This is a genomic window from Azospirillum sp. VT-I1 (genome assembly GCF_055698305.1).
In genome coordinates, this window is sequence record NZ_CP168807.1 from 113,409 (window position 1) to 171,079 (window position 57,671).

At 68.3% G+C, this 57,671-nt stretch carries 41 protein-coding genes (1 of these 41 only partly in view); 19 read left to right on the forward strand and 22 right to left on the reverse strand.

Translation table 11 applies throughout. From position 1 onward, the window contains the following. The 4 genes in view from AB8P05_RS31690 to AB8P05_RS31705 are tightly spaced (at most 6 nt apart) and all read right to left on the reverse strand, a layout consistent with a single transcriptional unit that may run on beyond the window. Nucleotides 1–501: the 5' portion of a tetratricopeptide repeat protein gene (locus AB8P05_RS31690; protein WP_472762189.1), read on the reverse strand. It extends 1,746 nt beyond the left edge of the window; the window shows 501 of its 2,247 coding nt (coding positions 1–501); its start codon is at nt 499–501; its stop codon lies off the left edge, out of view. Between the two features lie 6 nt (nt 502–507). After that, entirely contained in the window at nt 508–1,263 is a 756-nt protein-coding gene (locus AB8P05_RS31695) for a class I SAM-dependent methyltransferase (protein WP_472762190.1), read from the reverse strand. A gap of 5 nt (nt 1,264–1,268) precedes the next feature. Then, nucleotides 1,269–1,853, reverse strand: coding sequence for an adenylyl-sulfate kinase (locus AB8P05_RS31700; RefSeq protein WP_472762191.1), 585 nt, complete (start codon nt 1,851–1,853; stop codon nt 1,269–1,271). Continuing rightward, nucleotides 1,850–4,876, reverse strand: coding sequence for an O-linked N-acetylglucosamine transferase family protein (locus AB8P05_RS31705; protein WP_472762192.1), 3,027 nt, complete (start codon nt 4,874–4,876; stop codon nt 1,850–1,852). Before AB8P05_RS31705 ends, AB8P05_RS31700 begins: the two co-directional genes overlap by 4 nt. A gap of 242 nt (nt 4,877–5,118) precedes the next feature. Here AB8P05_RS31705 and AB8P05_RS31710 point away from each other — a divergent pair, with 242 nt between their 5' ends. From AB8P05_RS31710 to AB8P05_RS31750, 9 genes are all read left to right on the forward strand, one after another. Then, a complete protein-coding gene (locus tag AB8P05_RS31710; protein WP_472762193.1) occupies nt 5,119–6,132 on the forward strand; it encodes a GDP-mannose 4,6-dehydratase in 1,014 nt (337 codons plus the stop codon). Next, on the forward strand, nt 6,113–7,147 hold the full coding sequence (locus AB8P05_RS31715) for an NAD-dependent epimerase/dehydratase family protein (RefSeq protein WP_472762194.1): 1,035 nt from the start codon (nt 6,113–6,115) through the stop codon (nt 7,145–7,147). The genes AB8P05_RS31710 and AB8P05_RS31715 overlap by 20 nt, the downstream gene beginning before the upstream one ends. Continuing rightward, complete coding sequence (locus tag AB8P05_RS31720; RefSeq protein ID WP_472762195.1) at nt 7,144–7,899, forward strand: crotonobetainyl-CoA--carnitine CoA-transferase; 756 nt, start codon at nt 7,144–7,146, stop codon at nt 7,897–7,899. The genes AB8P05_RS31715 and AB8P05_RS31720 overlap by 4 nt, the downstream gene beginning before the upstream one ends. Nucleotides 7,900–7,945: 46 nt before the next feature. Then, a complete protein-coding gene (locus tag AB8P05_RS31725; protein ID WP_472762196.1) occupies nt 7,946–8,728 on the forward strand; it encodes a transketolase in 783 nt (260 codons plus the stop codon). After that, nucleotides 8,712–9,587, forward strand: a complete 876-nt coding sequence (locus AB8P05_RS31730; protein WP_472762197.1) for a transketolase family protein — start codon at nt 8,712–8,714, stop codon at nt 9,585–9,587. Before AB8P05_RS31725 ends, AB8P05_RS31730 begins: the two co-directional genes overlap by 17 nt. Before the next feature lie 29 nt (nt 9,588–9,616). Next, nucleotides 9,617–10,555 carry a methyltransferase domain-containing protein gene (locus AB8P05_RS31735; protein ID WP_472762198.1) on the forward strand — a complete coding sequence of 313 codons (939 nt, stop codon included), beginning with the start codon at nt 9,617–9,619 and terminating at the stop codon, nt 10,553–10,555. 44 nt (nt 10,556–10,599) lie between these two features. After that, the gene (locus AB8P05_RS31740) at nt 10,600–12,858 is read left to right on the forward strand and encodes a glycosyltransferase 61 family protein (RefSeq protein ID WP_472762199.1); all 2,259 of its coding nucleotides are present in this window, start codon (nt 10,600–10,602) and stop codon (nt 12,856–12,858) included. Nucleotides 12,859–12,921: 63 nt separating this feature from the next. Continuing rightward, the gene (locus AB8P05_RS31745) at nt 12,922–13,821 is read left to right on the forward strand and encodes an NAD-dependent epimerase/dehydratase family protein (RefSeq protein ID WP_472762275.1); all 900 of its coding nucleotides are present in this window, start codon (nt 12,922–12,924) and stop codon (nt 13,819–13,821) included. 136 nt (nt 13,822–13,957) lie between these two features. After that, nucleotides 13,958–14,920 carry an IS630 family transposase gene (locus AB8P05_RS31750; protein WP_472762200.1) on the forward strand — a complete coding sequence of 321 codons (963 nt, stop codon included), beginning with the start codon at nt 13,958–13,960 and terminating at the stop codon, nt 14,918–14,920. Nucleotides 14,921–14,990: 70 nt separating this feature from the next. On the opposite strand, the gene AB8P05_RS31755 is transcribed toward AB8P05_RS31750, so the two are convergent. Further along, on the reverse strand, nt 14,991–15,389 hold the full coding sequence (locus tag AB8P05_RS31755; RefSeq protein ID WP_472762201.1) for an NUDIX hydrolase: 399 nt from the start codon (nt 15,387–15,389) through the stop codon (nt 14,991–14,993). A 243-nt stretch (nt 15,390–15,632) separates the two neighbouring features. Here AB8P05_RS31755 and AB8P05_RS31760 point away from each other — a divergent pair, with 243 nt between their 5' ends. Genes AB8P05_RS31760 through AB8P05_RS31770 form a run of 3 tightly spaced genes read left to right on the forward strand, consistent with a single transcriptional unit; the run spans nt 15,633 to nt 18,601 of the window. After that, nucleotides 15,633–17,615: a B12-binding domain-containing radical SAM protein gene (locus tag AB8P05_RS31760; protein WP_472762202.1), complete on the forward strand. Its 1,983-nt coding sequence runs from the start codon at nt 15,633–15,635 to the stop codon at nt 17,613–17,615. An 18-nt stretch (nt 17,616–17,633) separates the two neighbouring features. Beyond that, on the forward strand, nt 17,634–17,945 hold the full coding sequence (locus tag AB8P05_RS31765) for an aldo/keto reductase (RefSeq protein WP_472762203.1): 312 nt from the start codon (nt 17,634–17,636) through the stop codon (nt 17,943–17,945). Between the two features lie 29 nt (nt 17,946–17,974). Further along, on the forward strand, nt 17,975–18,601 hold the full coding sequence (locus AB8P05_RS31770) for an aldo/keto reductase (RefSeq protein WP_472762276.1): 627 nt from the start codon (nt 17,975–17,977) through the stop codon (nt 18,599–18,601). Between the two features lie 97 nt (nt 18,602–18,698). On the opposite strand, the gene AB8P05_RS31775 is transcribed toward AB8P05_RS31770, so the two are convergent. The 9 genes from AB8P05_RS31775 to AB8P05_RS31815 form a co-directional block, all read right to left on the reverse strand. Next, nucleotides 18,699–19,256, reverse strand: a complete 558-nt coding sequence (locus tag AB8P05_RS31775) for a hypothetical protein (RefSeq protein WP_472762204.1) — start codon at nt 19,254–19,256, stop codon at nt 18,699–18,701. 2 nt (nt 19,257–19,258) lie between these two features. Further along, a complete protein-coding gene (locus AB8P05_RS31780; RefSeq protein WP_472762205.1) occupies nt 19,259–20,491 on the reverse strand; it encodes a hypothetical protein in 1,233 nt (410 codons plus the stop codon). Beyond that, entirely contained in the window at nt 20,407–21,099 is a 693-nt protein-coding gene (locus tag AB8P05_RS31785) for a hypothetical protein (protein WP_472762206.1), read from the reverse strand. Before AB8P05_RS31785 ends, AB8P05_RS31780 begins: the two co-directional genes overlap by 85 nt. Nucleotides 21,100–21,188: 89 nt before the next feature. Further along, entirely contained in the window at nt 21,189–21,680 is a 492-nt protein-coding gene (locus AB8P05_RS31790; RefSeq protein ID WP_472762207.1) for an RT0821/Lpp0805 family surface protein, read from the reverse strand. A gap of 164 nt (nt 21,681–21,844) precedes the next feature. Then, entirely contained in the window at nt 21,845–22,423 is a 579-nt protein-coding gene (locus AB8P05_RS31795) for a hypothetical protein (protein ID WP_472762208.1), read from the reverse strand. Continuing rightward, entirely contained in the window at nt 22,420–23,187 is a 768-nt protein-coding gene (locus AB8P05_RS31800) for a hypothetical protein (protein WP_472762209.1), read from the reverse strand. Before AB8P05_RS31800 ends, AB8P05_RS31795 begins: the two co-directional genes overlap by 4 nt. Nucleotides 23,188–23,254: 67 nt before the next feature. Beyond that, nucleotides 23,255–23,848 (reverse strand): 2OG-Fe(II) oxygenase, encoded by a 594-nt coding sequence (locus AB8P05_RS31805; protein ID WP_472762210.1) that lies wholly within the window; start codon nt 23,846–23,848, stop codon nt 23,255–23,257. Then, nucleotides 23,833–24,030, reverse strand: coding sequence for a hypothetical protein (locus AB8P05_RS31810; protein WP_472762211.1), 198 nt, complete (start codon nt 24,028–24,030; stop codon nt 23,833–23,835). Before AB8P05_RS31810 ends, AB8P05_RS31805 begins: the two co-directional genes overlap by 16 nt. A gap of 125 nt (nt 24,031–24,155) precedes the next feature. Then, entirely contained in the window at nt 24,156–24,908 is a 753-nt protein-coding gene (locus AB8P05_RS31815; protein WP_472762212.1) for a phage tail protein, read from the reverse strand. Nucleotides 24,909–25,123: 215 nt separating this feature from the next. Between AB8P05_RS31815 and AB8P05_RS31820 the strand changes: the two genes are divergently transcribed. The 5 genes from AB8P05_RS31820 to AB8P05_RS31840 all read left to right on the forward strand — a co-directional run bounded on the left by AB8P05_RS31820 (nt 25,124) and on the right by AB8P05_RS31840 (nt 44,563). Next, entirely contained in the window at nt 25,124–25,477 is a 354-nt protein-coding gene (locus tag AB8P05_RS31820) for a hypothetical protein (protein WP_472762213.1), read from the forward strand. 729 nt (nt 25,478–26,206) lie between these two features. Beyond that, complete coding sequence (locus AB8P05_RS31825; protein WP_472762214.1) at nt 26,207–40,114, forward strand: autotransporter-associated beta strand repeat-containing protein; 13,908 nt, start codon at nt 26,207–26,209, stop codon at nt 40,112–40,114. Then, the gene (locus AB8P05_RS31830; protein ID WP_472762215.1) at nt 40,111–42,258 is read left to right on the forward strand and encodes a TolC family protein; all 2,148 of its coding nucleotides are present in this window, start codon (nt 40,111–40,113) and stop codon (nt 42,256–42,258) included. Before AB8P05_RS31825 ends, AB8P05_RS31830 begins: the two co-directional genes overlap by 4 nt. Continuing rightward, the gene (locus tag AB8P05_RS31835) at nt 42,255–43,100 is read left to right on the forward strand and encodes an efflux RND transporter periplasmic adaptor subunit (protein WP_472762216.1); all 846 of its coding nucleotides are present in this window, start codon (nt 42,255–42,257) and stop codon (nt 43,098–43,100) included. Before AB8P05_RS31830 ends, AB8P05_RS31835 begins: the two co-directional genes overlap by 4 nt. Next, nucleotides 43,097–44,563 (forward strand): efflux RND transporter periplasmic adaptor subunit, encoded by a 1,467-nt coding sequence (locus AB8P05_RS31840; protein ID WP_472762217.1) that lies wholly within the window; start codon nt 43,097–43,099, stop codon nt 44,561–44,563. Before AB8P05_RS31835 ends, AB8P05_RS31840 begins: the two co-directional genes overlap by 4 nt. A gap of 37 nt (nt 44,564–44,600) precedes the next feature. Here the strand turns inward: AB8P05_RS31840 and AB8P05_RS31845 are convergent, their stop codons facing one another. Both AB8P05_RS31845 and AB8P05_RS31850 read right to left on the reverse strand, forming a co-directional pair. Next, the gene (locus AB8P05_RS31845) at nt 44,601–44,975 is read right to left on the reverse strand and encodes a type II toxin-antitoxin system PemK/MazF family toxin (RefSeq protein WP_472762218.1); all 375 of its coding nucleotides are present in this window, start codon (nt 44,973–44,975) and stop codon (nt 44,601–44,603) included. Next, a complete protein-coding gene (locus AB8P05_RS31850; protein WP_472762219.1) occupies nt 44,972–45,199 on the reverse strand; it encodes an antitoxin MazE family protein in 228 nt (75 codons plus the stop codon). The genes AB8P05_RS31845 and AB8P05_RS31850 overlap by 4 nt, the downstream gene beginning before the upstream one ends. Nucleotides 45,200–45,339: 140 nt before the next feature. On the opposite strand from AB8P05_RS31850, the gene AB8P05_RS31855 reads away from it, so the two are divergent. Beyond that, nucleotides 45,340–47,070: a site-2 protease family protein gene (locus tag AB8P05_RS31855; protein ID WP_472762220.1), complete on the forward strand. Its 1,731-nt coding sequence runs from the start codon at nt 45,340–45,342 to the stop codon at nt 47,068–47,070. After that, on the forward strand, nt 47,046–47,576 hold the full coding sequence (locus AB8P05_RS31860) for a hypothetical protein (protein ID WP_472762221.1): 531 nt from the start codon (nt 47,046–47,048) through the stop codon (nt 47,574–47,576). The genes AB8P05_RS31855 and AB8P05_RS31860 overlap by 25 nt, the downstream gene beginning before the upstream one ends. Nucleotides 47,577–47,598: 22 nt before the next feature. Here AB8P05_RS31860 and AB8P05_RS31865 read toward each other — a convergent pair whose 3' ends face one another. From AB8P05_RS31865 to AB8P05_RS31890, 6 genes are all read right to left on the reverse strand, one after another. Continuing rightward, entirely contained in the window at nt 47,599–49,740 is a 2,142-nt protein-coding gene (locus AB8P05_RS31865) for an Ig-like domain-containing protein (RefSeq protein ID WP_472762222.1), read from the reverse strand. Next, nucleotides 49,677–50,471 (reverse strand): M10 family metallopeptidase C-terminal domain-containing protein, encoded by a 795-nt coding sequence (locus AB8P05_RS31870; RefSeq protein ID WP_472762223.1) that lies wholly within the window; start codon nt 50,469–50,471, stop codon nt 49,677–49,679. The genes AB8P05_RS31865 and AB8P05_RS31870 overlap by 64 nt, the downstream gene beginning before the upstream one ends. A 388-nt stretch (nt 50,472–50,859) precedes the next feature. Next, nucleotides 50,860–51,525: a glycosyltransferase family 4 protein gene (locus tag AB8P05_RS31875; protein WP_472762224.1), complete on the reverse strand. Its 666-nt coding sequence runs from the start codon at nt 51,523–51,525 to the stop codon at nt 50,860–50,862. Beyond that, complete coding sequence (locus AB8P05_RS31880; protein WP_472762225.1) at nt 51,435–53,897, reverse strand: glycosyltransferase family protein; 2,463 nt, start codon at nt 53,895–53,897, stop codon at nt 51,435–51,437. The genes AB8P05_RS31875 and AB8P05_RS31880 overlap by 91 nt, the downstream gene beginning before the upstream one ends. Beyond that, nucleotides 53,894–55,495 (reverse strand): glycosyltransferase family protein, encoded by a 1,602-nt coding sequence (locus tag AB8P05_RS31885; protein WP_472762226.1) that lies wholly within the window; start codon nt 55,493–55,495, stop codon nt 53,894–53,896. Before AB8P05_RS31885 ends, AB8P05_RS31880 begins: the two co-directional genes overlap by 4 nt. Nucleotides 55,496–57,047: 1,552 nt before the next feature. Continuing rightward, entirely contained in the window at nt 57,048–57,602 is a 555-nt protein-coding gene (locus tag AB8P05_RS31890; RefSeq protein ID WP_455176262.1) for a hypothetical protein, read from the reverse strand. Between the last annotated feature and the right edge of the window lie 69 nt (nt 57,603–57,671).

The following is a 57,671-nucleotide window of genomic DNA, read 5'->3' on the forward strand; positions in this document are numbered from 1 at the left end:
AAGCTCTTCTCCGCGCCGGCTTTCCCCGAAATGACGGTGCAGGCGGGCGGCCAGCAGGCGGGGAATGGCCTGTCCGCCGGCCTTCTCCATCCAGTCGAGATGAAAGTCGCGCCATTCAGGAAGGCGGTCGGCCAGCAGAGCGACCCGGAACAGGGTCAGCCAGGAGTAGGAATGCGACGGATCGCGTTCGAGGATGCTCTCGAACGCGGCGATCGCATCGTCGAGACGGCCTTCCGCTTCGGCCAGCCGTGCCATCTGGGCCGGAGCCTCGAGATCGGAGGGATCGAGCACGCATGCACGCGCCAGGGAGCGGACCGCAGCACCATGATCATTCGAAGCCCGCAAGGCGGTCCCATGATGGCGATAGGGCTCGGCCAAACCCGGTCTATCGACGATGGCGCATCGAAGATGCCGGATCGCCTCGGGCAGTCGTCCCCCCGCCTGAAGCAGACGTCTGCCCTCAACCAGAAAATCCGGCTCCGCCCTCTGCACTTGATCCATGGCCGTTCACGCCGTCCGCAGGGGAGCGATCCAGATGCGGGTCGTATAGGGAACGTCGATCTCGGAAAGCCCCCTGTCGAGCAGCAGGGAGCCGATGGCGTCGACGACCGCCGCGTGCCGGTCGCCGGCCTGGCGGGCCAGTGTGGCATGCGATCTCCAGGCATCGATCCAGTCCTCCACGGTGACGCGGTGACGGACCGGCTCCTCGATCAGGGTGACGCCACCGAACAGCCCGCTCCGGTCGATCACGGCGGTCTGGTCTTCCCGCCTCACCCCATAATCGTAATTCGGGATGTGGCTGCGGATCAGCGCCTCGACCTCCGCCTGCAGCGGGTCGTCCAGGTCGCGATGGTTCCACATGCAGGCGAACCAGGCCCCGGCCTTGCCGATGCGGGCCGTCTCGTTCAAAGCCTTGGGCCGGTCGGTGACGTTGAAGGAGGAGCCGAAGGTGATCAGATCGAAGGCATGGTTGGGCCGCCCGGTCGCCTCGCCGACGCCTTCGTACCAGGACACGGCCGGAAAGCCGGTGGTCCGCTCCGCTCCCAATGCCCGCATGGCGTCGTTGGGTTCGACCGCATCGACGGTCAGCCCGCGCTCCAGCAGCGGGATGGTCAGATGTCCGACTCCGGCACCGATGTCGCACGCCATGGCTCCCGCCGTCACACCGGCAATCTCCAGCATCCGGTCGATGCCGCGCGGCGCGTAATCCGGACGGTTCAGATAAGGCCGGGCCAGGGAGGAATAGTTCCACTCAACTTTCATGTTGTTCATTCCGCTTTTGATTGTTCTGGGGTTTGATCGCTTCGGCGAATGGAACGGGGGCCGTAAAAATCCTTCTCCATTGCGGCTAAGATAACTGAAACCGCATCCTCCGGCGACTGGCCGCCATGGTTTTCGATGACGAGGTCGGGTGCTTCCGGCATTTCCGCCGCGATGTCGACCCCGACCAGTCCGCCTGCGTCCGAGGCGCCGTAAAGCCCCTTGGAATCCCGGCGGCGCAACTCCTCGATGGGAACCCGCAGGTAGATTTCCCGGTAACCTGGCATGGTGTCGCGGTTCCATCGCCGGACGGAGTGGAACATCGACACCGTGGCGCAGACCACTCCGATGCCCTGGCCGGAGATTTCCGCGCACAGCCGGCCGTAATAGAAGGCGATCTTCTCCCGCTCTTCGCGCTCGTAACCGCCCGGCCAGGGCAACATGGCCCGCATCCGGTCACCGTCGAGCATGATCCAGCTTCCGCCCCGCAGGCGCAGGCGTTCGGTCAGCAGGCCGGCAATCGTGGTCTTGCCGGCCCCCGACAGGCCGGTGATCCACAAGACCGGCGCCGGCCCGGCAACGGACGGCATCATGACGGCAGCCTGCCCAGCATATCGCGGTAGGCCGCCTCCAGCTTGCGGGCGAAGCGTTCGGAATCGCTGAAGCCGTGCTCGACCATCATGTCGCGCAGGCGGGTGCGGTACGCCGCCAGCCGTTCCGGTGCCGCGGCGAGTTCCGCCGCCAGCCGGACGTAATCGTCCGGCGTGTCGGCGACCAGATCCGCGCAGCCGGACGCTTCCAGGATCGACGACCCGTAGCAGGATGCGAAGGTGGAACCGCGCAGCGTGACCACCGGCACTCCCTGATGGAGGGATTCGGCGATGGTGTTGCCGCCGCAATAGGGGAAGCTGTCCAGGCTGATGTCGACGCGGGCGTAATCGGCCATGATCTCCAGCCGGTCGCCTCCGGCTTCCAGCATCAGCCGGTCGGGGCCGATGCCGTTGCGGGCGAAGAGGTCGGCCAGGAAGCGCCGGTTGTCCATCCAGGACAGGCTGGCGTTGCGCAGCAGCAGACGCGACTGCGGCACGGCCCGCAGCAGACGCGACCACAGCGCGATCAGGTCGGCATTGAACTTGGAGCCGCTGCCGAAACAGCCGAAGGTCACCTGCCCCGATGCAAGGACGGGTGGCTGGGCCGCCGCCGCCGGCGCATCGGACCCCCGATAGTCGAAGCAGAAGAAGCAGCCGTCGATGCGATAGATGCGCTCCGTGAAATAGGGGTCGAGCCAGGAGGGGGCGGACCTTGCGTCGGCGATGCAATAGTCGAAGGCGTCGACCCCGCAGGTTCCCGTATGGTTGATGTAGGAAATCTGCACGGGCGCCACGCGCGCACCCATCGCCCGATAGCGGTGGCCGGCGCTGAAGCCGGTCAGTTCCAACGCCACGTCGATGCCGTCGCGGCGCAGCAGGGCGACGAACTCCTCGTCCGTCAGGTGATCGACAAGACGGACGGTGACCCCGGCCGCCGCGAGGTCGGGCGGCTCGATCCCTGCGGTATAACAATGGATTTCGAACTGCGCCGGATCATGGTGGAGGACGAAGGGGACCACCTGGAACTGGAAGTAGCTTGCGGTCGCGAACGGGCAGATATAGGCGACCTTGATCCGCTTTCCGTCGGGACCCCGTTTCAGCGGCGGCAGGTTCCGCTCATCCAGGGGGCGATGGCGGACATGGCGGTCGGCCCAGTCGAGCTGGGCGTCGAGAAGGTCGCGGTTGGTCGCGGCGGGGGACTTCAGCAGGATCTGAACGGCCAGGGAGTCGGCGGTTTCGTCGAACGCAGGGCGCGCCTTCTTGAGGATGTGGACGGCTTCCTCCACCTGGCCACGCATCTCGTAGAGTGCGGCGATCTCTTTGTGGACCCCGGCGCCCGCAGGCGGCAGATCGATGGGAATCGCCTCGTCCCGGCGCAACGGAATCCCCAGTTCCCGGACATCCTCTCCCACCGACAGGGCGTGGTTGTAGAACAGCGCATACTGCCGGACGATGCACTCTTCCCAGAAGCCATAGAGGTTCTTCACCGGGCCGAAGAAGCCGTCCAGCGAGAAGAAATGGGACAGCACCTCAATGCGGCGGAAAAGATGGAAGCGGATGTGGCGCGCGACGTTGCTGAGCTGCTGCGGATACAGAGCGTATTTGGAAAAACGGAACGGTTGGTGGGTGATGGTGTGCCGGGTCGCCAGACGCATCCACAGTTCGAACTCGACGACGTCCTGATTCCAGTCTTCCTCGTGCAGGCCGATCTCCTCAAGCGCGCGGCGCGAGAAGAAGGTCGATGAGAAATAAGGGCAATAGCTGCCGAACAGGTAGCCCGCGAGGCTGAACGGTCCGCCGGTGAAGACCCCGGTGAAGCGGCCATCGCGACCGGTGGTATAGGCGTCCCCCGTGACGACCCCGGTGCCGGGAGTACGCTGGAAAGCGCGGACCGCCTCGGCGATGGCGTCGGGCAGCAGCTCCTCGTCGGCCATGCAGGTCGCGATGATGTCGCCGCGGCAGCGCCGCAGCCCGCGAAGCAGGCCGATGGCGGCGTTTCCGTCGACCTCCGACACCAGATGGATGCGCCCGTTCCAGCCCGGACGGCCGCGGTATTCCTCGATCAGGGCCTGCGTGCCGTCGGTGGAGGCGCCGTCCTGGATGATGTATTCGATGTTGGGATAGGTCTGGCGCAGCACGCTTTCGATGGAACGCCGCACCATGGCCGCGGCATTCCGGCAGACCAGCACCACCGAGACCAGCGGCATGTCCGGCAACGGCTCCGCCGGGGTCAGAACCGGAGCCGGAGCGTGGCGCCCGTCCGGCAGGGCGAGGGAACTGGCGTCGAAGCACCGCAGGAAGCCCTGTTCCCGCAGGACGGCGCGCAAGGTCGCGCCGCCGGGCATGGGATCGACCACCACGGCGGATGGGTCGGCCTCCGTCAGGAAGCGCTGCAGCGGATAGACGACGCAGCTTCCCATCGCAACGGCTGGAGCGTCGTCGGGCAGGGACGGGTCGATGTAGCCGGCCAGGACCGATCGGCCGCTCTGGGTCGCCAGCATGGCGATCTGCCGGGCGCGCTGGTGGGTGCCGACGACATAGAGCGGCGCGCCCTGGGCAAAGTCGTTCAGCGCCAGCATCGTCGCCGCCCAGCCGCCGCGCTGCTTGAAATGCGGGCTGGCGAGAAGCGACGAGACCAGTTCCTGCGGATGGTAGCCGGTGGCGGAGCGGAGCGCTTCGGCCAGGTCGGGGCGGGCGACGTCCTTCTGCCGGGCGGCGATGACGGAATAGGCGTTGTAGATGTGGCGGCAGCCTGCGTCGCGCAGTGTGGCTGCGATTTCCGGCCAGAACTGGCTGGCGACCACCACCGTCCGGTCGGCCGCGCCCTCCGCCAGGGCCTGTGCCGGCGACAGCACCGGCAATCCTTCGAGCGGTTCGGTACGGAAGCTGTCGATGAAGCCGGCGATGGTCCATCCGCCCTGCTTGCGCATCGCGTCGAAAACGATGCGGCCCCCTTGCCCCCCGCCGAAGATGTGGACGGGGCGATCGACCGGAATTTCGTCGATCCGATGAACCTGTCTGATCATTGCGGGCGCCATCGTTATTGGGCTTGATAGGAGGCTGGGAATTGCAGGCCGAAGGGGGCGAAGCCTATCGCCAAGTGGTTAAAATTTGTGAATTTGATGGCTCCCGCCAGGGAGGTGCTGCGGACATAACCAAGCCTGACGGAAAGCCTTGCCGCCGCCGGAGCTATTGTATACCCATGTGATTGCAGACCTTCGCGGGAGCTGTCTTCCCGTCAGAACGGGAAATGTAGACAGGAAGAACAATGGCTAAACGAGCGCTCATTACTGGGTTTACTGGTATGGTCGGTTCTCATCTGGCCGATTACCTGCTCGCGGAAACCGATTGGGAAATCTTCGGGATGTGCCGCTGGCGCAGCCCGCTCGACAACATCCGCCATCTGATCCCGCGGATCGATGCGGGAGACCGCATCTTCATGCTGGACGGCGACCTGACCGACTTCCCCTCCCTGGCCGAGGCGGTCGAGCGGTCGCGCCCGGATTACGTCTTTCATCTGGCTGCCCAGAGCTATCCCAAGACCAGCTTTTCGGCGCCGCTGCAGACGCTGGACGTCAACATCACCGGAACCGCCCGCCTGCTTGAGGCCATTCGCCGCACCGCGGGCATCGACCCGGTCATCCATGTCTGCGCCTCGTCGGAGGTGTTCGGGCGGGTGTCCGCGGACAAGCTGCCCATCGACGAGGAATGCTCGTTCCATCCCGCCTCCCCCTATGCGATCTCGAAGGTCGGTACGGACCTGATAGGGCGCTATTACGGCGAAGCCTATGGGATGAAGACCGTCACCACCCGCATGTTCACCCACACCGGCCCGCGCCGGGGCGACGTCTTCGCTGAGTCCACCTTCGCCAAGCAGATCGCCCTGATCGAAGATGGCCGGCTGCCCCCCGTCATCAAGGTCGGCAATCTGGCCTCCATGCGCACCTGGGCCGATGTCCGCGATGCCGTGCGCGCCTATTACCTGCTGGTCACCGTCAACCCCGTGCCCGGCGAATATTACAACATCGGAGGCAGCTACAGCTGTACGGTGGGGGATATGCTTCGCCATCTGCTGTCGCTGTCGACCCGGACCGACATCACCATCGAACAGGACCCGCAGCGCATGCGTCCGGTGGACGCCGACCTCCAGGTGCCGGATACACTGAAATTCAGCCGGCACACCGGGTGGAAGCCCGAGATTCCCTTCGAAAAGACCATGGCCGATCTGCTTGAATATTGGCGTGAACGGATCGCGGGCGGCCATGTCTACCCTCAGCGGTAAGTCCACTGCGGCAATGCTCCCCTTGTCCCGGCTGGCATCCCGGCTGTCCGGCCATCGCGTGTTCGTCGCCGGTGCCACCGGCATGGTCGGAACGGCGATCGTGCGCGCCCTGCTCGCCGCCGATCCGGAGGTCGAGGTCGTCGGGGTCGGACGCAGCACCCCGCCCGGCATCTCCTCTCCCCGCGTTACCCATGTCGGCGCCGACCTGACCCGGCGCGAGGAGTGCCGCAGGGCCGTCGCCGGCTGCGACTGGGCGGTGCTGGCCGCCGCGGAAACCGGTGGAGCGGCACAGGCGCGGCGCGAGCCATGGCGCCAGGTCACCGACAACGTGGTCATGGACAGCCTGCTGCTGGAGGCACTTCATGACGCCGGCGTGCGCCGCGTCGTCTATATCGGGTCGGCTTCGGCGTATCAGCCCTTCGATGGACTGATACGCGAAGACCGGATGGCCTGGGACGCCGATCCGCACCCGGCCTATCTCGGTGTCGGCTGGGCCAAGCGCTACATCGAGAAGCAATGCCAGTTCTGGCAGAGGCAGACGGGGATGGCGACGGTGGTGGTGCGGGCGGCCAACGTCTACGGCCCGCGCGCCCGTTTCGATCCGGAGAACTCCAATGTGGTGGCGGCGCTGGTGCGCAAAGCCGTCGACCATATGGATCCTTTCGAATATTGGGGCAGCCTGGACGTCGCCCGCGACATCATCCATGCCGACGATTTCGCCCGCGCCATCCTGCATCTCCTGGTCTGCGACGAGGCGTCGGGAGAAACCTTCAACGTCGGCAGCGGGCGCCCGACGACGGTGGAAGAGATCATGACCCATGCCTTGCGCGCTGCCGGCCATCGGCCGCGCGCATTCCGGCAGCTGGGAGAGGCGCCGACGACGATTCCGTTCCGCGGACTCGACTGCACCAAAATTGAACGCCTGACCGGTTGGGTGCCGGAGATTTCCGTCGAAGAGGGAATCCGGCAGACTGTGAACTGGTGGCGCGACAACAAGGAAGTTTGGAAGCGATGAAGACAGAAAAGCACGACGCCATCGTCCTTTCCAGCAACGACGAGAAGGCATCCCAGAAGGCGTTCACCGAGCTTTTGAAGAATACGCCAATCCCCGACGACGAAATTCTTCCAAACCTTGGCCTTTTCCTGACATCGAAGGCGCTGTCTCGCGTTTTGTTTTTCAACGAAATTTACAAGAAGATCGTCAACACGCATGGCGTGGTTATGGAGTGCGGGGTGCGCTGGGGGCAGACCCTGTCGCTCCTTTCGGCTCTGCGCGGCATTTACGAACCTTTTAACCGTCACCGCAAGATCATCGGCTTCGACACCTTCGCCGGGTTCGTCGGCATGAACGAGAAGGACGGCAGCAACTGCAAATGCTCCGACGGCTCGTTCTCGGTCAGCGAGGGGTATGAGGAAACGCTTTCCAACATCCTGCAACTTCAGGAAGCGCTGAACCCGATCGGTCATCTGAAGAAGTTCGAACTGGTCAAAGGAGATGCGAGCCAGACCATCCCGGAGTATCTGAAGCAGCATCCGGAAACGATCATCTCTCTCGCCATCTTCGATTTCGACATCTATGCCCCCACCAAGGCCGCTCTCGAGGCCATGCGGCCGCATTTCTGCCGTGGCAGCGTTCTGGTGTTCGATGAACTGTGCGATGACATTTTCCCCGGTGAAACCGTGGCGCTGCGCGAAGTCTTCGGATTGAACGACCTCCGCATCGAACGGCTGCCCACCACGGCGCGGGTTTCGTATGTGGTCTTGTAACGGTGTGCAGCCGTACTCCCGGACCGGGATCGAGGAGAGGACGAGGATGAGACGGGACGCCTTGAGCATCCGGCGCAATATTCTGGACATCGCCCATTCCAGCGGACATGGGCATATCCCGACCTGCTTTTCCGTTGTCGAATGCCTGCTAGCCGTCTACGGCGTCATGCGCCACGACCCGGCCCGGCCCGACTGGGACGGGCGCGACCGCTTCGTCCTCAGCAAGGGGCATGCGGCGCTCGGCCTGTATTGCGTGATGTCGGAACTGGGGTATTTCCCCATCGACGGCGTCCGCCGCTTCGGCCTGCACGAATCCTCGTTCGGGTGTCACGCCGACCGTTACAAGGTACCGGGTGTGGAAGCGTCGACGGGGTCGCTGGGCCACGGCATCGGGCTGGCCGCCGGCATGGCGCTGGGCCTGAAGATCGCCGGCTCCGACCGTCGCGTCTTCACCCTGATCGGCGACGGCGAGTCCAACGAGGGGTCGGTCTGGGAAGCGGTGATGGTGGCCGCACACCAGGAACTGGACAATCTGACCGTCATCTACGACGCCAACCAGTCCCAGGTCCGCTGTCTGCCGATTCCCAACCCGGGCGAACGTCTGGCGTCCTTCGGCTGCGACGTGGTCGAGGTCGACGGGCACGATGTCGATGCCCTGCAGGCCGCCCTGGCTCCGCGGCCGGGCAAGGTCAATGCGGTCATCGCCCATACCCGCAAAGGCTGGGGATGCCGGACCCTGGTGGACAACATGCATGAGTGGCATCGCAAGTCCCCCGATCAGGAAACCCTGGACAAGCTGATGGAGGAACTGGATGCGTGGACGGTTTAAGAACGTCGTCACCGCCCTGGCGCAGGAAGACGAAAAGGTCGCGGTGATCCTGGGTGACGTCAGCGTCTACCAGTTCATCCGCTTTAAGGAACAGTTCCCCAATCGCCTCTACAACATGGGGATTTGCGAGAACACGCTGATCAGCGTGGCGGCGGGGATGGCGGCCACCGGCTTCCGGCCCTTTGTCCACACGATCGCGCCCTTCCTGACCGACCGCAGCGTCGAGCAGATCAAGCTCGACATGTGCTACAACGGTTTCGGCGGCAACATCGTGACTTGCGGGGCGTCCTTCGACTATGCCTGGGATGGGGCGACGCACCACACCCACATCGACCTTGCGACCCTGCGGATGCTGCCCGACACGGAGGTGCTGCAGCCGGGTTCGGAGGACGAGCTGGAGTCCCTGCTGCGCAGCCAGTATGCCAACGGCAAGACCACCTATTTCCGCCTGTCCGATCATCCGCACACGCTGAAGACCGAAACGGCGTTCGGCAAGGGGACGGTCCTCAAGGACGTCGGGGCCGGGGTGACGGTGATGACGGCCGGGCCGCTGCTTCCCAATGTTCTGGAAGCGGTGCAGGATCTTCCCATCAACCTGGCCTATTTCCACACCATCAAGCCGATCGACCGCGCCGTCGTCGAACGCTTCCGTCACACCCGCATTCTCGTGGTGCATGACGCCTTCGGCCTGCGCGAGGCGATCAACGAGGTACCGGGCCTGTGGACCGCCTATCACGGGCTGCCGGACATCTTCTGCGGCTGGTACGGCACGGTGCACGACATCCGCGCCAAGCTGGCTCTCGATCCTCCCGGCATCCGCCGGGCGGTCGAAGGCATGATGGCCGGCCTTCCCTCCTGAGACAGAGCGGCGGCAACAGGAACATCACCATGGACAGCCTGACCTTCGGTCCCGACGATTTCATCCGATGCTTCGGCGCTTCGCGCGAGGAGCGTTCCGTGATCGCCGCGGCTGCGGCCGACTTCGATTTCCGCTACCGCCGCCTGTCCCAAACGGAACGTGACGAGGTCGTTCTCGGCATCCTCGACCGGCTGGACGGCTTTACCAGGGTGGGGGAACATCGCAGCGACGTGTGGGAGCGCTGCTGGTCGGATGCCAAGCAGGCCTTCATCGATGCCGACGGCAACCTGGATGCGCTCAATCCCGTGTTCATGGGGGCGCATCCGGTGATCCGGCTGGAGGGGGACTATGCCCGGCCGGATGATCCCCGCTTCGAAACCGCGTGGTTCGGCGTGCTGCGCCAGTGGCTGCTCAGCCGTTACCTGCCGTCCGCCCGACATGTCATGGAATTCGGCTGTGGCAGCGGCTTCAACCTGGCGGCGGCCGGACGCCTGTTTCCCGGCCTGCCCCTGGTCGGTCTCGACTGGTCGCCCTCGGCGGTCGCCCTGGTGAACGGCATCGGCGAGCGCCATGGCCTCGACCTCCATGGTCGGCATTTCGACTTCTTCGCTCCAGATCCCGGCCTCGATCTTCCGGCCGGCACCGTCGCCATGACCTTCGCCGCCTTGGAGCAGACCGGCGGACGTTTCGACATCTTCGCCCGCTGGCTTCTGGAAAAGGGACCGGCGCTGGTCGTCAGCATGGAGCCCATCGCCGATTTTTACGATTCCGGCCTGCTGTTCGACCATCTGGCTCTGCGCTATCACCGGCATCGCGGCTATCTCGACGGCTATCTCGGCTGGGTGCGGGAGCAGGCTGCGACGGGAAAGGCCGAACTGATCGATGCCCGCCGTCTCGGCTTCGGCAGCCTCTATCATGAAGCCTATTCGCTCGTGGTCTGGCGCCCGGTGGCGACGCGGACACCATGAGTCCTGCGGCATCACCGGGACATGATGCCACCCTGCCGCAGATCATGTCCGGCAGCGCCGCCTTCGGGGAGTTGAGGCGGTTCCTCGCCATCCTCGAAGGCCTTCCTGACTTCGTGATCTCCCATCAGCGGGCAGGCCGGTTGCTGGCAGCGGCCTGGACGAGGTTTCTCCGCCAGGAAACGGCGGCCGGACCGCTGCTGAACGTCCTGCGGCGCGATGGGGCCTCTGCCGCCGCGCAGGCGGCTGCGAAGGCCCTGCCGCAGGAGGCGCCGGCCGAAGACCTGCGCGCTGTCGCCATCCTGGAGTTCCTTGCCGCCCGGCTCGACCATGCCGCCGCTTTGACCGTCCTGGCTCTGGCCGCCGCTCCGCCGGGACGGGCGGCGGACTGGCGGCTGCTCGGCCTCATCCGCTATGGACAGGGAAGGCTGGCGGACGCGACGGCTGCCTACCGGAACGGGCTGTCGGTCGATCCGGGGTTCGCCGAGCTGTGGCGCAACCTCGCCCGCGCGCGCCGGAGCGAGGGTGGGCTGGACGATGCGGACCGGCTTCTGGACATCTGCCTGCGCGCCCGGCCCGATCTTTCCGAGGCCCACGTCAATCGCCTGATGTCCCTGCGCGCCCGCGGCATCCCGCAGCCGGAACGGGAATACGCGCTGTTTCTGCTGCGGGATCAGGCATGCGCGCCGGCCGCCCAGTCCGCCGCCGCCGGATCGCTGCTGTTCCTGGGGGAAACCGCCGCTCTGCGGCAGGCCATCCGCCAACTGTCCGTCTGCCATCCGGGCAGTCCCGACGCCCTGCGCGCCATCGCTGCGGCCTCGGTGGAGCTGGGGGACGGCCCCGCCGCCCGCCGCAACGCCCGGCGGCTGTCGATCGTCGCCGAGACGGTCGAGGATTGGCTGTCGGTGGCCGCGACGCTGGCGGAGTCAGATCCGGACGCCGCAGGTCTGGCGGCCCGGACCGCCCATGCCATGGCGCCGGATGCGGAAACCGCGCTTGCCTTGCGGGACCTGGCGGATCCGGACGACGGTCTTTCCGGCACGGTTCCGATGCCGCGTCGCCCGGACGGCGCTTTCCGGGTGTCTGCCGATCGTCCCCTGCGGTTGCGCGGCCGATCCTACCGGGCTTTCTTTGCTGGCCATCCCGCATTGACTCAGCCCTCCGCCGGACCGCCGCCGCCTGCGTCCGGGCGGATCCTCCGCGCTCTGGATCCGTCCACCCATCCGGCCGCCGCCCGCGAGCTGGCCGATGAACTCGCCTTGTGGGAGGATGGGATCTTCGTGGCGGGGCCGACGGATTTCGACGTTCTGGTCGTCCAGGGGGATGCCGGCAGCCGGGCGGGGAAGCCGTCGGCCCACATCGTGTCCGCCGACGCCCATGTCTGCCATCGGATCAGCCAAATCCCTCCACGCCATTCTGCGGCTACCCTTGCCGTCATTCCGTCGCCGGTCCAGGGGCCGGTTCGGGACCTGCGGCGACCGGACTGGGTGGTACGGCTCCCGCACAGGCTGGAGGTGGTGGAGGTGGAAGACGCCGTCTTCATCGGCGGGCATGAGAATTATGGGCATTTCCTGTGGGAAATCCTTTCCCGGGCCATGGCGGCACACAGTTTTCCCGCTCTGCGCAGCCTGCCGGTCCATGCGCTTGTCCATGCCCCCTACCAGCGCGAGATGCTTGCCCTGGCCTTCGGTGGAACACCGATCCGCGAGATTCCCCAATCCCCCTGCCTGATCCGTTTCCGGAGATCCTACGCCCCGCGCGACCTGTCCTATTGGTTGGCCATCGGGCAGATCCGCAAGGCGCTGATGAGCGCCTGCGGGCTTCCGGAAGCCGGTCCGTCCCGAACGGGCGATGCGCGGCTGTTCCTGTCCCGTGCCGCCCATTGGCCCGACCGGCACCGCATCGCCGACGAGGATGGCCTTGACGATGTGCTCGCCCGGCACGGACTGGAAAAGCTCCAGGCCGACCGGCTGTCGATCCCGGACACAATCCGGCTGTTCGCTTCCGCCAGCCTGATCGCCGGCGCCACCGGGGCGCAGTTCGCCAACATGCCCTTCTGCGGACCGGGTGTCCGGCTTCTCGACCTTGCTGCGCGCTATCAGGCGGTCCGTCAGATCTGGCATTGGTCGATGCCGCTGGTCTTCGGCTATGCACGCTGCCTTCACCACCGTCTTTACGGCGAGGATGTCTTCATAGAACCCGACACGGCTCTGAACTGGATCACCCGCTATGCTCCGGGGGAGGTGGGGACCGCGCTGGATGGCTTGGAGCGCCGCGGGACGGAATGGCTGATGGAGGGCTGGTGAGCCGTGTTCTTTCGGGACAAATGTTGCGTCGTCACCGGCGGCGGCGGTTTCATCGGGCGCCATGTGACCCGTGCGCTGCTGGCTGCCGGAGGAAAGGTTCGGGTGTCCAGGCACCGCCGGCCGGTGCATGGCCTCGACCCGGCGGTGCGGATCGTGGATGCGGATCTGCGCGACCAGGAGGATTGCCGCCGCCTGCTGGACGGGGCGGATTATGTTTTCCACTGTGCCGGGACCGTCGGTGCTGCCGGCGTTTCGCCGGCAGCCGCGATGGGCGGCATTACCGTCAATTTGACCTTGACCGCCAATGTTCTTGAAGCGGCGTGGCATACGGGCGTGTCGCGGCTCCTGTTGTTCGGCTCCTCCACCGGATATCCGGTCACCAGCCACCCGGTTCGTGAAGAGGAGATGTGGCTTGGTCCGGTCTTCCCCGGATATTTCGGCTATGGATGGATGCGCCGTTACCTGGAGCGGCTGGGCGAATACGTCCATGGTCAGACGAACGCCCCGAATATCGTCATCGTCCGCCCGACCGCGGTCTATGGTCCCCACGATAATTTCGATCCGGCGACCTGCCATGTCATTCCGGCGCTGATCGACAGGGCACTGGCGGGGGAGGCTCCCTTCACCGTCTGGGGAAGCGGCGACGAGATCCGCGATTTCCTGCATGTCGCCGATCTGGCCCGTGGCTGTCTTCTGGCCATGGAAAAGCTGCCGTCCTGCGACCCGGTCAACATCGGGTACGGTCAGGTGACGACGATCCGGGAGGTGGCGGAGATCATTCTGGAAGCCGCTGGGCACACCGCGCCTATCCTGTTCCAGGCCGACCGTCCGACGGCGATTCCGGTCCGGATGGTGGACACCGCCAAGGCCCGCGACATGCTGGGCTTCACGCCGGCGATCAGGCTGCGCGACGGGCTGACCGATACCGTGAACTGGCGGCGGATGGTGGCCTCGGGAAAATAGCTTTTACAGCCTCGTGCGTTTCATATTGAACGCACGAGGCTAGAGCGTTCTCAGGTTGCCTGGAATCGCTGAGAGGGATTCCCATTGCCGTCGTAGCATGATTCGCTGCTCCTGGATTTCCGGTCTGGGGGTAGCGATGGCATGGCGTCAGGGGCAGAGCTATTCGGACGATCTTCGGTCCCGGGTTCTGGCGGCGGTTGATGGCGGCATGGCCGTGCGCGCTGCCGGCTCGGTGTTCCAGGTCAGCATCTCCTACATCTACAAGGCGCTGATCCGACGCCGGACCACCGGCGAGACGGCGGCCAGCCGGTCGCGCGGCCACCGCCCGCGCAAGCTGACGCCAGAGCAGGAGACCGCGCTTGCGGCCCATCTGCGGACACATTCGGACATGACGCTGGCGGCGATGCAGACGTGGCTGGAGAGCGAGCATGGCGTCCGGCTGAGCAGCGGCGCGCTGTGGACGGCCATAGTTCGGCTCGGGCTGACGCTCAAAAAGACACTCAAGGCGAGCGAGCAGGACCGACCGGACGTCGCGGCCCGTCGACGGGTCTGGCGGGCTGCCCAGCCCTTCGTCGATGCCGACCGGCTCGTCTTTATCGACGAAACCGGCGCCTCCACGAAGATGACTCGGCTGTACGGCCGGGCGCCGCGCGGCCAGAGGCTGATTGCCTCGGCGCCTTTCGGGCACTGGAAGACCACAACCTTCGTGGCCGCGCTGAGACGTGACGGCCTGACCGCGCCGATGGTGCTCGACGGGCCGATGACCGGAGCGGCCTTCCTCGCCTACGTCCAGCAGGTGCTGATCCCAACCTTGCGGCACGGCGACATCGTCGTGCTCGACAATCTGCCCGCCCACAAGACCGCCGAAGTCCGCGCCGCCATCCAAGCGTCCGGCGCCCAACTCTTCCTGCTGCCGCCCTACAGCCCCGACCTCAATCCCATCGAGATGGCCTTCGCCAAGCTTAAGACCCTGCTGCGCCAAGCCAAAGAGCGAACAGTCGATGGCCTCTGGCGTCGTATCGGCCAACTCCTTGAACACTTCAAGCCGGACGAGTGCGCCAACTACTTCCGCGCCGCAGGGTATGGAGACTCATTCTGAAAATGCTCTAGCTTTATGTTTGGCGATCGGATACCCGCTCCAAATCGATTCCGATCTTGCGCGATCCGATCTATAAGGCGGGAATGCGGTCGCCCAGCAGGATGCGGGCGAAACAGAGCGCCCCCAGCGACACCAGCATGTCCATGCGGTTCTCGAGCGCCAGTTGGCGCAGTTCTTCGGGACGGACGATCACGGTTTCCACGCCCTGTTCGACCGCAGGCCGGCTCTTCGAAAGACCGAAGGCGGCAAACACATGGCAGTCGGCGTTCTCGCGGTGGTTGGCCAAGCCGGAGCGGCCGACGGAAACCCATTCGGCCGCTTCGTACCCTGTTTCCTCCAGCAACTCCCTCCGGGCCGCCTGTTCGGGCGGTTCCCCCCGCTCGATGCCGCCGGCGGGAAATTCCAGCGTGAACCCGTTGCGGGCGGGACGATATTGCCTGACCATGATGAAGCAGCCGTCGCCGGTCACCGGGATCGTCAGGACATGATCCTCGCAGGTGATGCGATAAAACGGCGAAGCCCCGATTCCCCATTCCGGTCGTGCCGGAATTTCATCGACCGCGAACCAGGGCGTCTCAAAAACACGATTTGTCAAGATATGGGCACTTTAATCAAATAGCGTTAACATCGCCGTTGATCCGGAGCCTATAAGACTTTGGACGATGCTGTCAATGCGACCATGCAACCGTCACTGGAAGAAGTTGGCGATAAAATGGAAAAGCCCCAGCTTACCGTTGGAATGGTTCAGATCAATAACAGCTTTTCTGGCCAGAACTATCTGCCATATGCGGTCGCATGTCTGCAGTCGTATTTTGAAGAGCATTCCGAAGACCCGGAGCGATACCGCTTTCTGGAGCCGATTTACAAGCGCCAGCCCATCGACAGCATCGTCGATCACCTGATCGCCGCCGATGTCGTCGGATTCAGCCTGTATGTCTGGAATGCCAACATCTCCCTTGAAGTCGCCCGCCGCCTCAAGAGGAAGAAGCCGTCGGTGATCATCGTCGTTGGCGGTCCGCAGGTTCCCGATAAGCCGGAGGAGTTCCTGCGCGCCAATCCGCAGTTGGACATGGCTTTCCACAACGAGGCGGAAATATCCTTCACGCGTTTTCTCGATGCCTATCCGCACGCCGACTGGCGGTTCATCGCGGGCACCAGCCAGATCACGCCCGACGGGGCGTATCTGTACAACCCCCTGGTCGCGCGCATTCGCGAACTCGACGAAATTCCCTCTCCTTTCCTCAACGGCTATTTCGACCGCCTGATGGCCGCACATCCGGAGGAAAGCTGGATCGGCCTGTGGGAAACCAACCGGGGCTGTCCATTCAAATGCAGCTATTGCGACTGGGGGTCGGCGACGGCAGCCAAGGTGACGAAATTCGGTGTCGACCGGCTGGTCCAGGAAGCGGACTGGTTCTCGGAACGGAAAATCGCCTACGTCTTTGTCTGCGATGCCAACTTCGGCATGATCGCACGCGATCTCGATATCGTGCGCAGGGTCGCCGAAAACCGGAAGCGCACGGGCTATCCGGAAGGCTTCTCGGTGCAGAATACCAAGAATGCCACCGAGCGGGCGTATCAGACCCAGAAAATCCTGTCGGATGCCGGACTGAACAAGGGCGTCGCCCTGTCCATCCAAACATTGTCGCAGGAAGCGCTGGTCAACATCCGTCGCGACAACATCTCGCTCGAAACCTACCTGGAACTGCAGCGCCGCTTTACCCGCGATGGTGTCGAAACCTATTCCGACATCATCCTCGGCCTTCCCGGCGAGACCTATGACAGCTTCGTCGATGGAATCAATCAACTGCTGGAGTCCGGGCAGCACAACCGGATCCAGTTCAACAACTGTGCAATTCTGCCCAACGCAGAGATGGGGCAGCCGGACTATCTGCAGAAATATTCGATCAAGACCGTTCAGACCGATATCGTGAACATCCACGGCCACAAGCTGAAGATGGTGGATGATGTCGAAGAGCGCCAGGAGCTGATCATCTCCACCTATTCGATGAGTGCCGAGGACTGGCGGCGCTGTCGGGCCATCGCATGGATGAGCGCGCTTCTCCACTTCGACAAGATCCTGCAGATTCCGCTGATCGTCATTCATCATCTCTGCGGCGTTTCATACGCAGACATGTTCAAGATGTTCATGGATGTGGACCGCTCGCGCTATCCCCTGCTGGGCGAAATCCGGGATTTCTTCATCAGCGAGGCGGCAGGCATTCAAGCCGGCGGCACCGAATACACCTATGCACCGGACTGGTTGGGAATCTATTGGCCTGCCGACGAATATGTCTTCATCAAGATGACCGCGGAAAAAAGCCTGGACCGCTTCTATGAAGAAGCCAAGTCCCTTCTCCTGCCCCTGGTCGCAGCGCATCCGGCCAAGGATGGCATGGACGAGATCGTGGGCGAGGCGTTCATGATCAATCGGCGGCTGGTGCACCAGCCCTTCCTGACGCAGGACGAGCATGTCGATATGGCCTACAACGTCATCGATTTCTACAATGGCGTCGTGAAAGGCGTTCCGGTTCCGCTGGAGCACCGGCCCAACCGGGTCCATATCCGCCGCTCCCATCGCCCCTATACCGATTTCCAGCTCTGGTGCAGGGAGATCGTCTGGTGGGGGAACAAGAAAGGCGCCTACCTGACGCTGAACGCCTCGGAAGGTCGGGAACTGGCCGGGCACTACTGACGAGCAGGGACGGATTCCATGCGGTACAGGGCTCTCGGCCGCACAGGGCTGCAGGTGTCGGAGATCGGCTTCGGCGCCTGGGGGATCGGCGGCTGGTCGTCGGATGCGCTGTCCTATGGCCGAACCGACGACGAACGGTCGCTGGCGGCGTTGGATTGCGCCATCGGGCGTGGCGTCACGTTGATCGACACCTCCAGCCTGTACGGGCTGGGCCACAGCGAAAGGCTGATCGGCCAAGCCATCCGTGGGCGGCGGGAGCGGGTGGTGATCGCCACCAAGGCCGGCCATGTGGGAGGGGGAAAAAGCCGGACTTCTCCGCCGAAGCCCTGAAGCGGTCGCTGGAAGGCAGTCTGCATCGCCTGGACGTCGACCGTATCGACCTGCTGCAACTGCATGGCCCGTCCATCGCCGACCTGCGGTCGGACCCGGCTGTTCTGGACACGCTGGCGGGGTTCCGGCAGGAGGGGACGATCCGCGCCTTCGGCGTTTCGGCCAACTCTCCCGCCGATGCCCTGACCATGGTCGAGGAGTGGCGGGTCCCGGTCATCCAGGTCAACCTGAGCATGCTTGACCTCCGGGCTGTCGAGTGCGGGCTGCTGGATGCGGTTGCACGGGCCGGCACCGGCCTTATCGCCCGCACACCGCTGTGCTTCGGTTTCCTGACCGGTGAAATCGCCGAGGACACGGTTTTTCCTCCCGAAGACCATCGCAGCCGCTGGAACGGTTCGCAGGTCGCCCGATGGTCGCAGGCGGCGCGGCGGGTTCTCGACGCGGCTGGGGCTCGGGAGCGGAAGGCCTGCGTTGAGGCGGCCTTGCGTTTCTGCCTGACCTTTCCGGAGGTCTCCGCCGTCATTCCGGGCCTTTTGACTCCAAGGGACGTGACGGAAAACATCGCCGCCAGCGATCTTGGCTCCTACCCGCCGGCGGATTTCACACGAATTCTGGATGTGGCACGCCGCTGTTCCCAGGATGCGGTCCGCGCCTAGCTCGGATCGCGTAAAATCGGGATCGATTTGAAGCATGAATCCGATCGCCAAACATAAAGCTGGAGCTTCGTGCGTTTCACATTAAACGTACGAAGCCCTAGCTCACCCTTTCCAAATCCGGCCGGGCCAGTGCGATCAGGCGGAAAGGACGTCCGCCCGCTCCGTAGCGGCTGCGAACGAGGCCGGCGAGTCGATCGGCATAGCCCAGGGTGACTAGGACCACCCCCACCTCCTCCCAGCCGCCCCCATCAGGAATGGGGCCATCGGGAATCGGAAGGTCGTCGAGATCATGGACCGGCACCCCATGAAAGCTGCGAGAGCCGACCAGATCAGGCATCAAGTCGGCATAGCCCTGCGGTTCAATTCCTGACTCGCGGGCGCAGCGGATGAAGTCCGGGCCCATTCCACCATTTCCGCCAACCGCCAGTACAACGATGCGGGTCAGCCCGAAGGCTTGAACCCGTCCGACCAGCGCCCGGCAGACCGGGCCATGCCCACCCTCCAGCCCCAACCTGTCGGCCGGCTGGTGGAAGATCCCGGGACGCAGGCGGGTCAGCGCGCCCTGCGGCCAGGGGGCGAGAGCCGGGCGCAGCCCCAGCGCCAGGGACAGGACCGGCCCCTCCTCCATCTCCGCCAGCGGCTGCACGGCGGCCATGGCTATGGCGTCGCAGAGGACGCGCTCTCCTTCTGTGCCGTCGTTCTGGTCATAGGCAAGGCTGCCGAGGATGTCCGCCTCCAGCGCGGTCGGTCGCAGCAGGGCGGCGGCGAGCGGCAGGAGGGCCTGCCCCCCGTCACCATCGCCCCTTCTCCGCGGGCCGGATAGACGGCCGTCATCAGGCCGGCATAGCGGCGGATGCCCTGCTGCAGCAAAGCCAGAAGCCGCCGCTCCTCGCCCTTCGTCGGTGGTTCGGCCAGGAGCGGCACCACCCGCCCGTCCGCATCCCGCCGATGGCCCAGCGTCGTACCGTCGAGCCCGGTCAACACCCGTTCCAGGATTTGCGGACTGCGATAGAGCACCCGGCCCAGGGTCATGCCCATCCGATCTTGTCCGGCAAAGACCTGGACTCCGATGCCGTCGGCAAGAGGATGGACGATGTCGGCGACAGCATAGGCCAGGAAGATACGGCAGCGCCGCCGACCCTCCGGCAGCAGCCGGGCCACCGCGGCGGGTGTGCTGCCGCGAGCCCCCAGATCGACCAGGGCCACCGGCTCTTTCCGCCCCAGGATCTGCGCCAGATAGTCGAGCAGCCGATCCCGTGCCTCTTTGCTCAGGCGCGCGGCGCGGGCACGCAGATCCAGGTCGTCGAACAGGGCCAGTACGCGGTCGGCAGCGGTCCCGGCTTCCGCCGTCGGCTTGGCGAGAAGCTCCTCCAGCGTCAATCCGGCAAGGTCCAGAAAACTGTCCGGAACTTTGCCACCCGCCTGGACCAGAAGCCGGTCCCAGGGCAGATGCGGCCGTTCCCCCAGGATGTGGCGGGCGGTGGCGGCATCCAACCCCGCCAACTCCAGCGGCATCAGCGCCTGACGGGACAAATGGAGCGCCACCACCTCCATGTCATAGCCGCGATGGGCGATCCAGCCGCGCATCAACGGGGCGAACAGCACCGCCTCACGCATAAGCGGGGCAATCCGGCGAATGCCCTGACGTCGGCATTCCTCGACCACCCAGCGGCAATATTCCGCCACTGCCGGTCCCAGCACCAGGGCGCCGAACTCCAGCGCGAAGGCCTCCTCCGAGGCATCCTCCCGTCCGGCCAATGCGGCCAGCCGTCGCGGTGGGGGCGGCGCCACGGTCGTCAGCCCCATCAGGCTCCGCTCGCGCTCGCGCAAGCGTGCCAGTCCCGATCCCGGCACATAATGGACCGCTTCCAACCCGACGGTGCGCGCCATTGCGACATCGCCCAGCGGGTCATCCCCGATATGGATGATGCGTCCGGGGGGATCCCGGGATGGGTGGCCAGCAGCAGCCGGAACAGGCCTCCATCCCGTTTCGAGCAGCCTTCGGCGCCGGAGACATGAAGGCGGCCATAAAGCTCCGGCCCGATCCCCGCTGCTGCCAGCAGCCGCGCCAGGTCGGCGGGCGACAGATACATGTCCGACAACAGGACCACCGGGATCCCCGCTGCCGACAGGTCTTGCAGCACGCCCAGCAGCAGGGGATTGGCGAAGATCCCTTCGGCCTCCACCTCCAGCTCCAGGGCTGCGAGCATCGCCGGATCGGCCGTTTCGGACAGGAGGTGGCGAAGCTCGGCATGGATGGCGTCGAGCCCCGCCTCTCCGCTTGCGAGTTTGGACCTGGCGCGGCGCTCCGCTTCCTCGCGCGCCAGACGGAACAGCACGGGCGTCAGCCCGGACTCAATCAGTCCCGCGGCGAGCGCCCGCTCTCCCACCACCTCGAAAAGGTCGCCAGGCTGTTCCACCCGGCGCAGCAGCAGGGTGTCGAAGACGTCGAAAGACACCAGCAGAGGCTGACGGTCGAGGATGCTGGACGGGGTCATGGGACGCGGCCGGAATGTTCGACGGGAGAAGGCCGCTCATCTTCCTCCGGCAAGCGGAGGAAGGAAAGCCGACGCTCCGTCTGGCGCCCTCACCCCACGATCTTCCAAGACCCGTCGGGCTGGCGGCAGGCGGTGCCGAAGGCCTGTTCGGTGCGGCCGCCGACGACGATGGTCTGCTGGAACTCGCGGCAGTAGGAGCCGGAGCCATCATAGCCGTCGCGCACCGGGACGATGACGCCCTGGTTGCCGGACTGCGGGTTGTTCCAGCTGATCCGCTGGCCGATGGGCGCGCTGTAGGCCTGATAGGCGGCGCGGTCCGCATATTGCTGGTCGGCACGGTCCAGCGAGGCGCCGATCTCGCGGCCGGCGAAGGCGCCCAGCAGCGTGCCGATGCCGACCGCCACCAGCTTGCCCGAGCCGCCGCCGAAGCGCGAGCCGATCAGACCGCCGGCCACGGCGCCGCCGACGGTGCCGAACCCCTCCTTGCTGCCCATCGAGCCTGTCTGGCAGCCGGCCAGCGTGGTCGACAGCGCAAGCAGCGCGACGGCTGCGATCCGGGGAAGACGGGTTTGGGCACGCATCGGAGGCTCTCTATCTTTTCCGAGGGTCGTTCCCCTGCTTATAGCGCAAGCGGCGCCGTTTGTGCAGCAGCCCTCATAGGGCCGTCCCGTGCCCCCTTCCGGCGTATCCGCCAGCGGGATGCGGGACGCCTGCCATGGCCTGCATCGAAGAGGCCGGGAGCCGCTCAGTCCACCGTCCAGCGGGTCATCCGGGGAAAGGGGGCCAAGCCGTTGTCGCCCATGTAGGCGAACAGGCCGGAATAGCCGGTCAGGCCGGCTCCGGCCAGGAACAGCGGCCCGAAATGGCTTCCCTGTTCGATCCAGGCCTGGAACGGGTGCGTCCCCTCGTACGGACCGATCCGGTAGGACCCGGGGAAGAAGAGGCATTCCTGCGGCAGCCCCAGATGCTGGACGACGGCGTAGGACCAGGCCTGGGCCATCTGCTCCCCTTGCTGTGCGGCCCGTGCCACCAGCGGATCCGGGGTCTTGTCCGGCCCGCTCTGTTCCGCGACGATCGCTTCGATGCTTGCCTGCAGATCGCTTTCCATCCGGGGCCAGTAGCGCCGCGGCAGGACGATGATGTGCCCGGCCTCGTGCAGGACGTCGCCTGCCTCCAGCAAGGTGCCGGGGTCGACATGGATCACGCCGGCGTGGATGTTCACGCCCGGCAGGAAGCCGCCATGGGCTCCCTCGCCATACTCGATCTCCATGCCGATGCCGCGCAGGAATGCGACGACGGGTTCCAATGCTTCCGGATGCTTCATCCGCCCTCTCCAAAACAGATGCCTTGTGAAAAACCGTTCTCTTGCTGCGGCCTTCCGCCATGCTCCGGAAGCGGCCCCTCCCTTGCCTGCCCTGCATGCCCCCGCTCTTCCGAGCGGTCCCGGTAATGGGCGAGCAGAGATGGACAGAGTTCGTTCAGCAGCGGGTCCAGATCCAGGTCCAGATCCGGGTCCTTCGGCTTGTCGAGGAATTTGTCGGACACGCTCCGCCCCTGCACGTTGCCGAAGGCGAACTCCATGTGCTCGAACAGGTCCGGCACATGGCGCCACAAGGCGCCGGCCAATTCCTCGTGGCGGCGGCGATACTCGTAGAAACTCTCCTGCACCGGCCACCCCAGCCGGTCCAATGTCGCGACGACGGCAGGATCGCGGGCAACGAAGTCTTCGTAATGGACCACCGCGTCGAAGCGGGCGCGTTCGGTGAAGAGCCGCTCGAGGAGCGCGAACTTCTCATGGATCAGGCCGGAGTGGTTGCGATAGTGCTTGTTCCTGAGGCTCCGGTAATTGTCCCGCGGGTCGCGCAGCAGCAGCAGGGTCCTGTCGGGGCGGAAGCGTTCGGCATGGACGGCCAGCGGATAGGCGGTGGTCACCACCGTCTTGACCACCATGTCCAGCGGCGTCTCCACCCGGGGTGCCGCGTAGTTGTTCAGCACGTCGACCAGCGCCAGGCAGCCCGGACGCTGGGCAAGGAACAGGGTGAAGGCGGTGGCACCGCTCGACTGCATGCCGTGGACCAGAAGACGCATCCTTGGAACCCCCATGCTCAGGCGGCTATCCCGGAACCGATCGCCGAAGAGCGGCGCCCGGGACGGTTCAGGCGGCCGGCGCCGTCAGCCAGGGCTCGGCGATCTCGGCACTGATGAAGACATATTGGCGGGTGTGCGGGGTGGTCGGGCGGATGCCGACCCCATGCAGGGCATGGATGCTTTGCGGAAAGATCACCATCCGGTTGGCGCGGTAGGGAATGACCGCCACCCGCTCGACCGCATCGGCCGGCACTTGGAAGCCGTCCAGGCGGCCGACGGCTCCATCCTTCCAGCGGAACAGCTCCAGGTCGCCGCCGGCCGTGTCGTCCTCCGGCCGCCGCAGATAGTAGAGGCAGGTGAACAGCCGGTTCGGCGTGTCCAGATGCGCTCCGCGGGGAGAGGACGGGGGACCGGTTACGGGCGTGTTGATCTCCGCCCGGGCGTCCATCAGGATCCGCGCCTTGGTGAAGTCGTCGCGCAGGATCAGCCCCATTTCATGCCCCAGCAGGTCGCCGCCCAGCGCCCGCTTCAGATCATCCGGCCAATGGTCGCGGAACAGGGCGGCCACCTCGGCGAACCATTCCGGCGAGCTGTGCCGCCGAATGAAGTCCTTCCACGGCCGGGACAGGCCGGGATGGTTCATGATCAGCCACGCGGACATCTGGTAGCGGCGGTTGCTGCCCGGATTGCGCCGGGGGTGGCCCAGCCGATCTGGGCAAAGCCGGGGAATCCCGTGTTCAGCGCACGGTGGGTGTCCTCGTCCAGCACGTCGGACAGGACGATGTGGGGGAACGGGTCGGTCCGGATGTCGGCTGGAGTGACGCCGGAAAGCAGGGAGCGCATGGAACGAACCCGAAGGATGGAAGACCTGTGAAAGATGCCGTATCCGGCACCGGAACGGCACGGCCCGGATGCGGGCCGTGCCTGTCCTGGTGACGGAGCCTTCCGTACGGCAGCCGATCGGGCGATCAGTTGCGCTGCGGATAGATGCCTTCGATGGCGATGATGAAGTTCAGGTAAAGGGACGGCTGGGTCACGTTGACCGAACCGGCACCGGTCACGGTGAAGGGCGTCGGCGTGGTGGAGCCGAACGGCTGGACCGCAACGGTGCCGCCGTTGACGGCGGTGACGGTGCCGGACAGCGCCGGGGTGCCGGGGGTGCCCGTGGGGGTCGCGCTGATGCCGCCGAGACTGGCGGTCGTGCCGGCGGTGCCGGACGGGACATAAATCTTCGGTGCGTTGCTGCCCGTCGTCGCCACGGCGGTGGACAGCAGCGAACCGTCTGACGGCGCCGAGGTCTGGGAACCGGCGGGGGGCGCTGAAACCGCGTTCAGCGTCGCGTTCACACCCAGATTGCCGGTGGTCGCCGGGATGGTGAAGTTGACCGGGCCGGTGGTCGGGGTGAAGTTGGCGGTGTGGGTGTGCTGCGGCAGGTTGGTAGCCTGGATCAGGCCGCTCGAGCTGATGTTGAACGTGGCGCTGGGGGCGCCGAAGCCCGTGCCGCTCGCGCCCGACACGGTGGGGGCGCCGACCGGAACGCGGTTGCGCAGATCCGGCAGACCGAAGGTCGTGCTGCCGTTACCGCCATAGATGGTGCCGATCAGGGAATACAGGGCTGCGTAAGTCTGGATGTTCAAAAGGGAACCGTCGCACAGGTGCCAACCGACCGGCACCCAGCGCAGCGGCCAAATCAAGATGGTGCCAAGCATTGCGTCGCCCATTTGAATTCCTCTCCATGTGATTAAAATACATAGTTGTCTGATGCTTACATTTTTTGAGTGTGTAAGCGGCGGCGCATCAACTTTATAGGCAGATTCCAGGTTTTCAATTGGATATTTTTGCTACTTTTTGTGACAAAAATTCCACAGGCAAACCCATTAGGTGAATTTGTTACAAAAAAAACATATCAATAGGAGAATTCAAAAAGAACTCACCGATGGCCATAGAAATCGCAAGTCATAAAAATTTTCCCTGCCATCCATATGCATTATGTCCATTTGCAATTCGCATGGATGATTTGGGGAAGAACGCCTTGCCGATCATGGACATGGCACCACAAGGTGGCGAATTGAAGCGTCGGCGGCAGACGGAAGAGGTTTTTCGGCGAACTCCCGCATGGCGCCTCCGCAGGTGGTCCCGAAAGAAAAGGCCCGCGGCAGAGAGAAAATTAGGGTCGGAGTTTGTGAATCTTTCTGAGAAACGCTTCGAGTTTGAACCGCTTTGCATCGGACCTGATCACGAGCTTCTTTCGGCCGCCATCCCCGCGTCGGCAGGAATGACGGCCGAGTAGGTGTCTTGCTTCCAGTGCCTTACTGGCTTCTGAGCTTTCTGCATGCCGTAGTCGGAACTATGAGGGCGCGAGCCGAATGGCTGAACTGCTCGACCACGATCCTGCTGACCGATGGCCCGATTTCAGGGGTCGTGAAAAGGCTGCCGGCACCGGAGTCTTCCCCTGCCGGTGAGTGACGGAAAAGCGTGGAATCGGAAATCGCGGAGAGATTGGCCTGTTTTCCCACCCAAAAGCCGCTTGACTCCCCCGACCGGCCCTCTTCCACGGCCCTGTCCCTGCAAAGGCACTGTTTTGCCGGAATTGAAAGCCTGTCAAATCGAGTTTTCGTCACTTTCCGAGTAGAATTGCCCATGAAACCTGAGTTATTTGGATTTTCCGAAGAGTAGCGCATACATGGATATGCGTCCCTTTGGCCTTTCCACCGTCACGCCACGTCAGGCCGACGATCCGCAAGCAAAACTTTCTTAACTGTTCTTCTCCAAAATCGGGGGAGCCGTGCAAAAGCCCGGCCCCACTCCCGCGCAGGGGCAAGATGCACCGGGCGCCTTGTTCCCTTTGCCGAATTTTTTGCGCGGCTTACCGTCCTTCAGTTGCAGATGTCGCATGAATGACATTCTACTTCGTGCTACATTTAGGCACATATTCGCATGTTGCGGATGATCGGTTTCTTTTTTAGAAATCTCCGGTTGGTTTGATATTCCCCTTTTCGGGCTGCTGGCGGGTGTGGCGATGAAGTCCAAGTTCACGCGGGTGAAGGGTTCGGCGAAGAAAACCGGTGCGAAGCAGGTGGCACAGGTGGCAGGCAGGCCGTCCACCCGTCCGCCGCTTGCCTATGCGCTGGAACCGCGCTTCATGTTCGACGCGGCCGGTGCTGCCACAGCCGACCCGAATGCGGCAACCGCCCACAGCGCCGACCCCGCCGCCGCCAGCCATGACAGCATCGACCACAGCGCCGACCATGCCGCCACCCAACCGCAGGCCCAGGCGGTCGCCGAAGCGACACAGGTGACCGCCTCCGTTCCGGCACCGGTGGAGGTGCGCGCCGCCGACCCGATGCAGAACGACGGCAGGAAGGAAGTCGTCTTCATCCTGTCCGACGTCGCCGGCTACCAGACCTTCGTGGACGGTGCGAAATCCGGCGTGGAGATCGTCCTGCTGGATGCATCGAAGGACGGCTTGGCGCAAATGGCCCAATGGGCGCAGAGCCACCGGGGCTATGATGCCATCCATGTGGTCAGCCACGGCAGCGAAGGCACGGTCAATCTCGGTTCCCTCGTCCTGAATTCGCAGACGCTGAGCATGCGTTCGGCGGATGTCGCGGCACTCGGCGGCGCCCTCAATCCGGACGGCGACCTGCTGCTGTACGGCTGCGAGGTGGCCGGCGATGCCGGACAGAGCTTCGTCACCGCACTGGCCGGAATCAGCGGTGCCGACGTCGCCGCCTCGAACGACCTGACGGGCTCGTCGGCGCTGGGCGGCAACTGGACCCTCGAAACGAAGGTCGGTTCGATCGAAACCGCCGCCGCCTTCTCGGACGCGTCGCTGGCACGCTACGACGGCCTCCTGGTGACCAATTCGATCACGTTCGCCTCCGGTGTCACCGGCAGCCTCACCTCCACGATCACCGCCACGACCACGGATTTCGGTAACGTCGTCTTCAAGTTGACCGACAGCGGTCTCGGCACCGCCTTTGGATCGCTGGCCGCCCCCACCAGTTCCGCAGTTCTTGACAACGCCGATCCGGGCAGCGGAAGCAAAGGGCTTGTCATCAACATCGATTCGGCGACCAGCCCCGTCCCAAACCAGCCGGACTATTTCGTGTTCGCGACATCGAACGGATCAAATTTCCGTTTCGAGTCCATCGACATATTCGATTTCAACGGGCAGGGCTATTCGGTCATCATCGTCGGCTACCGCGATGGTGTGCAGCTGCAGTCGCAGACGGTCACCGCCACGGATCTGGGAAACAGCGCGACGGTTACCCTGTCGGCCGATTTCAACAACGTCGACGAAATCAGGCTCTACACCTCCGGCGGCTCATCGTCCGACAACCCCCTGGAGCTGGGATTCGACAACGTCGTTCTGAAGTCGCCGATCCTGAGCGGTCCCGCTCCGACCGTGACCGACGCCCAGATCAGCATCAGCGGGGGCACGGGTACGAGCGGCGCCTACAGGATCGGCGACACGGTCACGGCGACGTGGAACAACACGGCGGCGGGCGACAACAACGGCAACATCTCCGGCGTCACCGTCGATTTCAGCCAGTTCGGCGGCGGCACGGCGGTGGCGGCGACCGAAAGCAACGGCGTCTGGACGGCAACCTACGTCATCACGTCCGGCAGCATCAGCGCCACGAACAGAAACGTGTCGGTGTCGGCGACCAACAGCGACGGCAGCAAGACGACCACCGCCGATACCACCAACGCCACGGTGGATACCGTCATGCCGTCGGTGCAGAGCGTGTCCACGACGGGCTCGCCGGCCGCCAACGCGACGTCGGTGACCTTCCGCGTCACCTTCAGCGAAAGCGTGTCCGGCGTCACCACCGATGATTTCCAGCTGACCACGACAGGCAGCGCGGCGGGAACCATCGCATCCATATCCGGCAGCGGCACGACCTGGGACGTCACCGTCAACAGCATCAGCGGCGACGGCACGCTGCGGGTCGACCTGAAGAGCTCGACCGACATCGTCGATGCGACGGGCAACGGCAACAACAGCGGCGGCTACATCGCCGCCTACACCAGCGGCGGCACCCATACGGTGGACCTGACGGGACCGTCCTTCACCTCGTCGGCGACGCAGTCGGTGGCCGAGAACACCACCACGGTGGTCACGCTGGCGGCAACGGATGCGAGCACGCCGGTCAGCTACAGCATCGTCGGCGGTGCGGATTCCGCCAAGTTCAGCCTGTCGAGCGGGGTGCTGAGCTTCGCCAGCGCCCCCAATTACGAAAGCCCGACCGACAGCGACAGCAACAACGTCTATGTCGTCACCGTCCGCGCCACCGACGCCCTCGGCAACACGACGGACCGCACCTTCAACGTCACCGTCACCAACGCGAACGAGGCGCCGACCGACATCACCCTGTCGAACGCGACGCTGAACTCGTCCGGCGCCACCTCCGGCGCCACGGTCGGGTCGCTGACCGCGACCGATCCCGAAACCGGCCAGACCCACACCTACACGCTGGTCAGCGGAACCGGCGATACCAACAACGGCTCCTTCTCGATCTCCGGTTCCAACCTGGTGGTGGGAGGCAGCGCGCTGTCCGCCGGCACCTACAGCGTGCGCGTGCGCGCCACCGACAACGGCAGCCCCGCCCAAACCTACGACAAGGTCTTCACCATCACGGTGAACGCCAACAACAACCCGGCGATCAGCAACCTGAACAGCGACAGCGTCGCCTGGGCAGGCGTGGGCAACACGGTGACGCTGGACCTCGGCTCCAACGCCGCCGTGTCGGATACCGAGAACGGCACGAACAACTGGAACGGCGCCAGCTTGACCGTGCAGCGGTCGGCCACCAGCGGCACCGCCGGCGGCGCATGGTCGGCCGACGTCTTCGGCTTCGGCGGCAGCTATACCGTCACCCCCACCAGCGGGACGGCCGGCACCATCGCCGACGGCGCGACGCAGTTCGCGACCTACACCAACACCGGCGGCGTGCTGACCGTCACCTTCGATGCCAACGCCACCGCGGCGCGGATCGGCGCGCTGATGAGCGGCATCACCTATCGCAACGACACGCCGGCCGGCAACGCGACGATCCGCTTCACCCTGAACGACGGCGGCGGCGGCAGCACCACGGCCGACGTGGCGGTGACGACCAACACCATCTACGTCACCGACCACACCGCGGATGGCGGCACCATCAACGCGACCGACGGCATCGGCCTGCGCGAGGCCGTCGCCATCGCCAACGGGCAGGCCGGCACCCAGACCATCGTGTTCGGCAGCGGGCTGGCCAGCCAAACCATCACGCTCGGCTCCAACCTGGCGATCGGCGAGAACATCACCTTCGACGCCGACGCGGCCAGCGGCCTGACCATTGCCGGCAGCACCATCACCGTGGCGACCGGCACCACCCTGACGCTGACCAACGGCAGCGGCGACACGCTGGCCATCTCCAGCAAGATCACCGGCAGCGGCGGCGTCACCAAGAACGGCACCGGCACCCTGACGCTGAGCGGCGGCAACGACTACAGCGGCGCCACCACCGTCAGCGCCGGCACGCTGACCGCCAACGGCGGCATCGGCGACGGCAGCGCCGTGACGGTGTCCACCGGCGCCACGCTGAACCTGTCCGGCAACGAGACCGTCGGGTCGCTGGCAGGATCCGGCAGCGTCACGCTGGGCAGCAACACGCTGACCGCCGGCGGCGACGGCACCAGCACGAGCTTCACCGGCATCATCAGCGGCACCGGCGGCCTGACCAAGGCCGGCAGCGGCACCCTGACCCTGACCGGCAGCAACAGCTACACCGGCACCACCACCGTGTCGGCCGGCACGCTGGAGCTGAACAGCGGCACCGGCACCGCGCTGTCCGACAGCAGCGCCGTGACCCTGTCGGGCGGCACGCTGAGCCTGGTGTCGGCGACCGAGACCATCGGCACGCTGAGCGGTGCCAGCGGCACGCTGGCGCTGGGCGGCAACGCGCTGACCGTCAGCCAGGGGACCAACCAGACCTTCAGCGGCGCCATCACCGGCACCTCGTCGGGCAGCCTGACCCTGAACGCCGGCAGCGGCAGCACGACCCTGACGCTGGACGGCACCACCAACAGCAGCGGCTTCGCCGGGGGCATCACCGTCACCGCCGGCACGCTGCTGGTGACGTCCGACAGCAACCTGGGCGCCGGCACCATCACCCTGAACGGCGGCACCCTGCGGCTGAGCGGCACCGTGGGCACCATCGACAACGCCGTCGCCATCGGCAGCAGCGGCGGCACGGTCAGCATCGCCCCCAGCGGCAGCGCCACCTTTTCCGGTGCCATCAGCGGATCGGGCACCCTGACCAAGGCGGCCGCCGGCAACCTGACCCTGTCGGGCAACAACGGCAGCTTCAGCGGTGCCTTCAACATCAACGCCGGCACGGTGACGGTCAGCAACGCCAACGCGCTGGGCAACACCACCGGCGGCACCACGGTGGCGAACGGCGCAGCACTCGCCCTGTCGGGCGGCATCACCATCGCGGAAAACCTGACCCTGTCGGGCTCCGGCGTGTCGTCGGACGGCGCGCTGGTCAACGCCAGCGGCACCAACACGGTCAGCGGCACCGTCACCATGGCCGCCAACACCACGCTGACCGTCACCGCCGGCAGCCTGGAGGTCAGCGGCGCGCTCGGCGGCGCCTTCAACCTGACCAAGACGGGCAGCGGCACGCTGACCCTGTCGGGCAGCAACGGCTACACCGGCACCACCACCGTCAGCGACGGCACTCTGTCGATCGCCGGTTCCGGCAACATCAGCAGCGCCGGCATCACGCTGAGCGGCGGCGGCACGCTGGCCGTGACCGGCAGCAGCGTCTCCCTGGCCAACGACCTGACCGTCGGTTCCGGCGGCGGCACGGTCAACGCCGCCAACGCGCTGACCCTGTCCGGCACCATCTCCGCCGGGACCAACACGCTGACCAAGGGCGGCGCCGGTACCCTGACCCTGACCGGCACCAACAACGCCACCGCCTGGGCCGCCACGGTGACCGGCGGCACGCTGTCGGTCGGCGCGGCCGCCAACCTCGGCACCGGCACCGTCACGCTGAACGGCGGCACGCTGGCCGTGACCGGCAGTGCCGTCACGCTGACCAACGCCGTCACGCTGGGCAGCGGCCACGGCACCGTCAATGTCGGCACCGGCAACGCGCTCACCCTGTCCGGCATCGTCAGCGGCGCCTACAACCTGACCAAGTCGGGCGCCGGCACGCTGACCCTGTCGGGCACCAACAGCTACACCGGCACCACCAGTCTGTCGTCCGGCACGCTGATCGTCACCGGCACCCTGAACGGGGCGTCGGCCAGCGCGGTCACGGTGGGCAACGGCGGCACGCTGGCAGGAACCGGGACCGTCAACGGCGGTCTGACCGTGCAGTCCGGCGGCACGCTGTCCCCCGGCGTCACCGGCACCAACAACGGCGTCGGCACCCTGACCGTCAACGGCGGCCTGACCATCCAGTCCGGCGGCACCCTGGCGGTCGATCTGGTCAGCACCAGCAGCCATGACAAGGTCGCGGTCACCGGGGCGGTCAACGTCGGCAGCGCCACCCTGAGCGCCGGCGGCAGCTATACCCCGACCAAGAGCGCCAGCGGCGACAGCTTCGTCATCATCGACAATGACGGCAGCGACGCCGTCACCGGCACCTTCACCGGGTTGGCGTCAGGCGCCACGCTGAGCCTGAACAGCGGCTCGATCACCGTCAGCTATGCCGCCGGCAGCAGCAGCAACGACGTCGTGCTGACCGGGCCGGTCAACCAGGCCCCGGCGCTGGGCGGCACCTTCACCACCGCCGGCACGGTCAACGACAACGCCACCACCACGCCCTTCGGCAGCGTGACGGTGACCGACGCCGACGACACCACCGGCAGCTTCACCGTCACCATCACCTACACCGCGGCCAACGGCACCCTGTCCAGCGCCGGCGGCGGACTGACCGGCACGGCCGGCAACTACACGCTGACCGCCACCACGCCGGGCGGGCTGCAGACCCTGCTGCAGGCGCTGGTCTTCACCCCCACCAACAACCAGGTGGCGCCCGGCAGCACGGTGCAGACCACCTTCACCCTGACCGCCAGCGACGGCACGACCAGCAGCAGCGCCAACAGCAGCACGGTGGTCACCGCCAGCTCGATCAACGACGCGCCGACCGACATCGGCCTGTCGAACAACTCCGTCAGCATCTTCGACGGCACCAACGCGGTGGTCGGCACCCTGTCGAAGACCGATGCCGACACCGGCCAGACCTTCACCTACACGCTGGTCAGTGGCACGGGCGACACCGACAACGCCCTGTTCAACATCTCCGGCACGTCGCTGCAGGCGAACAACGCCGCCGCCCTGACCGCCGGGCAGAGCTATTCGGTCCGCATCCAGGTCAGCGACGGCACCGCCACCTATCAGAAGACGTTCAGCATCAGCGTGAGCAACGACCTGGTGGTCGACGTCACCGCCATCGACGGCAGCGCGCCGGCCGGCACCTATACGGCCGACAAGGCGGACGGCGGCGGCCTGGACCTGCTGGAGGCGATCAACCTCGCCAACAACGCATCGGGTAACATCACCATCCGCTTCACCGCCACGCTGGGCGGCACCATCACGCTGCCCAGCACCCTGACGGTGCGCAGCGGCGTGACCCTGGCGATGGACAGCGACACCAACAGCCGGGCGATCACCATCACCGGCAACGGCTTCACGCTGGGCAACAGCTTCGCCGTCAGCGTCGGCACCGGCGACACGCTGACCATCAACTCCACCCTGGCCGACAACGGCACCGACGCGGCGGCCCTGACCAAGAGCGGCGACGGCACGCTGGTGCTGGGCGGCACCAACAACACCGCGTCCGGCAACACCGGCATCAACACCATCACCGTCGGCGCCGGCACGCTGCAGGTGGCGGGCGACGCCAACCTGGGCACCGGCACGGTGACGATGGGCGGCGGCAACCTGACCGTCACCGGCGCCACCACCATCGACAACGCCATCGCCCTGTCGTCCAGCGCCACCATCGACAATGCCAACGCCGTCACCCTGTCGGGCGACATCACCGGCACCGGCGGCCTGACCAAGACCGGCTCCGGCAAGCTGACGCTGAGCAGTGCCAACAACGCCTATTCCGGCGGCACCACGCTGCGTGGCGAGGTGGAGCTGGGCACGGCCGGCACCATCGGCAGCGGCACCATCACGCTGAACGGCGGCACGCTGACCACCACGGCGACCAGCCAGACGCTGACCAACGCCGTCGACCTGACCGGCACCGGCACGGTGAAGACCGCCAACGCCCTGACCCTGTCGGGCATCGTCAGCGGCACCGGCGCCTTGACCAAGGACGGCTCCGGCACGGTGACCCTGTCGGGCGCCAACAGCTACACCGGCACCACCACGGTCAGCGCCGGCACGCTGACGCTGAGCGGCGGCAGCGCCATCGCCGACACCGGCGTGGTGTCGGTCAGCACCGGCGCCACCCTGACCCTGTCGGCGGGCGAGACCATCGGGTCGCTCACCGGCTCCGGCTCGGTGACCTTGGGCAGCAACACCCTGACCGTCGCCCTGTCCAGCGGCAGCGCCACCTTCTCCGGCGCCATCGGCGGCACCGGCGGCCTGACCAAGAGCGGGGCCGGCACCCTGACTCTGTCGGGCACCAACACCTACACCGGCGCCACCACGGTGTCGGACGGCGGGCTGACGGTGTCGGGCGGTTCGGCGATCAGCGACAGCAGCGCGGTGACCGTCGACAGCGGCGCCACCCTGACCCTGTCGAGCGACGAGGCCATCGGCTCGCTCGCCGGCGCCGGTTCGGTGGCGCTGGGCAGCAACACCCTGTCCATTGGCGCTTCCGGCGCCAGCACGACCTTCTCCGGCGTGCTGTCCGGCACCGGCAACCTGGCCAAGGGCGGCAGCGGCACGCTGACCCTGTCGGGCGCCAACACCTACACCGGCACCACCAGCGTCGTCGGCGGCACCCTGTCGGTGACCGACGCCACCAACATCGGCAGCGGCACGCTGACGATCGACCTCGGCACGCTGGCGATCACCGGCACCGGCGCCAGCTTCGCCAACGGCATCACCGCCGGCACCGGCGGCGCCACGATCAGCGTGTCCAACACCGCCACCCTGACCGGCGTGGTCGGCGGCACCGGCGCCCTGACCAAGACCGGCAGCGGCACGCTGACCCTGTCCGGCGCCAACACCCGCAGCGGCGCCACCACCGTCAGCGCCGGCACGCTCGCCGTCTCCGGCGGCAGCGCCATCGCCGACACCGGCGCGGTGACGGTCAACTCCGGCGCCACGCTGGAGCTGGGTGCTGCGGAGACCATCGGCTCGCTGGCAGGATCCGGCTCGGTGACGCTGGGCAGCTACACCCTGACCGTCAGCCCGTCGAGCGGCTCCACCAGCTTCTCCGGTGCCATCAGCGGCACCGGCGGCCTGACCAAGAGCGGGGCCGGCAGCCTGACCCTGTCGGGCGCCAACACCTACACCGGCGCGACCACCGTGTCGGGCGGTACGCTGACGCTGAACGGCGGCAGCGCCATCGCCGACACCGGCGCGGTGACCGTCGACACCGGCGCCACCCTGGCGCTGTCGGCGGCCGAGACCATCGGCTCGCTCGCCGGTGCCGGCTCGGTGACCTTGGGCAGCAACACACTGACCGCCGGCGGCAACAACACCAGCACCAGCTTCTCCGGCGCGATCAGCGGCACCGGCGGCCTGAGCAAGGCCGGCACCGGCACGATGACCCTGTCGGGGACCAACACCTACACCGGCGCCACCACCGTGTCGGCCGGCACGCTGACGGTGTCGGGCGGCTCGGCCATCGCCGACGGCAGCGCGGTGACCGTCGACACCGGCGCCACGCTGGCGCTGTCGGCGGCCGAGACCGTCGGATCGCTCGCCGGGGCCGGCTCGGTGACCTTGGGCAGCAACACGCTGACCGCCGGCGGGGCAAACAGCAGCACGACCTTCTCCGGCGCCATCAGCGGCACCGGCGGCCTGACTAAGGCCGGCACCGGCACGATGACGCTGTCGGGGACCAACAGCTATACCGGCGCCACCACCGTGTCGGCCGGCACGCTGACAGTGTCGGGCGGTTCGGCCATCGCCGACACCGGCGCGGTGTCGGTCGGCACCGGCGCCACCCTGACCCTGTCGTCGGGCGAGACCATCGGGTCGCTCACCGGATCCGGCAGCGTCACGCTGGGCAGCAACACGCTGACCGTCGCCCTGTCCAGCGGCAGCGCCACCTTCTCCGGCGCCATCGGCGGCACCGGCGGCCTGACCAAGAGCGGGGCCGGCACCCTGACTCTGTCGGGCACCAACACCTACACCGGCGCCACCACGGTGTCGGCCGGCGGGCTGACGGTGTCGGGCGGTTCGGCGATCAGCGACAGCAGCGCGGTGACCGTCGACAGCGGCGCCACCCTGACCCTGTCGAGCGACGAGGCCATCGGCTCGCTCGCCGGCTCCGGCACGGTGGCGATCGGCGCCAACACCCTGACCACCGGGGGCGACAACAGCTCCACCACCTTCTCCGGCGCCTTCACCGGCAGCGGCACCCTGACCCTCGACGGCAGCGGCACCCTGACGCTGTCGGGGAGCAACAGCGGCAGCTTCTCCGGCGGCATGACGGTGCGGGGCAGCGGCACGCTGAGCGTGGCCGGCGACGCCAACTTAGGAACCGGCACCGTCACGCTGAACGGCGGCACGCTGAGCGTGACCGGGGCGGGCACCATCGACAACACCTTCGACACCGGGGTCAACGGCGCCACCATCGACACCGGCGTCGCCGTGACCCTGTCGGGCGCCATCGGCGGCAGCGACAGCCTGACCAAGACCGGCACCGGCACGCTGACCCTGTCGGGCACCAGCACCTATGCCGGCCCGACCACGGTGTCCGCGGGAACGCTGCTGGTGATGGGGGCGCTGAACGGCACCTCCGGGATGACGGTGGCCTCCGGCGCCACCCTGGCCGGCACCGGCAGCATCTTCGCCGCCGGCTCGTCCAACACCCTGACGGTGGCCTCCGGCGCCACGCTGGCGCCCGGCGTGGCCGGCACCAACAACGGCATCGGCACGCTGACCGTCAACGGCAACCTGTCGATGAACGGCACCCTGGCGGTCGAGATCGCCGGCACTGGTTCTCCCGGCACCAACTACGACCAGGTGATCGTCAGCGGCGGCGTCACGCTGGCCAGCGGCTCCAGCGCGGTCAGCGTCAGCCGGGTGAACGGCTTCTCCGCCACCAACGCCAGCTACACGGTCATCAACCAGACCGGGGCCGGGGCGCTGTCCAACACGCTGTCCGGGCTGGCGCAGGGCGCCACCATGACCAGCAACGGCGACCTGTACACGGTCGACTATGTCGGCGGCACCGGCAACGACCTGGTGCTGAACGCCATCGTCAACCCGACCGTCTCGTCGGTCACCGCCACCACCGCCGACGGCACCTACAAGGCCGGCAGCACCGTCACCGTCACCGTCACCTTCAACCGGGCGGTGACGGTCACCGGGACGCCGACCCTGGCGCTGAACATCGGCCGCAACGCCACCTACAGCGGCGGGTCGGGGACGACGACGCTGACCTTCACCTACACGGTGCAGGACGGCGACAATGCGACCGACCTCGACTATGCCTCGACGGCTGCGCTGACGCTGAACGGCGGCAGCATCGCCGACAGCACCACCAGCCTGGACGCGATCCTGACGCTGGCGCAGCCGGGGGGCGCCAACTCGCTGGGCGCCAACAAGGCGATCGTCATCGACACCGCCTCCCCGACAGTCAGCGCCGTCTCGGCGGTGAACGGCACCTACCGGGCCGGCGAGACCATCGACGTCACCGTCACCTTCAATGAGGCGGTCACCGTCACCGGCACGCCGACGCTGGGGATCACGCTCGACAACGGCACGGTGGTGCAGGCGACCTACCTGTCGGGATCGGGCGGCACCGCGCTGACCTTCCGCTACACCGTGGGCACCAACCTGGTCGACGCCGACGGCATCGGCATCGGCGGCTCGATCAGCGGCGGCAGCATCGCCGACCTGATCGGCAACAGCGCGATCCGCACGCTGAACAACATCGCCGGCATGGGGGGCGTGCGCATCGACAGCGTCCATCCCACCGTCACCAACGTCACCGCCAGCACCGCCAACGGCACCTACACCACCGGCGAGACCATCTCGATCCAGGTGACCTTCAGCGAGGCGGTGACGGTCAACGGCACCCCGACGCTGGCGCTGAACACCGGCCGCACCGCCACCTACAGCGGCGGGACCGGCACCAACACGCTGACCTTCACCTACACGGTGCAGGCCGGCGACACCGCCGCCGACCTGGACGCCTCCGGCACCGGCGCGCTGACCGGCTCGATCACGGACATCGTCGGCAATGCCGGGGTCCTGACCCTGACGATGCCGGGCGACGTGCGGTCGCTGGGGCTGAACAAGGACATCGCCATCGACACCACGGCGCCGACGATCCGCAGCATCGTCGCACCCGCCGACGGCACCTACGGCGTCGGCAAGACGCTGAGCTTCTACATCCAGACCAGCGAGGTGGTGATCGTCAACGGCGTGCCGACGATCACGCTGGACATCGGCGGCCAGACCCGTCAGGCGGTCTACAACCCCGCGGCCAGCAGCGGGACGGTCCTGCGCTTCGACTATGTGGTGCAGGCGGGCGACGCCGACGCCGACGGCATCGCCGTCGGTGGCCTGAACCTGAACGGCGGCAGCATCACCGACCGTGCCCGCATCCCGCTGCCGGCGACGCTGACCGGCATGCCGGGCCTGCAGAACGTCCTGGTCGACACCGTGCCTCCGGCGACCCCCTCGGTCCCGGTGCTGGCGCCCGGACAGGACACCGGCGTCTCCGCCACCGACGGGCTGACCAACATCAGCCGTCCGACCGTCGGCGGCACGGCGGAGGCCGGCTCCACCGTCACCGTCCTGGTCGACGGCGTGGCGGTCGGCACCACCACCGCCGGGCCCGACGGCGGCTGGAGCTACACGCTGACCACCCCGCTGACCGACGGCACCCATGCCATCACCAGCCGGGCGACCGATCCGGCCGGCAACAGCAGCGGCACCTCGGCGGCGCTGACCCTGACCATCGACGCCACGCCGCCGGTGCTGTCGACCCCGGCGATCGCCGGCGGCACCGACAACGCGGCCAACGTCACCTCCGTTACCCGTCCGACCCTGACCGGCACCGCCGATCCGAACAGCACGGTCACCGTCATCATCGACGGCGTCACCGTGGGCACGGCCACCGCCGGCAGCGACGGGCGCTGGAGCTTCGCCGTCGCCACCCCGCTGACCGACGGCCCGCACAGCGTGACGACCACCGCCACCGACCGCGCCGGCAACATCGGCCGGTCGGGCACGCTGAGCCTGACGGTCGACACCCAGGCCCCGACGGTCTCCGCCGGCGGGACCGCCCCGACGCTGACCCCCGGCGGCACGGCGGCGCTGGGATCCGCCGTCTCGCTGTCGGACGCGAACGCGCTGAACCGGGTGACGGTCACCCTGACCGACGCCCGCAGCGGCGACGAGCTGGTGATCGGCGCCCTGCCGGCCGGCATCACCGCGACCCGCGAGGGCAACAGCATCGTGCTGACCGGCGTGGCTTCGGCCGCCGACTATCAGGCGGCGGTGCGGGCGATCGGGCTGCGGTCGAGCGCCGGCGACCCGAGCTTCGCCGGCACGGCGACCAGCCGGTCGATCAGCATCCAGGCCCGCGACATCGCCGGCAACGGCTCGGCCGCGGCGACGGTGACGGTCGCGGTGGCCCGCGCCAGCACGACCACCCCGGTTCCCACCACGCCGGCGACGACCACGCCCGTCACCGTCAGCGGCAACGGCCCGTCGCTGTCCGGCGGCTCGACGACCGGCTCCTCGTCCAACGGCCCGTCCTCCAACAGCTCCTCCGGCAGCTCCTCCGGCGGCTCGCTGGGCGGCACCGGTTCCGGGCCGACGCTGCCGGGCGGCAGCGGCAGCGGTGGAAGCGGCGGAACGCCCGGCAGCTCGTCCAGCACGGATGCGGGCCGGTCGGTGACGCTGAACAACATCGGCGGCGGCAGCTCCAGCACGGACGCCGGCCGGTCGGTGACGCTGAACAACATCGGCGGCAGCTCGTCCAGCACGGATGCCGGCCGGTCGGTGACACTGAACAGCATCGGCGGCGGCAGCTCCAGCAGCGGCAGCTCCGGAAGCGGGCTGGGAGGAAGCGGCCTCGGTGGCAGCTTGGGCGGCGGCGGCTTGGGCAGCGGCCTGGGCAGCGGTCTCGGCACCGGCGGCACACCCGGAGGGACCGGCACCAACACCGGCACCGGGACGGGGACGGGTACCGGCACCGGGACGGGCACGGGTGGCGCGACCCGCGGCACCGGCGCCCAGGGCGGCCAGGGCCAGACCGGCACGCAGGGCAGCGGCCTGAACAACGGCCAGGGTCTTGGTCAAGGCCAGGGCCAGGGTCAGGGCCAGGGCCAGGGGCTCGGTCAGGAACGGGGCAACGGCCTCGGCACCGGACGGCCGGGGAACCAGGGTCCGCAGGGTCAAGGGCAGGGCCAGCAGGGTCAGAGCCAGGGTCAGGGCCAGCAGGGCCAAGGCCAGGGCGAACAGCAGGGCCAGCCCCAGAACCAGGGCGCTCCCCAGGATGGCGGCGGCACTCCGTCGGACGGCACCGGCCAGCCGGCGGAGCGCGGGGCGGACAACCGCGCCGAGATCATGCCGGCCTCCCCGGCTTCGCCCGTCAGGTCGCCCGCGCCCACGGCGGTCCGGCCGACGCCACCGATCTGCTGGCGGCACTCGCCAGCCACGTCCTGCCCGACAGCTGGGCCGCCTGACGGCGGCCCACCTCCTCCAAGCGTCTTTTCCCTCCAGCGTCGCCTTCCTCCCCCAATCCTTTTCCGCCGAACGGAATTGCTCCCACCATGAAGATTTCGACCGTTCACCTCCGCCACCGCCTGCTTTCTTCGGTGGTTCCCGTCGCCGTCCTGGCGGCATCCCTGCTGGCCGCAGGCTGCGCGGTCAAACCCGAGCCGCTGACGGCCGAGGAGAATCTGGCCCGCGTGCGCAAGGATCTGGGCGTCGTGCTGGCCCCGCAGGAGCCGCTGACCAAGGCCGTCTCGATGGACGAGGCGATGGCGCGCGCCATCAAGTACAACCTCGACGAACGCGTGAAGCTGATGGAGGTGGCGGTCGCCACCGACCAGCTGGACCTGTCGCGCTACGACATGCTGCCGCGCGTGGTGGCCGCCGCCGGCTATGTCGGTCGCAACAACGATGCCGGGTCGGAGAGCCTGAACCTCGCCACCGGCCGGCGGACGGGCGAGAGCACCACCGCCACCGACAAGCACCGCCGCACCGGCGATCTCGCCTTCACCTGGAACGTGCTGGATTTCGGCGTCAGCTATCTGCGGGCGCGGCAGAACGCCAATCTGGTGCTGATCGCCGACGAGCGCCGCCGCCGCGTCGTCCAGGGCATCATGCAGGACGTGCGCACCGCCTATTGGCGCGCCGTCGCCGCCGAACGGCTGCTGAAGCGGCTGGAGCCGGTGGAGAAGCGGGTGGAGGGCGCGCGCCGCGACGCCCGCACGCTGGAGGCGCTGCGCGTCCAGGCGCCGCTGCAGGCGCTGAACTATACCCGCACCCTGGTGGAGACGCTGCGCCAGCTGCAGTCGCTGCGCCGCGAACTGGTGGCGGCGAAGTCGCAGCTGGGCGCGCTGATGGGGCTGCCGCCGGGCGAGCAGTTCGAGATCGAGCTGCCGCCGGCCAGCGTCATGAAGGCGCCGCCCAAGCTGGACGTCGCGGTCGAGGCGCTGGAGACCTACGCCCTGCTGAACCGGCCGGAACTGCTGGAGGAGAGCTACAACCAGCGCATCTCCGCCGACGAGACCTGGCGGTCGCTGCTGAAGCTGCTGCCGGGCATCGACGTCAACGCCGCCCTGCGCTACGACAGCAACAGCTTCCTGCTGAACCAGCGCTGGGCCGATTACGGCGCGCGGATCAGCTGGAACCTGATCAACCTGGTCTCCGCCCCCGCCACCAAGTCCTACGCCGAGGCGCAGGAGGAGCTGGTCGCCTTCCGCCGTCAGGCGCTGAGCATGGCGGTGCTGAGCCAGGTGCATGTGGCGGTTCTGCAGTTCCGCGAACTGAAGCAGGAATTCGCCCTGACCGCCGAGCAGGCCGACCTCGACACCCGCATCCGCTCGCAATACGTCAACGTCGGCGAGGCCGGTCAGGTGGGCGAGCTGGGCGTGATCCAGTCGGAGGTGACGGCGCTGCTGTCCGACCTGCGCCGCGATCTGGTGCTGGCCGACCTGCACAACGCCTATGCCCGCGTCATGGTGTCGGCCGGCGTCGACCCGCTGCCCGAGACGATGGCCGCCGACGACCTGCCCACCCTGACCCAGGCGGTGGCCAAGGGCCTGTCCTCCTGGCAGGAGCGCGCCAACAGCATGCTGCGCGTCAAGGATCTGGTGGCGAAGGACGCGGCTAAGGCCGACAGGACGGAGCCGGTGAAGGTGGAACCGGTGAAGCCGGAGCCCGCCAAGCCGGCGGCGCCCATGGCGGCCGCTCCGGCTCCTGCCCCGGTTGCCGCCCCGGTTGCCATGGCTGCTCCTGCCCCGGCCCCTGCCCCGGTTGCGGTCGCGGAGGCGCCGAAGGCAACGGCGGCCGAACCTGCCCCGGTTGCGACGCCCGCCCCCGCTCCCGTTACGGCGGCGAAACAATCGCCATCCGCTGCCTCTTCAGTTGCGACGGCGTCCTTCTCTCCCGTTATCCAGGCCGAGCTTGGGGCTTACGCAAGCCACAGGCTTGCCGAACGGGAATGGGGTATGATCGCCCAACGCCTGGGAAAGGAAGCGGAAGGGGCCGGCGCCCTGTACGTCACCACCCGGCGCAGCGAGGACGGCAAGCCGATCGTCCAGCTGCGCGCAGGCGGTTTCGCCGACCGCGCCGCGGCCGAGCGGTTCTGTCATCGTGTGAAGGACAAGCAGCGGGAATGCACCGTTCGTACCCTCTCGGCCCAGGAAGGCCGGTCCGACAGCCTGCCGGCGGGCAAGGTCGCGTCGCTGTGATCCGTCCCGGTGCTGCGGCCAAGGCCGCCGCCCGAACCGCCGTATTCGTTGCGGCACTGCTGGGCGGAGGCATCGCCTCCGCCCCGGCCCTGGCCCAGGACGCCTCGCAGGGGCAGGTCCGCGCGCTGATCGAGGCCCGGCGGCATGCGGTCCTGTCCTCCGAGATCCCCGGCCGCATCGCCCGCATGGGCGTCGATGCCGGCCAGAGCTTCAAGGCCGGCGACCTGCTGGTCGCCTTCGACTGCGCCAGCTATCAGGCGGAACTGGACGCCGCCCGCGCCCAGCTGAACGCCGCGGACGTGACGGCGCGGGTCAACCGGCGCCTGAACAGCCTGCGCTCCATCGGCGAGGCCGAGGTGCAGCTGGCCGAGGCGAAGGTCCAGGTCGCCCGCGCAGAGGTCCGCAAGGCGGAGGTGCAGGCCCGGCGCTGCGAGATCAAGGCGCCTTTCGACGGCCGTGCGGTGGAGCGCCGGATCCAGGAGCATGAGTCGGTCGCCGCCGGCGCGCCGCTGCTGGAGATCCTGTCCGACCGCGACCTGAAGGTGGAGCTGATCGTCCCCTCCTCCTGGCTGGTGTGGCTGAAGCCGGGTCAGCGCTTCGACCTGCGCGTCGACGAGACCGGGGCCACCCTGCCGGGCGAGGTGGTGCTGCCCGGCGCCAAGGTCGATCCGGCCAGCCAGTCGGTGAAGGTCACCGCGAAGCTGACCGGCGACGCCCCCGGCCGGGCTGGTCGCGGGCATGAGCGGCACGGCGTTCTTCCCCGAACCGGCGCTGTCGTCGCTGCCGGCCGGCAACCAGGGAACTTCCCAGGGGGCCCCAAACCCGGACCTGCAAAGCCATGAGCGCCACGATGGCCCAGACCCCGCCCCAGCAGGCGGCGCCGCAAGTGGCTCCACAGGCAACTCCACAGGCGGCACCGCAACCGGTCAACGGCCTGCTGATGCTGCTGGAGCTGCAGCGGCAGGCGTGGCGGCAGGCGACGGCGCCGGAGCTGCGCTATCACATCGTCAACCAGACGCGCCGGCTGATCGCCTACCGGCAGGCCGCCTTCCTGACCCTGGCGGACCGGGGGCGGCCGACGCTGGAGGCGGTGTCCAACATCGCGGTGCTGGAACCGAACGCCCCCTTCGTCCAATGGCTGGAGCAGGCGGTGCGCGCCGTCGCCGCCGGACCGCAGGCCGACGCCGTCCATGTCGTCGACCCCGCCGCCCTGCCCGCCGAGGTCCGCGGCGCCTGGGGCGAGTGGGGGCCGGCGCAGGTGCTGTGGTGCCCGCTGCGCAAGCCGGAACCCCAGCGGGAGACCCCGCCCGGCGCCCCGGCGGAAAGCCGGGACAAGGCCGCCCCGCCGCCGGCCGGCCTGTGGCTGGGCCGCGACGAGCCCTGGACCGACGGCGAAATCCTGCTGCTGAGGCATCTGGCGGAGGGCTACGGCCATGCCTGGTGGGCGCTGTCGGGCAAGCGCGCCAAGCGGCGCGGTCTGCGCCGCGCCCTGCTGCCGCTGCTGGTGCTGCTGGCGGTCGCCGGCGCGCTCGCCATCCCGGTGCCGATGTCGACCCTGGCCCCGGCCGAGATCCAGACCAGCAATCCGGTGATCGTCGCCGCCCCGCTGGACGGCGTGATCGAGCGTTTTCACGTGCAGCCGAACCAGGCGGTGGCGGCCGGACAGCCGCTGTTCAGCTTCGATTCCACCGTGCTGCGCAGCCGGTTCGAGGTGGCGCGCAAGGGCCTGACCCAGGCGGAGGCCGAACTGCTGACCGCCTCGCAGGCCGCCTTCGCCGACCCGCAGACCAAGGCCCGCGTCGCCCAGCTCCGCGCCCAGGTGGAGCTGCGCCGGGCCGAGCTGGCGCTCGCCCGCGACCTGCTGGACCGGGTGACGGTGAAGGCCGAGCGCGCCGGCATCGCCGTCTTCACCGACGTCAACGACTGGCTGGGCAAGCCGCTGTCGGTGGGCGAGCGCGTGCTGACCCTGGCCGACCCGCAGGCGCCGGAGATCGACATCATGGTGCCGGTCGGCGACGCCCTGGTCCTGGAGCCGGGCTCGCCGGTGGAGCTGTTCTTGAACGTCGACCCGCTCCGCCCCCTCCGGGCCCGCCTGACCCATGCCAGCTACGAGGCCGGCCTGTCGGCCGCCGGCGTGCTGTCCTACCGCGTCAAGGCGGCGCTGGAGCCGGGCCAGAACCCGGGGGAGGCCCCGCCGCGCATCGGCCTGCGCGGCACCGCCAAGATCCTGGGCGACCGCGTGCCGCTGGCCCTCTACCTGTTCCGCCGCCCGCTGGCCCTGCTGCGCCAGTCGCTGGGGATTTGAGGGAAAGCGGCCGGGAATGGAAAGCCCGCCCTCTCCGTCAGTCGGCAGGAGCCTGACCGGATGCCTCCTCCTCGGGAAAGCCGCCTCCGGCCAAGCCCAGGAACACGAGGACGGCCTTGCCGATCCAGGCCAGATGGGCGGCTTCGAGCACGCCGATCCGATGCCCGACCTTGGCCCGCGGGACCGTCATGATCTTGTCCGTCATGATGCGGGATGGCTGGGTCAGGCCGTTGCCGCCGGTCGGCTCGACCAGCCGGCGGAACAGCGGTGCGTCGGTCGGATCGGTCGTGAAGGGGCAGACGGTGACCGAGGCGGTGCCGGAAAAACGGTCGTCCTGCAGGATGACGACCGGCCGCGGCTTTCCCGCATAATCGGCCCCGCCGGCCACCGTCCAGATCTCGCCCCGCTTCATTCCCCGTCATCCAGCGATCCCCAGCCAGCGGCATCGGCGAAGCCCTGGTCGTCGGCCTCCCGCGGGCTGCGGGCGACGGCCAGGGACTGGCGCAGAGCTTCGGCGACGAAGGCCGGGCTGCGGACGTCGGGGATCCAAATCTGCACCGGACGCAGCCCCTGCGCCCGAAGCCGCGCACGGTGCGCCTTCACCTTCTCGCGCGAGCTTCGGCGGATTGCCGGCATGGCGGGCTCCTGTCATCGGTTACATGTAACCTGGGCCCTTTCGCCCGCACCGTCAACGGCGATGCAGGCCCGGTGCCGCCTTCCCTCCACTGCCCCATGCCATTTCTGACCCGCTTTCCCGAAAAGGACGCCGTCCTCCCGTGTCCATCGCCCTCACGCCCCCCGCCGGTCCCGCCGCCAACCTTCGCGCCGCCGCCCCGGCCGATCCGCTGGCGTCCCTGCGGCTGCCTGGATTGCGCGACGATCTGGCCCTGCTGCCGGCGCCGGCGGGGCAGGACGGGGCGCCGGGCTGGACCATCCACGATCCGGTGCGCAACCGCTATTTCCGCATCGGGCCGGAGGCCTTCGCGCTGATCGCGCACTGGCACCACGCCAACCCGCGCGCCATCGCCGCGGCGGTGGCGGAGGAAAGCCTGTTCGAGCCGACGGCCGACGACGTGATGGGCTTCTACCAGTTCCTGGCGGGCAACAACCTGACCGTCACCGCCGACACCGCCTTCCTGGCGCGTCAGGCGGCGGCGCGGAAGACCGGCTGGTTCTGGTGGCTGGTCCACAATTACCTGTTCTTCCGCATCCCGCTGGTGCGGCCCGACCGTTTCCTGTCGGCGACGGTGGGGCTGGTGGCGCCCTTCTACAGCCGGGCCTGGCTGGTCCTGGTGCTGCTGACCGCGGTGCTGGCCGGGCTGCTGGTGGCGCGGCAGTGGGACGCCTTCCTGCACACCTTCCAGCATTTCTTCTCGCCCGAAGGGTTGGCGCTCTACGGCGTCACGCTGCTGGGCACCAAGATCTGCCACGAGCTGGGGCATGCCTACACGGCCAAGCGCTACGGCTGCCGGGTGCCGACCATGGGGGTGGCCTTCCTGGTGATGTGGCCGGTGCTCTACACCGACACCACCGACGCCTGGAGGCTGGTCTCGCGCCGGCAGCGGCTGGCGGTGGGGGCGGCCGGCATGCTGACCGAGCTGACGATTGCGGTCTTCGCCACCCTGGCCTGGAGCTTCCTGCCCGACGGGCCTCTGCGCAGCGCCGCCTATTTCCTGGCGACGGTCAGCTGGATCACCACGCTGGCGATCAATCTCAGCCCCTTCATGCGCTTCGACGGCTATTACCTGCTGTCCGACGCGCTGGACGTGCCCAACCTGCAGGAGCGCGGTTTCGCCATGGCGCGCTGGAAGCTGCGGGAATGGCTGTTCGGCCTGGGCATGGCCCCGCCGGAGGAGATGCCGGCGGCGCGCCGCCGCATCCTGCTGGTCTATTCCTACGTCACCTGGGTGTACCGGCTGGTGCTGTTCCTCGGCATCGCGCTGCTGGTCTACCACGTCGCCATCAAGGTGTTGGGGATCCTGTTGTTCGTGATCGAGATCGGCTGGTTCATCGCCCGGCCCCTGCTGCACGAGGTGAAGGCCTGGTGGTCCTTGCGCGACCGCTTCCGGGTCAACCTGCGCACCGGGCTGACGCTGGCCGGGCTGGCGGCGGCGGTCGGGCTCACCCTGCTGCCGGTGACCAGCACCGTATCGGTGCCGGTGGTCTGGCGGGCGTCCGGCTTCGCCACCGTCTACGCCCCCTTCCCCGCCCGGCTGGAGGAGACGCTGGTCGCCCGCGGCCAGAGCGTGGTGGAGGGCGAGCCGCTGTTCCGCCTGACCGCCCCCGACCTGGAGGGCAAGCTGCGGCAGGCCGAACTGCGCATCGACTGGATGCAGGAGCAGATCGCCCGCCTGACCGCCAGCCGCGAGCAGCTCGACCGCGTGCGGGCGATGGAGGAGGATCTGGCCGCCGCCATGGCCGAGCGGCAGGGGCTTCTCGACAGCCGCGAGCGGCTGGTGGTGCGCTCCCCCTGTCGGGCACCGTGCGCGACATGGAGGACGCGCTGACCCCCGGCCGCTGGATCGGGCCGAAGCTGCCGCTGGCGATGGTGGTGGCGCCGGGCAGCGGCGAGTTGGTCGGCTATGTCGGCGAGGGCGATTTCGACCGGCTGAGCCCGGGTGCCGGGGCGGAGTTCCATCCGGACGACCCTCTCGCCCCCCGGCTTGCGGCGCGGGTGCGCGCGGTCGATCCGGTCGCCGTGTCGGTCCTGGACGTGCCGGCGCTCGCCTCGGTCAATGGCGGTCCGGTGGCGGTGGAGGGACAGGCGGGACCGCAGCCGGGCCAGCCGCATGGCGGGGCCGGACGCAGCGCGCTCGCCCCGGTGGAGGCGGTCTACCGCATCACCCTGGACGTCGGGCCGGCAAACATCGAGCCGGCCGGCACAGGCGGCGTGCAGGAGGGGCCGGAGCGCGTCACCCGCGGCATCGTCCGCGTGGCCGGCGAAGCCCGCAGCATCGCCGAACGCTTCTGGCGCGTGGCCGCATCGGTGCTGATCCGCGAGACGGGCTTCTGACCGGTCGACAGCAGCCTGCCGCCTACCCCATCCCCACCGCCAGCAGCCCGTCGCCGGCCATGGCGAACCCGGCCGGTTGCGGGCGGACGTAGCCGATCGGGTTGGGGCGCGGCTCGTTGCGGCCATGCCGGATGAAGTGGACCAGCGCCTGCTGCTGGTCGCTGCCGAAGGCGGCGCTCAGGTCGGGGTTGGCCATCAGGTAGGCGAGCGCGTTGAACCGGGTCGGACGCCCGTCCGCCTGGCCGGTGGACTGGTAATGGGCGGTGGCGGCCGCGGTGTCGGTGCCGAAGGTTGCCGCCAGATCCGGGTTGGCGGCCAGATAGCTCAGCGCATCGAAGCCGGCGGCGTCGCGCCGGGGCGTGTTGCCGTAGAGGACGACATAGAGCTTCACCTGCTGGTCGCTGCCCGAGAAGACGCTCAGCAGCTCCGGGTTGGCCAGCAGGTAATCGCGGGTGTTGAAGCTGGTGGGGCGGTTCTCCAGCCGGCCGGAGCGGATGTAATGCTCCTGCGCCCGGACGGGATCGTTGCCGATGGCGGCGGCGAGGTCGCGGTTCGCCGCCAGATAGGAGAGCGTGTCGAAGCTGGTGCCGCGCCCCTCGCGCCGGCCGCTGGACAGGTAATGGCCGCCCGCCCGGGCGGTGTCGGTGCCGAAGGCGGCGGCAAGGTCGGGGTTGGCGGCCAGATAGGCCAGCGGGTCGAAGGTGATGCCGCGCCCCTCGGTCCGGCCGGCGGTCACGTAATGGCGGGCCGCCGCCGCCGGATCCAGCCCGAAGGCCGCCGCCAGATCCGGGTTCGACACCAGATAGCCGTAGCCGTCGAACCGGGTGCTGCGCCCCTCCCGCTGGCCGCTGGACAGGTAATGGCGGGTGGCGGCCGTCGCGTCGGTGCCGAAGACGGCGGCGAGATCGGGGTTGGCGGCCAGATAGGCCAGCGGGTCGAAGCTGCCGGCCGACCGGCCTTCCCGCCGGCCCAGCGCCAGATAATGCCGGCTCGCCGCCGCGGGGTCGGTACCGAAGGTCGCCGCCAGATCCGGATTGGCGGCAAGGTAGGAGAGCGGGTCGAAGGACCGGGTCGCCCGCCCCTCCGCCCGGCCGGCGCGCAGGTAATGCTCGCGCGCGGCGGCCTCGTCGGTGCCGAAGGCGGCGGCCAGATCGGGGTTGGAGGCGAGATAGGCCAGCGGATCGAAGCCGGCCATCGTCTCGGCCAGCGTGGTCACCCGCAAGGTGACGGTCTGGCCGCTGACCGCGCCCTGGCTGTCGGTGACGGTGTAGGCGAAGGAGCCCGGCGACGCCGGGGTGCCGGCTGGCGCCTGATAGGTCAGGCCGGCCAGATCGGCCGTGCCGAGCGTCATCCCGGCGGTGACGGCGGTGCCGTTGGCCAGACGGAGCGTGCCGGCGGCCGGCAGCCGGGCCAGCGTCACCGTCATGGCGTCGCCTTCGTCCGGGTCGCTCGGCCGGTCGATGCCGAGGGCGACGACCGGCCCGCCTTCCAGGACGGTCAGGGTCTTGTCGCCCTGGATGGCCGGCGGCCGGTTGGCCGGGCGCGAGGCGACGGTGAAGCCGATCCAGCGGCTCCAGGCCACGCCGTTGTAGGCGCGCACCGACAGCTCGTCGGTGCTGGTCAGGCTGGAGGCGGCGAAGGTGACGCCGGCGAAGGCCGCGGCGCTCAGCGCGACCACGGCGCCCGTGGCCTGAGCCACCCCGCCGACCATGATGGAGCCGGCGCCCTGGGTGTTGTCGACCAGCTCATACTGGGTAACGAGGCCGCCGGCCGGATCAGCCGCCGTCACAAGGCTGGCGAGGCTGATCGAGGAGCCGATGGAAACCCGGCCGGTCCGGGCGGTGACCGCCGGAGGCAGCAGGCTGATGCGGATGTCGGCGAACAGGGCGTATTCGACGTCGGTCAGCGTGTCGGTGCCCTCGCCGCCGCCGGAGATGGTGGCGCCGTCGGCGGTGACGGTGACGGTGTAGGAGGCGCGGCTGCCGTTGTAGACCGCGGTGTCGGTGCCGCCGCCGCCCTGCAGCGTGTCGTCGCCGGCCCCGCCGGTCAGCGTGTCGTCGCCCGCTCCGCCGGTCAGCAGGTTGTTGGCGGAATTGCCGATCAGGATGTCGTTGCCGCTGCCGCCGACGGCGTTCTCGATGGTGACGCCGGCGGCGATCGCCACATTGTCCACCGCCCGCCCCCCGACCCGTTGGGACCGATGGAGCTGAAGGCGCCCGCCGTCAGGTCGATGGTGACGGCCGATGCCTGCCCGCCCGCATCGATGGTGTCGGTGCCGCCGGCATCCCAGATGGCTTGGGAGACCGCGACCGTGTTGCTGGCGAAGGCATAGCGGTCGTCGCCGATGCGGGTGGCGGTGTTGGCGCCGTACAGGTACTGGACCGCCGCGATGTCGTACAGCGCCGGTCCCGTCGCCAGCCCGTTCAGGCCCAGGCTGGGGTGCCGGTTGTAGGACATGATCGTGTAGCGGTAATTGTCCTCGGCCGAAGGCAGATAGGGCGCCTCGCCGCCGCCGCCGGTGGCGTTGTAGTTGCCGGGATGCTTCAGCCCGATGGCGTGCCCGATCTCGTGCAGGATGGTCAGATAGCCGTAGCTGCCCGGCGTCGGGCTGGCGTTGGTCGTGCTGCTGTTGGAAAGATAGATGTCGCCGCCGCCGTCATAGAGCGATCCGGTCGGATAATAGGCGTAGGCGGCGCTGGAGCTTTGCCGGTTGGTGCCGAGGCGGATCGACCCGCCCTGCCCGCCGTTGGCGCTGTCGGAGGTCTCCACGAAGAAGATGTTGGCGACGGCGGTCCAGGCGGCGAAAGCCTGCCGCACCGCATCGCGCTGGGCGGCGGACAGCGGTGCGAAGCCGGTCCTGTCCGAGGCGTAGGCGTAGGAGGGCGCCTGCTCCATGAAGCTGTAGCTGACCGTCGCCCCGCTGCCGACGGCACCGCCGCCCCAGCGCGGCGTCCCCGGCGCCAGCAGGGTCGAAATGGTGGCGAAGGAGGCGCCCTGCGGCTGGCTCCCCTGCGGGTCCGGTCCTGCGGCGATGGGTGCTGCGCTCCAGCCGGCGGCGCTGCACAGCAGGCAGGAACAGGCGGGTACTGGAGCAACCGGGGGGCAACCGGAGAGCCGGCCGGGGCGTCGGACAGGTCGGAGATGGTGATCGTCATGGCCGGAAGGAAACCCACGCCGCGGGCTGCGACTTTTCCACTCTACAACCTTTCATTCCCCAATCGAAAGGGGAGGGAAACCCGGACCTTTTTCTCACCGGCCACGCCGCCGCGGGTCTTCTCCACGCTCATGCCTTCTGCGCGATCAGGTCCTCGAACACCGCCTCGATGCGGTCGACGGACCGGGCGACGGTGAAGTCGCGGGCGCGGTCGCGGCCGGACAGGGCCATGCGCTGCCAGGCGGCGCGGTCCCCGACCAGGCTGCGCAGGCGGTCGGCGAGCGCCTCGTGGTCTTCCGCCTTGAACAGCAGGCCGTCGACGCCGTCGCGCAGCACCTCGCCGCTGCCGCCGGTGCCGCTGCCGACCACGGTCAGGCCGGCGGCCATCGCCTCCACCTGCGAGATGCCGAACGGCTCCTGGAAGACGCTGGGGAAGACCAGCACGTTGCAGCGGGCGAACAGGCCGGACAGGCCGCGGCGGTCGAGGAAGCCGGTGAAGCGCACCTTGCCGGCCATGCCGTGGCGCTCCACGAAGTCGCGGCAGCGGGCGGCCAGATCGGCGTCCGGCGCCTCCCCGGCGAAGGTGCAGTCGAAGTCGATGCCGTCGCGGTGCAGGATCGCAAGCGCGTTGACCAGCGTCTGCGGCCCCTTGTAGTTCACGAACAGGCTGGCGAAGGCGATGCGCAGCCGGTCGGTCGCCGGCATCACCGCGCGGTGGAAGTAATCGACGCGGGCACCGGGATGGATGACGGTGGCCGGCACGCCGTAGCCGCCGGCCGCCAGCCGCTCCGCCACCCAGCCGCTGGCCGGCCCGGCGCGGTAGAGGGGGAGCGCGGAGTGGCCTCCGGCGGGTAGCCGGGATGCTGGTTGCCCAGGCAGTGCAGCACCGGCACGCCCATCTGCCGGGTCAGCGGATCGAGGAACTCGGCCGCCAGCATGTCGAGGTTGCCGACCAGACAGGCCTCGGCACGGAAATCGCGGGCGGTCTCCAGCACGCGGCGGATGTTGTCGCGGATCAGCGCGGCGCAACGGGCCGGATCGTCGTGGGTGAAGGCGCGGCCGTCCTTCCAGTATCCATACAGGGTCAGCGAACGGTCGACATGCCGCTCGATGTCCTCGGTCCCGGCCATGCCGGGCCGGGCAAGCTCGGGCATGTCGGCGGTCAGCACCTTCACCGCGTGGCCGCGGCGGATCAGCTCGGCCGAGAACTCCCACAGCTTGCGGCCATAGCCGCCGAACTCCTGCGGCGGGAACAGGTTGGTGACCACCAGGATGCGGCGGGGCCGCCCGGTCGAGGGGACCGTCGCCTGCCGGAACAGCGCGCGGTGGCGCTCCAGCTCCGGATGGCCGCCGGCGGCGTCGAACCCGGCGGCGGGGAGGTCGGGCGCCGGATCGGGCAAGCCGGCAAGACGGGCGGCCCGGCGGGCCTCGTCGAGATGGATCGCGGCCTCCGCCGGACGGCCGTCCGCCGCGCACAGGCGGGCCAGCCCGGCGAGCGCGTCCGGCTGCTGGCGGTCCAGCCCGACGCCGCGCAGCAGGAGCCGCTCCGCCAGGGCGTTTTCGCCGAAACGGAGGGCCAGCCGGGCGACGCCGATCATCTGGTCGGCGGTGCGCAGCATCGGCTCCAGCGCCGCGAGGCGGTCATGCCGCAGGGCCGGCGCCAGTCCCGCCGCCAGGGCCGGGTCGGACAGCGAGCGGGCGGCATAGCGCAGGACGTCCGCGCACTGGAACAGGATGCCCCCGGGTTCGGTCGGCACGAAGCCCCAGCCGGCCAGATGGGCCGCCGCCGCGGCATGGTCGCGCGACGAAGCGGTGGGACAGAGGACGGAGGCGCCGGGCAGCCCGGCCATCCGGCGGTCGGTCTCCGCCCGGTCCGGCCAGGGCAGCAGGGTCACCGCGTCGTCCCGCACCCGGCCGGCGGCCTGATCGGCGGCCTGATCGGCGGATGGCGGCATCGGCAGGATGGCCGGTTCGGGGGGCAGGCCGGGGGCCGCGAACGCCACCCGCGGCAGGTCGCGGGCCAGGAGGCGCAGGTCGGAGGCGAAGCCGTCCTCCTCCCCGCCGGCATGGACGGTCAGCCGCGATGCCGTCAATTGCAGCCGCTGCAGCGCCTCGTAGGCGGCGAGGCGGTTGCGGAAGCCGGCGCCCTGGACCGGCAGGGCCGGCAGCCCGCGCCGCTCCCCGCGCACCTCCAGCACCGGATCGACGCGGTCGTCGAAGACGGCGTCGAAGAACTGGGCGCGCTTGACCTGCGGGCTGTGGAATTCCAGCAGATGGGCCTGTCCGGCCCGGCGGATCGCCATCGCCTCCCCGGGGTGGTCGAGGTAATGGCGGGCCAGCTCCACCAGCTCGTCCGGGGACCGGTATGTGGCGAGATGGCGGCCGGGGGTGAAGCAGCGCTCCAGCCCGGCCTCCTCCGACAGCGCGTCGGTCAGCAGGAAGCCGCCGGCGCCCAGCGCCTCGAAGACGCGCAGGTTGAGGTCGCCGTTCAGCGAGACGTTCAGCGTGACCCGCGAGGCGGCATAGACGTCGGCAGCCCGTTCCGGTTCGGCGCGCATGCCCAGCAGCGGCAGCCCGGCAGCGATCAGCCGGTCCAGAACATGGCGCCGCCAGGGATGGAAGGCGCCGATCTGCCCGACGAAGGTGAGGGGGAACTGGGCGTCCGCCGGGATGTCGCGCCGGCGCAGCGCATAGTCGACCGCCGGGATCCAGTAGACCCGCTCGAACCCCGCCTCCAGGAAGGCATGGGCGTGTTGGCGGGTGTGGTCGAGCATCACCGCGTCGAAGCGCTCCATCGTGCCGTAGGCCAGCAGCGTGCGCAGGGGGCTGGCGAAATGGTGGGTGTCGCCGACCAGGAGGACCTTGGTGCCCGGCAGCCGGTCCAGACCGCGCGGAAGATTGCGCCGGGTGGCGTCGGCCTTCACCACGATCAGCTCCGGGCGCTGGTGCGCCGGCAGCCGGGCGACGATGGCCGTCAGGTCGTATTCGCCCGGCGGGGTGTTCAGCGAGGCGAAGCCGTCGCCGGTCTCCACCGTCGGGCAGTCGGGCCCGCAGAACACCTCCCGCTCCGAGAACAGCGGACGGCGGTAGTACTCAGGCGGGGCCAGGCAGCAGAAGAGGGTGACGGGATCGGGCAGGCCGCGGACGGGCGGGGGCGGGATGGTCACAGCGCGTCCAGCTCCCGCAGCAGGGCGATCAGCCGGCGGGTGGCGGCCTGCCAGCTGAAATGCTCCAGCAGGTGGGCCTGCGCCGAGCGGCGGGTGCCGGCGGGGTCGTCGATGACCGCGCGCAGCAGCCGGGCGGCCTCGCCCTCGTCGGGGCTCCACCAGTTCCGGCCGGCATAGGCGCCGATGCCGGGGGTGACGGCGCTGGGGATCATGTGCGCCACCCGCCCGTCCAGATAGGCTTGGTAGGCGCTGTGGTCGGGCGCCAGCAGGGTCAGCCCCATCGCCCCGGCCTGGGCCATCGGCAGGTCCCAGCCCTCGCCGTGCGACATGCTCCAGTAATGGGTCGAGGCGGCATGGAGCGACATCATCTCCGCATCCGACAGCTTGCCTTCGACCAGGAAGACCGGTGCCGCCTGTTCCAGCGTCCGGCCGGTCTGCGCCGACACCCGGGCCAGCAGGTCGCGCATGCCGTCGGAAACCCCGCCGGCCTTGCCGACCTTCAGCAGCAGGGCCGCCCGGTCCTCCGTCCGCGTCGTCCGCAGCCAGACCCGCAGCAGCCCGTCCAGGTTCTTGCGGTCGTTGAAGTCGGAGACGTTCAGGACCCGCACCGGGTAATCGGCCAGCCGGCGGCCCAGGCTGTCGACGATGACGGCGGGGGCGACGCCCGCGGCGTCCACCGTCTCCACCCCGGCGGGGCAGATGTGGACCCGCTCCTGCGGGTGGCCGGCGCGCAGCCAGGCCGTGCGGGAGGAGTCGGTGGCGACCACCACATGGTCGTGGCGCCGGCTGAGGCCCGCCCACAGAGGCGGGATGTCGACCGCCTCGAACATGCTGAAATTGATGGTTTTCAGGCCTGGAACGGCTTCCACCGCCGGCGGGGTGGTGACGGTCAGCACCGCCTTGGCCCGCACCGGCCGGTCGAGCGAGAGCAGCAGCGGGTCGATCTGGTCGTCCGGCAGGTTGTCGGGATCGCCATAGTTCAGGTCGACCAGCCGGACGCGGATCCCGGCCGCCACCAGTTCCTGGACGAAGCGGCGGACGGCATAGGCGTAGCCGCTGCTGTCGCGGAACACGCCGCGCACCACCAGCCCCGGCGGCAGGGAGGGGTCCGCGGCATCGTCGCGGATCGCGCGGGCGGTGGCGCAGCGCTCCAGGGCGCAGCGCAGCCGGGGAGCCGGCACGCCGCTGCCGGATTCCATCGCGGCGGCGCGGCGCAGCAGCCGTTCGGCCTCGTCGATCCGCCCGCAGGCGAGCGCTTCCGTGCCCAGACGCGACAGCGTCATGCCGCAATCCGGGTCCACCTCCAGCTTGCGGCGGAAATGGGCCATGGCCGCCTCCAGCCGGCCCATCTGCGTCAGGGTGCCGGCCTGGTTGAACAGGGCGCCGGCATGGGCCGGCACCAGCCGCAGGGCGCGGTTCACCAGCGCCACCCCGCGCGAGGGGTCGGGACGGCGGCTCAGCAGTCCAAGCAGATGGAGCGCATCGGCCTGTGCCGGCTCGACCGCCAGGATGCTGCGGTAGAGCGTCACCGCCCGGTCGCTCTCGCCGGCCTGGTGCAGGCCGACGGCCCGGGTCAGGGTGTCGTGGATCGAGATCATGGCGCGGGCGCTGTTCCGGAACCGGAGAATAGACGGGCGGGCGGCGGGTCGGGCATCCGGATCGGGGGAGCCGGACGGCGGAGGAAGATCGGTGAAATCGCCGAGCCTTGCAACAAGGCAGCTTGACCCTCCGGCCAGTGCCGGTGCAAGTCAGGGCAACCGCAGCTCTCCTTTCCGGGTACCCTTTTATGGTTGCCTCCGCCGAAATCGCCGCTCCCATCCAGATCGAAACCCTGCCGGGGCAGCGGCTGCCGGTTCCCGACGCCGTCCGGCAGGCGCTCGACTACTGCAATTCCGGCTGGCTCGACATCAGCGAGGACATCTGCGGCCGCATCCTCGCCGCCGATCCCGGCAACGCCCACGCCCTGCTGGTTCAGGGCATATCGGTCCACAAGAACCGCGAGCCGGCGAGAGCCGTGCCGATCCTGGGGGAGGCGCTGCGCCGCGATCCGGGCTCGGTCGACACCCTTTATCATCTCGGGATGGCGCTGTTGCTGTGCGGACATCTCGACCGGGCGGAGCTGGCTTTCGACTGTGCCATCCAGGGGCGCTCCGACTATGCCGAGGCGATGGCCGGACTGGCCGAGGTGCGCCGGGCCAGGGGCGACGCCGACGGCGCCTTTGCGCTGCTGCAGCGCTCCGTCGCGCTGAAGGGCAACCACTCGCCCTCCTACATCGCCTATTCGCTGATGTGTTTCGAGCGCTCGCTGCCGCCGGGGGACGGGATGGGCTGGAACCGGCGGCGGGAGATGCGGCGCGACCGCCCCCGCCTGACCATGGCCTCGCTCGGCTCCTATGGGCGCTTCGCCCAGACGGTGAACGAGTATGTCGCCGTCCGGCTCTATGCCGAGAAGTACGGGATGGAGTTCCTGACCCCCGACTGGGTCGGGCATGCCTTCTTCTCCCTCGACGATCCGCGGCTGGACCCGTCGGTGCTGCCGGAGTTCCAGGGCTGGCTGCGGCAGCGCAAGGACTTCGCCCGCGGCTTCGACGAGCGGGTTGCCGACCCCTTCCGCGACCGCGACCTGTTCCTGGGCGGCTCGCCGGTCAACGCGATGCTGAAGGAGCGGCGGGCCGACATCCTGTCCTGGCTGACGCCGCGCCCCTGCTGGAACCGTTTCCTGGAACCGCCGGTGGAGGCGCTGCGCCGGCGCGGCCGCACGCTGGTCGCCGTGCACATCCGCCAGACCGACTGGTGGAACCGGGACTACACGCCGCTGTCGCTCTATCTGGACTGGCTGGACGGGCTGTGGCCGACGCTGGAGGACCCGGTGCTGTTCGTCGCCACCGACGAGCCGAGCGTGGTCCCCGAATTCGCCCGCTTCAACCCGACCACCCCGGCCGACTTCCCGGTCCGCTGGGAGGGGCTGGAGTATCTGCAGGATTTCCACGTGATGATGCGGGCCGACATCCTGGCGATCAGCACGGGGGCCTTCGCCGCCACCGCCGCCGCCCTGAACCCCTCCCCCGCCTGCTGCTCCACCCCGCGGAGGGCAACCGCGGACTGGTGCCGTTCGAGGCGTGGCGGTAGGGGGCTTGGCGGTAGAGATGGTCAATCCGCCGCCGTTTCCGGCGGCTTGGCCGTCTCGTTCACCGGTCCGCGCGCCGGGTTGCGCATCGGGTTCCGGGGGTCGAACAGGCCCAGGCGCTGCAGGGTCTGGGCGAAGCCTTCGGTCAGCATGGTGATGCGGTCGCTGATCTCGGCGATCTCGCGGGCGGAGATGACCGGGGCGTCGGCCGAGATGCGTCCGTGGGCGCGGTAGTTCAGGCGGATGGCCACGTCGTCGGTCTCACCCTGGATCCAGGAGCCGTGCAGGATCTTGTTGCGCTCCCGCCCCAGCTCCAGCGCCTCGTCGCAGCGGGCGATCAGGGCCTTGGCCTCCTCGGGCGGCAGGCGCAGGCCGGCGATGGACTTCAGGGCGTCGAAGCGGGCCTTGACCTGCATGTTGGAGGCGATGGGCAGGAAGTCGGTGTGGTCGGCGCCGAGCAGCCGGGAGATGCACAGCGACACCATGTCCTCGAGCTGAGCCCAGGACACGGCGATCATGCCGATCGCGCAATACATCTTCACGCTGAGGGGGCCCAGCCGGACCGTCCGCGTCGTCATTGGCCACCCTTGGCATCTCCGCCCCGGTCGCCGGGACACCGGACGGAAGGTAAGCTTTTCGCGCGGCGT

What these genes read in the sequence shown, in the direction of transcription:
- AB8P05_RS31790 (WP_472762207.1), bottom strand. Translation starts at nt 21,680, where the DNA reads ATGCGTGCCCAAACCCGTCTTCCCCGGATCGCAGCCGTCGCGCTGCTT.
- AB8P05_RS31845 (WP_472762218.1), bottom strand. Translation starts at nt 44,975, where the DNA reads ATGAAGCGGGGCGAGATCTGGACGGTGGCCGGCGGGGCCGATTATGCG.
- AB8P05_RS31740 (WP_472762199.1), top strand. Translation starts at nt 10,600, where the DNA reads ATGTCCGGCAGCGCCGCCTTCGGGGAGTTGAGGCGGTTCCTCGCCATC.
- AB8P05_RS31725 (WP_472762196.1), top strand. Translation starts at nt 7,946, where the DNA reads ATGAGACGGGACGCCTTGAGCATCCGGCGCAATATTCTGGACATCGCC.
- AB8P05_RS31700 (WP_472762191.1), bottom strand. Translation starts at nt 1,853, where the DNA reads ATGATGCCGTCCGTTGCCGGGCCGGCGCCGGTCTTGTGGATCACCGGC.
- AB8P05_RS31795 (WP_472762208.1), bottom strand. Translation starts at nt 22,423, where the DNA reads ATGAAGCATCCGGAAGCATTGGAACCCGTCGTCGCATTCCTGCGCGGC.
- AB8P05_RS31885 (WP_472762226.1), bottom strand. Translation starts at nt 55,495, where the DNA reads ATGATCTCGATCCACGACACCCTGACCCGGGCCGTCGGCCTGCACCAG.
- AB8P05_RS31775 (WP_472762204.1), bottom strand. Translation starts at nt 19,256, where the DNA reads ATGGCCGCCGTGCAGCCGCTGGCGGAGATGGAGGAGGGGCCGGTCCTG.
- AB8P05_RS31840 (WP_472762217.1), top strand. Translation starts at nt 43,097, where the DNA reads ATGAGCGCCACGATGGCCCAGACCCCGCCCCAGCAGGCGGCGCCGCAA.
- AB8P05_RS31805 (WP_472762210.1), bottom strand. Translation starts at nt 23,848, where the DNA reads ATGTCCGCGTGGCTGATCATGAACCATCCCGGCCTGTCCCGGCCGTGG.
- AB8P05_RS31715 (WP_472762194.1), top strand. Translation starts at nt 6,113, where the DNA reads ATGTCTACCCTCAGCGGTAAGTCCACTGCGGCAATGCTCCCCTTGTCC.
- AB8P05_RS31785 (WP_472762206.1), bottom strand. Translation starts at nt 21,099, where the DNA reads ATGACCCCGTCCAGCATCCTCGACCGTCAGCCTCTGCTGGTGTCTTTC.
- AB8P05_RS31870 (WP_472762223.1), bottom strand. Translation starts at nt 50,471, where the DNA reads ATGGAGCAGGCGCCCTCCTACGCCTACGCCTCGGACAGGACCGGCTTC.
- AB8P05_RS31695 (WP_472762190.1), bottom strand. Translation starts at nt 1,263, where the DNA reads ATGAAAGTTGAGTGGAACTATTCCTCCCTGGCCCGGCCTTATCTGAAC.
- AB8P05_RS31810 (WP_472762211.1), bottom strand. Translation starts at nt 24,030, where the DNA reads ATGCGCTCCCTGCTTTCCGGCGTCACTCCAGCCGACATCCGGACCGAC.
- AB8P05_RS31705 (WP_472762192.1), bottom strand. Translation starts at nt 4,876, where the DNA reads ATGATCAGACAGGTTCATCGGATCGACGAAATTCCGGTCGATCGCCCC.
- AB8P05_RS31890 (WP_455176262.1), bottom strand. Translation starts at nt 57,602, where the DNA reads ATGACGACGCGGACGGTCCGGCTGGGCCCCCTCAGCGTGAAGATGTAT.
- AB8P05_RS31765 (WP_472762203.1), top strand. Translation starts at nt 17,634, where the DNA reads ATGCGGTACAGGGCTCTCGGCCGCACAGGGCTGCAGGTGTCGGAGATC.
- AB8P05_RS31730 (WP_472762197.1), top strand. Translation starts at nt 8,712, where the DNA reads ATGCGTGGACGGTTTAAGAACGTCGTCACCGCCCTGGCGCAGGAAGAC.
- AB8P05_RS31825 (WP_472762214.1), top strand. Translation starts at nt 26,207, where the DNA reads ATGAAGTCCAAGTTCACGCGGGTGAAGGGTTCGGCGAAGAAAACCGGT.
- AB8P05_RS31800 (WP_472762209.1), bottom strand. Translation starts at nt 23,187, where the DNA reads ATGCGTCTTCTGGTCCACGGCATGCAGTCGAGCGGTGCCACCGCCTTC.
- AB8P05_RS31820 (WP_472762213.1), top strand. Translation starts at nt 25,124, where the DNA reads ATGGCCATAGAAATCGCAAGTCATAAAAATTTTCCCTGCCATCCATAT.
- AB8P05_RS31815 (WP_472762212.1), bottom strand. Translation starts at nt 24,908, where the DNA reads ATGGGCGACGCAATGCTTGGCACCATCTTGATTTGGCCGCTGCGCTGG.
- AB8P05_RS31850 (WP_472762219.1), bottom strand. Translation starts at nt 45,199, where the DNA reads ATGCCGGCAATCCGCCGAAGCTCGCGCGAGAAGGTGAAGGCGCACCGT.
- AB8P05_RS31720 (WP_472762195.1), top strand. Translation starts at nt 7,144, where the DNA reads ATGAAGACAGAAAAGCACGACGCCATCGTCCTTTCCAGCAACGACGAG.
- AB8P05_RS31735 (WP_472762198.1), top strand. Translation starts at nt 9,617, where the DNA reads ATGGACAGCCTGACCTTCGGTCCCGACGATTTCATCCGATGCTTCGGC.
- AB8P05_RS31760 (WP_472762202.1), top strand. Translation starts at nt 15,633, where the DNA reads ATGGAAAAGCCCCAGCTTACCGTTGGAATGGTTCAGATCAATAACAGC.
- AB8P05_RS31710 (WP_472762193.1), top strand. Translation starts at nt 5,119, where the DNA reads ATGGCTAAACGAGCGCTCATTACTGGGTTTACTGGTATGGTCGGTTCT.
- AB8P05_RS31780 (WP_472762205.1), bottom strand. Translation starts at nt 20,491, where the DNA reads ATGGCGCGCACCGTCGGGTTGGAAGCGGTCCATTATGTGCCGGGATCG.
- AB8P05_RS31750 (WP_472762200.1), top strand. Translation starts at nt 13,958, where the DNA reads ATGGCATGGCGTCAGGGGCAGAGCTATTCGGACGATCTTCGGTCCCGG.
- AB8P05_RS31830 (WP_472762215.1), top strand. Translation starts at nt 40,111, where the DNA reads ATGAAGATTTCGACCGTTCACCTCCGCCACCGCCTGCTTTCTTCGGTG.